Here is a 56,563-nt window from a genome sequence, read left to right as displayed (position 1 = left end):
CTCGGTCACGTCGAGAATTCGGATGTCTTCCCCGGCGAGTGCATGCGGGGCGTAGTACCTGGAGAACTCGAATTGCAGATACTCGGAGAGCGGCCGAGTCACGATGTGCACTCGCCCCTTACGCCTCCCCTCACCGCGAAGCCTCTTCAGGTCTTCCGTGTACGGCGACGAGTAGGTGTCTGGGTCCACTCGCTTACCTGCTCGAAAGTCTTCGAGCTCTCCGGCTTCCTGCGGTACGAGGTACTGCGGCAAGGTTTCCAGTCGCCACGCCTCGGACTGGAACCCCCGAAGAGTCGCCTTCCAGTCGTCACCATCCAAGAGCACGAACAGCCTCCCGAAGAACGCTCTCGGGAATCTCCACAAGCCCTTCCCCCTGCGGCGGAGCGAAGGCATTGGAAACGTCCCCCTGCACGACGAACGTCCCCCGCTCGGTCCGGTAGACATTCGGGCAGTCGTCTTCGCCGCACTCCCCGTTTCCGTTGCCGGTAAGCCGAGTCAGTTCTTCGCGTGCCATGCGAAACCCCCTTGTCTGTCGGCCCTGTTCGGCCGTTGGACACGACCGTACGAGTGTCATGCCCGGCCGTCCATTCACGTTCGTGGGTATGCACGTTGTTGCATGAACTGGCCAGCGCGGCGCCACCTTACGGGAGCAGTGGGCGCCCCTCCTGCGCGGCCCGGATGTGCTCAGGCTACAGCGCGTCCTCGCCGTACCGGGCGGTGAACGCCCGCACGCGGCCGAGGGGGAGTCTGGCGGAGGCGGCTCCTCGCGCACCCACTGATCGGACGCTGAATCTCTCCCCGAGTGGTCCGCCTCGGGGAGGGGTTGAGCGAGCCGGCCACGGCTCGCCTGTCGCCAAGGAGCGCCGCGCCCTCGTCGAGGTGGCCGAGCTACTGGCGCCGTGACAGCTCCGCTCAGCCAGCCTCCGTCCTCGCCGTCGCCGACTACAAGAAAGAGTTCGGGATGGAGTGATTCAGCCAGCCTCTGGCTCTCTCGGCCTGGGCTTGGCGGGCCCAGATCTCGTCCCGTTCCTTGTCGGTCAGATCCTCAAGCCCATCCATCATGTACAACCAGTCCTCTGCTGTTGGCTCCTCTCGATGCCACATGTAAAGGTCGATGCTGGGGTGCAGAACCGCGAGAAGGCGCCTGAAGGCGGCCGGGGTTACGCCGCCGAAAACACACAGAACTCCACGGTCGACGCGTAGGTCCAGGAGCTTGCCGATGAACTCCTCGACAGTGCCGATGCTTACGGCCCGCTTGTAGAGCTTGCACTCGAAGGCGATGCGCAGGGTTCCGCCGATGGCTGGCACAGATGCCAGTACGTCAATCTGGCGCTCGATCTTGCTGTGGACACCGACCAACCTCGCGTCGTGCTGGACGGTCGCGTTGGCGTCGAGCTTGCTGACCTGGTCCGCAACCAGCCGTTCGAACGATTGCCAATGGTCGGCGTCGCTGGCCCAAAACGGCATCCGGTTCATCATCAAGTTCCCCACGTCGCAAGAGTAGGTGCAGGGTCTGACAGTGGTCCCAGAGAGTGCCTGTCCCCACCAGCGAACGCCTTTGGGCGTTTGGTCCTGCCGGGCAAGACGCTCGGCTGGCAGATCGCCGGCCGGTGCGAAGTTGACCGGATCGGTCGGCATCATGTAGTCAATCTCTTCCGCCTCTTCGAGGCGCACCGTAGCTCCCGCCGCTCGTCGGCGGTCGAGCTGGACACTCCGTGAGAGTCCGCCATCCCGAGGGGCTGGCAGGGGAAGCCCAGGGCACCCCGAGCGCGAACGGTACGCGCGATCTCCCATCACCACGCCGAGGCGTAGCCGTGCGCTGCCCTCGGCCTCTCGAAGGAGGTCGCAACCCGTGACGTCGACTGGCTACCTGCTCGACCTGGCCGTCACTGACTACCACCTGTCCTACTCGCACATCTCCGCCGAGCTCATCGTCGCTCTGCCCGAGGGCTCTGCCGTCTCAGCCGTCCGCATGATGCCGGACGGCTCCTCGCTCCGACTGACGTTCGTTCGCAGCTACGGCGAACGGGAGCTCTGGCACGTCCCCGGACTTCGCGCCCGAGGGATCTCGAACGAAGAGCTCTCCCGAGAGCTCGTCTGCGTCCTGTACCGCCCTACCGCCATCGTGACCACGGAGCGGACACGCCCCTTGGAGGTGGCTCGATGAACAACGGCACGAAGAAGAAGGGAGCCCCCTTCAAGGTTCAGTGGGAGCGGCACGTTCTGCGAGTGGCGAAGCTGAAGAACCCGACTCACGCGCTCGTCGGCATGGCTTACATCGGCTACGCCAACCCTGACGGGAGCAACCTACGCCCGCCCGCCATGAAGCGGATCGCCGCAGACCTCGGCCTGTCCGAGCGCACCGTAGAGCGCGCCTTCGAAGGGCTGGAGGCTGCGGGGCTCATCGTGCGACTGAGCCGAGGAATCCCCAGCAAGGCGAGCCACTGGCGCTTCGTCATCCCTGCGGAAGACCCGACAACCCTGACGGAGACACCCGACAGTGGTGACAGGAAGAACCGACAGCCCTGTCAGGAAGACCCGACAGCGGTGACGGCGTACCAAGACAAGTACCAACACACCACCAACACAACTACCAACACAGAGGCGGCCCTCACGGGCCGCATCAACGTTGACGACGTCTGGGCTCAGGTCGAGGCCGAGCACTACGAGCGGGAGCACTACGAAGAGCTCTCGACTCGCCACCTGCTCGAACGCTTCGAGCTCGGGGCGCCTGTCGGCGCCCTCTGACGTAGACCGCGACGGCGAGGTGATCGCCGAGCGCCACACCTTCGCCGTTGCTCTGTTCGCTCTGTGGCGCCCTACCGGGCGCCCCTGACGCATGCCCGCCTACTCACTGGAGGCGCTACCGCGCCCCACTTCCCGAAGACCCTCGCGGCAAGCGACTCCACCTTGCCGTTGCAGCTCTGCTCAAGCGGCGCCCGACAGGGCGCCCCATCACAAGGAGGACTTACACAGTGACTACGTACTCCCCGATCATCGCCGCCGATGGAAGCAAGCTCTGTGGCATCGAGTCGTGCGGCCGTCCGCACCGCGTGCGCGGCCTCTGCCTTGCGCACGGTCAGCGCGTCCGCGTGCACGGCCATCCGCAGGCTGACAAGCCGTTGCGCTCCCACGCCTCCCGCAACTGGAAGGGCGAAGACGTCTCGTACATCGGCGCACACAACCGCGTGCCCCGAGAGCACGGCAAGGCCGCCGAGTGGAAGTGCGCTTGCGGATGCGGCCGACAGGCCAACGACTGGGCGTACCTCGGGACCGATGCGGCGGCAAAGGTCGACGAGACCGGCCGCCTGTACTCCGTCAGCCCGGACCACTACGCGCCCTTGGCGAAGACGTGTCACCGCGGCTTCAACACCTGGCAGGCGCAGCGCCGTACCGGTGTCCCCATCGGTCTCGTCATCGCCGAAGCGCTGGCCGCGTAACCACCCCCTACCGGAAGGAAGTGATCCCACTGTTCACCGTCTCCCACGTTCACCGCTCCGCCCGCCGTACCGGCGAGCGCCTGTCGGCCCTGCTCGACGCCGACACTGCCCGAGGCGTTGACGTCCGGCTCATCTTTGCCGACGCACACCAAGGCCGAGGGTCGGCCCGTTGGCTCGACGTCGAGCTGTACGCCACGAAGGGGCATGGCTACCCACACGCCGACACGGCCGAGGCTCTCCGCTCCGTGGCGCTCGTCCTGGACTCCGTCACCGGCCACGAAGTACAGGGCTTCGGTTCAGTCGCTGGCGGCGCCCTCACGGGCTCTCACGCCATCCGGGAGGGTCTGGCGCTCTCACTTCGGTTGTGCGTCCAGACGGATGCACCGGGACTCCCCGACTCACGTTTCACTCTCGACAGCCGAGACCGTGCGCCGTAGGGGGCTGCGCACCGAAGCCGCATACCCACTGAGCACGGGGGCGTGTCCTGGGGAGTGCTCGGGACATACCCGTCGCGTGTCGGCCGGCTCAGTGAGTCTTGGAGCCAAGTCGCGAAAAACCGCTACGAGTTGACCGGCTGACAACGCCACACTTGAGGCATGGACGAACTGTATGTAGTCCGGCATGAGCCGACCTGGCGCGAGGAGCCGGAACCAGACGACGAGTACGACAACGACACGGACCACAAAACCCTGTACGCCCTCTTCGGGCTGGCCATCTACAAGGCCAACGTCCTCGAACACACCCTCGTCAACACTCTCGCCCTGGCCAGAATCATCACGGCGGAGGAGCAGGGGGAACAGCTCATCCGGGACCCTTGGGCGCAGGGCTTCAAGGACATGATGGGCAAGCTCATCAAGCGCGCCGAGCCGTACGTAAGCGCCTACCCGGAAGTGGTAGACGACCTGACCAACAGCCTGAAGCGGCGCAACTTCCTGGTTCATCACTTCTGGCGTGAGCGCATCCAAGAGACGATCGCCGAGGCGAGTCGAGCCAAGATGTGCGCGGACCTGAAGGCCGACTGCCGACTGTTCACTCAGACGGATGAGCGCCTGAGTGAGAGGGTCTTTGACCCCCTGGCGAGGAAGCGGGGAATCACGGCCGAGATGATCGAGGCTGCGTACGCGAAGGAACGCCGCGAGGCGATGAAGCGCTACGAGCCCGACTCGTTCACGGCCGAAGACGATTCGGGCTGACCTGCTTGTTCACACGCCCCTGGCCAAGCTGAAATTGCCCTGAAGTTCCTGGGAGGCAACGGTGATGATGTAGCTTCCGGCCATGAACACTCTGGCGGGGGACTGGTGGGAATCCGGCTCGTGGTGGCAGCTCGTCGTCACGATCGCTGCGAGCATCGCGGTGGGCATTCTCGGAGCCTGGGCGGCGCTCAGGTCCAGCAACCCAAAGCGTCAACTCACCTGGCGAGTGCGATCCAACACCCCGCTCATGAGCGTACCCGGAAACCCCCAGGGGTCTGAGCTCGCCGTCACCTTCTTCGGTGCGCCGCTGGCATCACCGCGCATCGTTGAACTCGTCATTGCCAACTCAGGTCGGCGTGACATCACCGCCCCCATGTTCCATGACGCTCAACCACTGCGGTTCGACTTTGGCGACCCCGTCTGCACCATCCTGGATGTGACGACATCCCCCGCCGGAAGCATCTGCCCCACGTTCGACACCGCTGGCTGGCACATCGTGGGCGATGACACATCGGGAGAATGTTGGGTTGACGTCCTCCCCACGTTGCTCAGCAAGGGGCAGGAAGTCGTACTCTCTGTACTCGTCGACGGCGATGAAAAGCCAGTGGACTTGGTCAGGTTCCCGCTGGTCGATGTCACTCCAGTCTCCGAAGCGCCGGGGGAACGGTCGCGAGCGCTCGCCGAGGCACTCAGCCGAACGTCGATCTACCTCGGGCCGATCCGCATCAGGGTGCGCTCTGATCGACCCTGAAACCGTGGCGCAAGGGCGGGCGGTAAGACGCAGCGGTGCGGAAACCACGGCTCAGGGGATCACCCCCCCCGACCGACGTCCGACCGAGCGGGCAGGCGCCCGGGCGGCTGAGGACGCAGCACGCGGCCCGCTCGCGAACGATCACGCAGCCTCGGGCCCCAGTCCTCGGCCGCTCGCTCCCTCGACGACAACGACGCGGACGACCGGGCACTCCTCGACGAGCTGATGCCCATCACGTACAACGCCTTCAACCGCAACGGTCGCGTCGCCCCCTGACGCCAGGCAGAGGGAAGCCCCGGTACCCCCGAAGGGGGGTACCGGGGCCTCGTCGTATCCGCTACTCGCTCACGTCCCGCCACCCGATGGTGACGTGGTCATCGACAGACATGGAGGACATGTGCCGGCCCTTGGCCGGGTTCAGGGTGACGATGCAGCAGAAGTCCACCCACGCACGACGCGTCGGCAGAGGCAGACTCGGCCACCCCTCGATCAAGCCCGCGACCCCCTTCACCGGGTCGAGCGGAGGGATGCCGGCCGAGCTCGCCATCTCCGACTCGATCTCTTCGAGCTTCTTCTGGAGCGCCGTCGACCCTGCGGTCATCTGAGACAGGCTGATCGAGCCCTCTGCGTAGGCCAGAGCCAGCCCGTCGAGGCGGTTCCGCAGTTCCTGTGCCTGACTCTGGAGCTGAGCCCCTGAGCGGCCATCCTGGGCGTTCTGAGTCTCCAGGATCTGACCCAGGAAGTCGGGGAACATGAGGCGGGCCAGAGTCGCCTTGCTCGCACGGTCGTCGGCGATGCTCCGCGGAGTGCGCGTGTGCGTAGCCGTGCAGCCGTACACCGGGACGCCCCGGTAGCCGCGACCGTTGACCGTGTCCGTGCAGCCGTCGTACCCGCACTGCCCGATGCCGGCGAGCAGCGTGCCCGGCGTCCGGCCGGTCCGCTTGCCTCCCGAGAATCGCTCCGGGCTGTTGAGGATGGCGACGACCGAGTAGTGCACCTCGGGGTCGAGGATCGGAGGCCACTGGGCCTCGCCCATCACCTCGCCGTAGTACGTGGACATCCCGGCGTAGCGCGGGGACGTGAGTACCTTCTTCACGCCCCGCAGCGTCCACCCCTTGGCGCCCGTGACCTTGCTGCGGGGTGACTGGAGCTTGGCCTCGTCCCACTTGCGGGCGACCGCCGACAGAGACTCCCCGGCGAGGATCATCTGTGCGCCCTCGACGATGGCCGCAGCCTCGTCGGCGATGAGCGTCATGTGGTCGTCTGCGTACCCGAAGGGGCGGATGCCGGCGGTGTACGGGCGGCCCTGCTGGGCGGCCTGCTGGTTGGCGAGCTTCTGGCGCGCGGCCTTCTGCTCACCCTCGTAGGTGGCCCAGGCGGTCACCGTGCGGGCGACAGCTCGGCCGGCCGGCGTGGACAGGTCGAGGTGTCCGGCCTCGACCGCGTAGACATTGACGCCCAGCTCGATGACGCGCTCCAGGTCCCGCGTGACGCGGATGAGGCGGTCAGTGTGCCAGCACACGATCGCCTGCGGGTTGCTCTGGAGCATGGCTTCGAAGTCGGGCCGGACGACGTTCTTCTTCGTGGCGCTCAGGTCGTTGTCGACCCAGACGTGTCGGACCTTGAGCCCGAGCTGTGCGGCGAGCGTCCGGCAGCGCTTCTCCTGCCGCTGGACGCCGTACTCGTCGCCAGTGAGATCCTGGCTGATGCGGACGTAGATGTCGCACTCGCCATCCTGCCCTGCCCCGCGATTTTGCATGAAGGACATGGTACCCCCAAGGTGTACCGCTCGTTCGGCATGGTCATGGGCAACCTGGCGGCCACCTCCCACGGCGCCTGCATCGTCGTCCCCGCCCCCTCCTTCGACCCGGCCGCCACCCTGCGGGCCGTCCAGCAGGAGCGCTGCACCTCGCTCTACGGCGTGCCGACGATGTTCATCGCCGAACTGAACCTCCCCGACTTCGCCTCCTACGACCTCACCTCGCTGCGCACCGGCATCATGGCGGGCTCGCCCTGCCCGGTGGAGGTGATGAAGCGGGTGGTCGCCGAGATGCACATGGCGCAGGTCTCCATCTGCTACGGCATGACGGAGACCTCCCCGGTGTCGCTGCAGACCCGGATGGACGACGACCTGGAGCACCGCACCGGCACCGTCGGCCGGGTCCTGCCGCACATCGAGGTCAAGGTCGTGGACCCGGCCACCGGCGTGACCACGCCCCGCGGCACGCCCGGTGAGCTGTGCACCCGCGGCTACAGCGTGATGCTCGGCTACTGGGCCGAACCCGCGAAGACCGCCGAGGCCGTCGACGCGGGCCGCTGGATGCACACCGGCGACCTGGCGGTGATGCGCGAGGACGGGTACGTGGAGATCGTCGGCCGTATCAAGGACATGATCATCCGGGGTGGGGAGAACATCTACCCGCGCGAGATCGAGGAGTTCCTGCACGCCCACCCGAAGATCGCGGACGTCCAGGTCGTCGGCGTCCCGCACGAGCGGTACGGCGAGGAGGTCCTGGCCTGCGTGATCCCGCGGGACGCGGCCGACCCGCTCACCCTGGAGGAACTGCGCGCCTTCTGCGCGGACCGCCTCGCCCACTACAAGATCCCGAGCCGGCTGGCCCTGCTCGACTCCTTCCCGATGACCGTGTCGGGCAAGGTGCGCAAGGTGGAGCTGAGGGAGCGCCACGCGCGGGAGCCCGGCGGCGGCCCGGCGTGACCCGGGCCGCCGCCGGACCGTGAGTGCCGCCGCCCGTCAGGACACCGGCGGCGGCACCGCGCGCCGCATGCACACCCGCGGCCACCGGGCCAGCCCGACCTCCGCCTCCTCGGCGACGACGCGGCGCAGCCCGTCCGGCAGTTCGTCCGGGTCCAGGACGCGGAAGCCGAGCCGGGCGTAGTAGGGGGCGTTCCACGGGACCTCGGCGAACGTGGTCAGCGTCAGCGCCGTCAGGCCCTCCGCGCGCGCCCGGCCGGCCGCGTGCTCGATCAGGGCGCGGCCCACCCCGCGGCGGGCGGCGCGGGGGTGCACCGAGACCTGCTCGATGTGCAGTGCGCCGTCGACCGGTTCGGCCAGCAGGTACCCGGCCGGCCGGTCCGGGCCGTCGGCCGCGACCCAGCACCGGCCCGCGCTGCGGTAGCGCTCCAGCATGCCGAGGGAGGGCGGTTCGTCGTCGGCGATCTCCGGCATGCCGACGTCGCGGAAGGGGGCGCCGGCGGCCCGTTCGATGTCCTGGAGCGCGGGCAGGTCGCCGGGGGCGGCGGGACGGATGCGCATCCGTCGAGTATCGGCCGCCCGGGCCGCGCGCGTCGCCGGGATTTCAGGCCCGGGTGGCGTCCAGGTCGTCGGCGGGGGTGTTCGCCGGTCTCGGCACCCCGTCGCGGTCGATGAGGAACAGGGGGACGGCGAGGGTGTCGCCGCGGGCCCGGGCGCCGTCGGTGTGGCCCGCCCGGGAGAAGTGCACGCCCAGGGCGGACTCGGCCATCGCCGTCAGCCACAGGCACTCCACGTCCCGCTCCGTCGCGGGCAGGGGCGCGGGGTGGACCTGGGCGACGATCCCGTGGCCGGTCAGCCACAGCCCGGACGGCGGGCGCCGGCCCACGCGGCGGACGTCGCGGTGGCCGAGGCCGCGCAGGTACCGCTCGGCCGCCGCGACCGCGTCCCGCACCCGGCCGTCCGGCTCCGTGTCCGTGTCGTCCTCCGTCACCGGTATCCGCAGGGAGGTCCCGCACGGGCAGCCGAGCTGGGGGCGCGGCCACTCGCCGGACAGGCCGCAGGCGGGGCACCGCACGGTGACCCACTCCTCCTGCCAGGCCCGGTGGACCACGGGCACCGCCGGCCGCCGGCGGTCCAGCGGCGGTACGACCGGGGTGCCGCAGGCGCACGGGTACGACGGTGCCGTGTAGCGGTGCGCACGGCGGCAGACCGGGCAGTGCACGGTCAGTTTTTCTGACATGGGATCCCCGTTCCCGGACCGCCCCCCGGGTCCGGCACTCCATGGCTCCATCGTCCTCCTTCCGGCCGCCGGGTGTCCGGTACTTGCCGGTACTCGCCGCTTGCCGCCGCCGTCTTGACGGGATTCGCGCGCCCACCCTATCTTCATTCCAGATAGCAGAAGAAGATTTCCGCATTACGAAAACCGGCGGAAGTTGAGCAGGTTCCCACCGGAGGAGCTCACCGCGGGGCGCGACGGGAGTGCGAATCCGACGGCCGAAGCAGGAGTACTCCATGGCTCGAATGACCGCTGCCCGCGCGGCAGTTGAGATCCTCAAGCGTGAGGGCGTCACGGACACGTTCGGTGTCCCCGGCGCGGCGATCAACCCGTTCTACGCGGCGCTCAAGGCATCCGGCGGCATCACCCACACCCTCGCCCGCCACGTGGAGGGCGCCTCGCACATGGCCGAGGGCTACACCCGCACCGGCCCGGGCAACATCGGTGTCTGCATCGGCACGTCCGGCCCCGCCGGCACCGACATGATCACCGGCCTGTACTCGGCGTCCGGTGACTCCGTGCCGATCCTGTGCATCACCGGCCAGGCACCGACGGCCGTGCTCCACAAGGAGGACTTCCAGGCCGTCGACATCGCCTCGATCGCCGCGCCGGTCACCAAGATGGCGATGACCGTGCGGGAGGCGGCCCAGGTCCCCGGCGCCTTCCAGAAGGCGTTCCACCTGATGCGCTCCGGCCGTCCCGGCCCGGTGCTCATCGACCTGCCGATCGACGTCCAGCAGACCGAGATCGAGTTCGACCCCGACACCTACGAGCCGCTGCCGGTCCACCGGCCCGCCGCCTCCCGCGCCCAGATCGAGAAGGCGCTCGCCCTGCTGAACGCGGCCGAGCGCCCGCTGATCGTCGCGGGCGGCGGCGTCATCAACGCGGACGCGGCCGAACTCCTCGTCCAGTTCGCCGAACTGACCGGTGTCCCGGTCGTGCCCACCCTCATGGGCTGGGGCGCCATCCCCGACGACCACGAGCTCAACGCCGGCATGGTCGGCCTGCAGACCTCGCACCGCTACGGCAACGCGACCTTCCTGGAGTCCGACTTCGTCCTCGGCATCGGCAACCGCTGGGCCAACCGCCACACCGGCCGGATCGACGTCTACACCGCCGGGCGCACCTTCGTCCACGTCGACATCGAACCGACCCAGATCGGCCGCATCTTCGCCCCGGACTACGGCATCGCCTCCGACGCCCGCGCGGCGCTGGAGCTGTTCGTCGAGACCGCGAAGGAGCTCCGCGCCGAGGGCCGCCTGCCCGACCGCACCGCGTGGGCGGCGGCCGCGCAGCACCGGCGGGCCACCCTCCAGCGCCGGACGCACTTCGACGACGTCCCGATCAAGCCGCAGCGCGTCTACGAGGAGATGAACCGCGCCTTCGGCCCCGAGACGCGCTACGTGTCCACCATCGGCCTCTCCCAGATCGCGGGCGCCCAGCTGCTGCACGTCCAGCGGCCCCGGCACTGGATCAACTGCGGCCAGGCCGGCCCCCTCGGCTGGACGGTCCCCGCCGCGCTGGGCGTGGCCAAGGCCGACCCCGGTGCGCAGGTGGTCGCCCTGTCCGGCGACTACGACTTCCAGTTCATGATCGAGGAGCTGGCGGTCGGCGCGCAGCACCGCATCCCGTACGTCCACGTCCTGGTCAACAACGCCTACCTGGGCCTGATCCGCCAGGCGCAGCGGGCCTTCGACATCGACTTCCAGGTCAACCTGGAGTTCGAGAACATCAACAGCCCCGAGCTGGGCGTGTACGGCGTCGACCACGTCAAGGTCGCGGAGGGCCTGGGCTGCAAGGCGATCCGGGTGACCGACCCGAACGAACTCGGCGCGGCCCTGGAGGAGGCGAAGCGGCTCGCGGCGGAGTTCCGGGTGCCGGTGGTCGTCGAGGCGGTCCTGGAGCGTGTCACCAACATCGCCATGTCGACGACCAACGACATCGGCGCGGTCGTCGAGTTCGAGGACCTGGCGACGGAACCGGGGCACGCGCCCACGGCCGTCAGGCCGCTGGAGGTCTGAGCCCCGCGCCGCCGGGCGGTCCTTCCCCGCGAGGGGCGGGCCGCCCGGCGGCGTGTCCGGACGGCCGTCGCCGCCCCGAGCCGTGGGGCCGGCCGGGCCGGCGCCCCGAGCGGCCGTTCCCAGCCGTGCCCGACGGGTCCGGCGCCCGCATCCTGCCCGTCCGACGGCCCGTCGCCTCCCCGCGCGGCGGCCACCGCCCGTCTCCCGTCACGCCCTCGGCCGTCCGACGGTGCGGGGCGCCCCGCCGCCCATCCGCCCCGCCCGGACGACGTCACGTCAGGTGCTCCGGCGTGGGGCGCGCTTCCGCGGGCTGCCGTCCTGCCGCATGCGCCGGGCCGTTTCCGGTGTCGGGCGGGTGCGCGACGGCCGGGTACGCCGGTCGCCCTTTCTGCCGGGCGGGGACGCCCGGCAGAAAGGGCCCCGCCCGCCCCGCCCCCTGCGAGCCCGCTTCCCAGGGGCTCCCGCACCCGGCCCCGGCGCTCAGTCCCCGCCGCCGCAGCCCCCTCCGCCACCACAGCCGCCGCCCCCGCCGGATCCGCCGTCGACGCCGTAGTCGCCGCAGGCGAACCCGCCGCCGGAGGATCCGCCGCCCCACAGGCCGCCGCCGTACAGGCTGCGCCGCAGGAGGGGCGCCTGCCGCAGCCGGACCCGCTCGACCAGGCCCGTGCGCAGGGCGAAGCGGGGAACCAGGGCCCGGAGCGCGGGCTCGCCGTGCAGGGCGATCGCGAGCAGGACGGTGCGGTCGGGCAGGCCGCGGCGGCTCGCCGGCACCGGATGGGCCGTGCGCAGTGCGCGCAGGTGCCGCCGGGCGGCCCGGGACGGCCGCAGCAGGGGCAGGCGCAGCAGCCCCGCCTCGGCGAGCGGGACGCGCAGCTCCGCCACGGCCCACCGGACGTCCGGACGGCGGGTCAGCTCGGCGAGGCCGCAGGGCTCGTGGAGGCAGGAGTGCACCGCGCTCTCCAGGTACCGCGCGCGCTCCGCGCGGCTCACGGCGCCCGGCCGCCCGTCCGGCGGTGCCGCCGCACCCGGGGGCGGGAGGACGGGCAGGCCCCGCTCACCCTCCCCGCGGGCCGCGCGGAACGTCCCCGGGGCGCCCGCCTCGACCGCTCCCCGCAGGTGCAGGGCGACCACGGCGACCGTGACCGCGGCGCGTGGTCCGCCGCGCAGCAGCGCCACCTCGTGCGGCGTGCCGAGAACCGTCGTGACGTCGTCGTCGACCATGGAGCACCCCCGACTCCCGTGACGGCGGGGCCCGCCGCCCCCGTGCCGACGGGCCCCGCGTGCCGGGGTTCTTCCCGGCCCGCGGGGCGGTCCACGCCTCCAAGTCCCCGGTTCAGAGGTTGATTTGAGGGTGCCGTAGCGCGCCTACGACCCCTGCGGTACGCGGCGCGTCAGGGGGTGTGGGGGTGGGACAGTCCGGGCCAGTCGTCGGGGCCGCCGCCCTGCCACTCGACGAGGTCGGTGCCTTCGACGTCCGTCACGTACAGGTCGGCCAGCCGCAGGATCTCGCTGACGTCGTCGGCGTGCGTGGCCAGTCCCAGGGTCTCGTCGCCCGACGTGACGCGGCGGGAGCCGTCCAGGCCGGGCGCGTGGACCACGATGTGCGGCCGTTCGGTGGGAGGTGCCATGTCTCCAGGCTGCTGCGCCCCGGCCCGGTCCGCACCCGGGAGCGATGACGGGGCGGGCCGGGCAAGGCGGGAGCCCCGGTGCGGGACCGTCCGCACCGGGGCCGTGGGGGAGGGGAGGTGGGTCCGTCCGGCGGGCGAGGCCGGGCGCGACGGAACGTTCGCGCCGCCGGACGGGGCACTGGGGGATCCTCCGATCCGTCGGACAGGGACCGCGGCGGGTGCGACGGCCCCGGTGCCTCTCCCCTCAGGTCGAAGAAGAGGCGCCGGCGGCCTTCACCACCGCACTGGCTCGCACGCCACCGCGGGTCCCCGTCCCGCCCGGCGGACTCCGCCCCGGGCCCCCTCGTCGGGGGCGGGGCGTGGTCCGCGCGGGCCGCGTACGGTCCCGACCTCCCGTCAGGGGCCGTACGCGAGCTTCGGGTGCCGTTCCGGTGGAACGGGCGGGGGAGGGGAGGGGAAGGGGGGCCGGGCGGTGCCGGCACCGGGGCGCGACACAACAGGTGACGGCGCCGGCACCGCCCGGAGACCGGGAGGGCGCGGGGTCAGGCCGCCGTGCCGGACAGCCGCTCGACCGCCCGCAGCAGGGCGGAGTGGTCCAGGCCGCCGTCGCCCTGCGCCCGCAGGCTCGCCACCAGCTGGGCGACGACCGCGCCGGCGGGCAGCGCGGCGCCGACCGTGCGGGCCGCGTCGGTGACGATGCCCATGTCCTTGTGGTGCAGGTCGATGCGGAAGCCCGGGGTGAAGTCGCGGCTGAGGAAGTTGTCCTTCTTGCGGGTCAGCACGGTGGAGCCGGCCAGCCCGCCGTTCAGGACGTCCAGCGCGGCCTTCAGGTCCACGCCGGACTTCTCCAGGAAGACCACGGCCTCGGCGCACGCCTGGATGTTGACGGCGACGATGAGCTGGTTGGCGGCCTTCACCGTCTGGCCCGAGCCGTGCGGACCGCACAGCACGACGGTCCGGCCGAGGGCGTCCAGGAGCGGCCGGGCCTCGTCGAAGTCGGCCTGCTCACCGCCGGCCATGATGGACAGCACCGCCTCGATCGCCCCGGCCTCGCCGCCGGACACCGGGGCGTCGAGCACCCGGATGCCCTTCTCCCGCGCGGCGGCGGCCAGGTCGACGGAGGTCTGCGGGGTGATCGAGGACATGTCGATCAGCAGGGTGCCGGGGCGGGCGTTCTCCAGGATGCCGTCGGGGCCGTAGGCGACGGCCTCGACCTGGGGGGAGGCGGGCACCATCGTGATGACCACGTCCGCGTCGCGGACCGCCTCGGCGACCGAGCCGGCCGCGGTGCCGCCGGCGGCGGTGAGGCGGTCGAGTTTGGCCTGTTCCAGGGTGTAGCCGGTGACCTGGTAGCCCGCCTTGACCAGGTTCTCGGACATGGGGGAGCCCATGATGCCGAGTCCGATCCAGGCGACCTTGGGAAGCGTGCTCATAGGGGTTGCCTCTCTGCGTCTGTCAGTGCGTGGGCTCTGGGGGGTGTCTGGCACATGCGCGCGGCGTCGCGGTGTCCGGCACGCACGCTCGCCGCGTTGCCGAACCGTCCACGTGGCTCCTCCCCCGTTCTCGGCAGCGCTCGAACGGGGGGACCCCCATCGAGGACGCTCCGGCGCCTTGCGATCGCACGCACCGGACGCCGCTCCTTCTTCCGCGCTCATGTGCCAGACACCCCCTGATCCGGCCGCGGGCGACGCCGCCGGTGCCCGGGGTGTTCAGCGGGCGGCGCGGGCCTCGGGCGGGAGCCAGTCGAAGGACCGGTCGCTCGTGGGGCCGCCGGGCTTGTACTCCAGCCCGACCAGGCCCGTGTAGCCCGCCCCCGCCAGCCGCCCGAGCAGGTCCGCCAGGGGCAGCGTCCCGGTGCCGGGGGCACCGCGGCCGGGGCTGTCGGCGATCTGCACATGACCGGTCAGGGCGGCGTACCGGTCGATCACCGCGGGGAGGTCCTCGCCGTTCATCGCGAGGTGGTACAGGTCCATCAGGAACCGCGCGTTGTCCAGCCCCGTCGCCGCGTTGACCTTCTCCACGACCTCGACCGCGGCGGGCGCCGAGACCAGCGGATAGTGCGGCGACTCGGGCGCGTTCAGCGCCTCGATCAGCAGCACCGCGCCGACCCGGTGGGCGGCCCGGGCCGCGAGGGTGAGGTTCTCCAGCGCGAGTGCGTCCTGTTCGGCCGGGTCCACGCCGTCGACGCGGTTGCCGTACAGCGCGTTGAGGGCCGTGCAGCCGAGGGAGCCGGCGAGGTCGGCGGCCACGTCGACGTTGGCGCGGAACCGTTCGGACTCCTCACCCGGCACCGACAGGGCGCCCCGGTCGGGGCCGGGCAGCTGCCCGGCGTAGAAGTTCAGGCCGGTGAGGCGGACGCCGGCGCTCTCGATCGCCGTGCGCAGCGCGTCGAGGCGGGACCGGTCGGCGGTGGGGGTGTCGGTGAAGGGCCACCACAGTTCGACGGCGGTGAAGCCGGCCGCGGCGGCCGCCGCGGGGCGCTCCAGGAGCGGGAGTTCGGTGAACAGCATCGACAGGTTGACGCTGAAGCGCTGGTCGGCGGCTGTACTCCGGTCGAAACCCGGCATCGGGGCCGCTCCCTTCCGTGGTCGGGACGTCCGGGGACGTGGGCGGGACGAGGTGCAGGTGCGGACCGGCGGGACATCGGGCCGGCCGGGACGCCTCGGCGGCGTCGGAGACACTGTCTTCCATCTAATTCCGCTATGTGGAAGTTGCTTTCTGCACATTGGAAGATTGCAGGCACCCTGGGCCGCTTGTCAAGAGGAGAGGCGCGGAAAGGGGCCGTGACGCGCGCTGCCCGGGGCGGTGGGGCGGTGTGCGGACGCGGGCGGGGCCGGGTCATCGCCTCCCGTCCGGGGCCCGGAGCGCGCGGTGCGGGTTAGGTTGGGCGGGTGCGATTGAGAGTGGAGTTCACGACCGAGCCCTTCGACCTCGACGAGGCGCCGGAGCACGCCGTGGTGGCCCGGGAGACCGTCGAGGCCGCGGCGTTGGACGCGGTCGACGTCGGCCCGTTCGGGAACACCGTGGAGGGCGGCGCCGACGCTGTGCTCGGTGCCGTCGACGCCCTGCTGCGCCGCACCCTCGCCGCCGGGGCCACCCGCGTGTCGCTCCAGGTCAACGTGATCGGGGAGGCCGGGGAATGACCGGCGCGGCGGCCGAGGAACCGTTCGTCGCGGCCGTCAAGCCGCTGATCGACGCCATCGGCGGGGAACTCCTGCCGCCGGACGAGGCCGGGCCCGACGACGTGGTGCTCGCCTGGCAGGGGGCCGACGTGGTCGCCGTGCGCCTGCCGCAGCTGGCCGACTCCCTCGATCACATCCTGGCCGCGCTGGAACGCCGCCGGGGCCGGCCGCTGGCGGAGCTGGACCGCAAGGCCAAGCAGGAGATCGTCCGGGGGCTGGAGGCGCGCGGCGCCTTCGCGGTGCGGCACGGCGTGGAGACCGTGGCGAGCGCGCTCGGCGTCAGCCGGTTCACCGTCTACAACTACCTCAACCGCGAGAAGGGCACCTGAGGCCGGGCGGATCACGGCGGTCCTCCGGCCCGGCCCGACCTGGGCGTTCACGGTCGCGGCCGGTTCCGGCCCCAGGCGTCCGCCCCGCGAATTTTCAACAAACTGTTGACGTGCGGTGCGGGGCGGCGTTCACTGTCGGCACGCCCGGCCGGCATCCACCGGCCCGGCGCCCCGCCCGTTCCGCACGATGCCCGCGTTCGGCACCACGGCCGTGCGCGGCCCCCGAGAGGCTCCCGTGACGTCCACCGACACGCCGCAGGGTCTGGCCCGGTTCAACACCCTCGACGAGAGCGCGGCCCGCGCCGCCCTCCTGAGGATCTGCGCCTCCACCGCCTGGGGCAGGCACCTGCTCGCCGCCCGCCCCTACGCCACCCCCGAGGACCTGTACGCCGCCGGCGACGCCGCCATGGCCGCGCTGACGGCACAGGACCTCGCCGAGGCGATGGCCGGCCACCCCCCGATAGGCCGCCCCGAGCCCGGCGACCCCGCCTCCACCCGCGAACAGGCGGGCATGTCCGGCGCCCCCGCCGAGCTGAAGGCGGAGATGCTGGAACTGAACCTGGCCTACCAGGAGAAGTTCGGCCACGTCTTCCTCATCTGCGCCACCGGCCTGACCGGCGAGCAGATGCGGGACGCGGTCCGGCAGCGGCTCGGCAACCCGCCCGACGAGGAGCGGGAGACCGTCCGCACCGAACTGGGGAAGATCAACCGCATCCGACTGGCCCGACTCGTCGCTAAGGACTGACGCAGCCATGAGCACCACGACCACCGCATCCGTGTCCACGCACATCCTGGACACCAGCGCCGGCCGCCCCGCCGCGGGCGTCGCCGTCCACCTCTCCGCCCGCGCCGGGCGGGAGGCGCGGTGGCAGGCGCTCGGCGGCTCCGCCACCGACGCGGACGGGCGGTGCAAGGACCTGCCGGCCCTGCCGGAGGGAACCACCCACGTACGGCTCGACTTCGCCGTGGAGCCGTACACCGACCAACAGGCGAAGAAGCAAGCCGTCGCGCAGCAGGACGCCCCCGCGCACCGGGACAGCGGACCGGCCGTGTTCTTCCCGGAGGTGACGGTCACGTTCGCCGTCGTCCCGGGCGAGCACTACCACGTACCGCTGCTGCTCAGCCCGTTCGGCTACTCCGTATACCGAGGGAGCTAGCAGACCATGGCCGCCACACCCCGACCCGACCAGCCCGCCACGTCCCCGGCCCGCCCCGTGGTCCTGGGCCAGAACCAGTACGGCAAGGCGGAGAACCGCGTCGTCCGCATCACCCGGGACGGCTCCACCCACCACATCAAGGACCTCAACGTCTCCGTCGCCCTCTCCGGCGACATGGACGACGTCCACTACTCCGGCTCCAACGCCAACGTCCTGCCGACCGACACCACCAAGAACACCGTGTTCGCCTTCGCCAAGGAACACGGCATCGAGTCGGCCGAGCAGTTCGCCGTCCACCTCGCCCGGCACTTCGTCACCTCGCAGGAGCCGATCCACCGGGCCCGCATCCGCGTCGAGGAGTACGCCTGGGAGCGGATAGCGGCCCCCGGCACCGACCGCGGCGAGCACTCCTTCGTCCGCACGGGCCAGGAGACCCGCCTCACCCAGGTCACCTACGACGGCGAACGCTGGGAGGTCGTCTCCGGCCTCACCGACCTCACCGTGCTGAACTCCACCGACTCCGAGTTCTGGGGCTACGTCAAGGACCGCTACACCACCCTGCAGGAGACCCGCGACCGCATCCTCGCCACCTCCGTCTCCGCCCGCTGGCGCTTCGGCTGGACCGACGACGCGCAGCCGATGCCCGACTGGGAGGAGTCCTACGCAGAGACCCGCCGGCACCTGCTGGAGGCGTTCGCCGAGACCTACTCGCTCTCCCTGCAGCAGACGCTCTACGAGATGGGCGCCCGCATCATCGAGCGGCGCGACGAGATCGACGAGGTCCGCTTCTCCCTGCCCAACAGCCACCACTTCCTGGTGGACCTGGAGCCCTTCGGCATGAAGAACGACACCGCCGACGGAGCCGTCTACTTCGCCTCCGACCGCCCCTACGGCCTGATCGAGGCCACCGTCCTGCGCGAGGGCGCCGAGCCGCTCATCCCGGTGGACCTCACCAACCTCTGACCGCACCGCATTTCGGCACCCGTGGCCGGGGAACCCGTGCGGACCACCCGCCCCCGGCCACGGCACTCAACTCTCCCCGGGTCCTGCCGTGCCCTCTCCCCGTACGCGAAAAGGACGCACCATGGCAGCAGTCCAGCGCATCGTCATCGAGAACGCGGCGATCGCGACCGTCGACGCCCAGGACACCGAGTACGCCTCCGGGCATCTGGTCCTGGCCGGCCACCGCATCGAGTCCCTGGGCGCCGGCCCCGCCCCGGCGGACCTGGAGAACGTCGTCCGCCGCATCGACGCCACCGGGCACCTGGCGACCCCGGGTCTGGTCAACACCCACCACCACTTCTACCAGTGGCTCACCCGGGGCCTGGCCACCGACCACAACCTCTTCGACTGGCTCGTCGCCCTCTACCCGACCTGGGCGCGCCTCGACGAGCCCATGGTGCGCGCGGCGGCACAGGGGTCGCTCGCGATGATGGCCCGCGGCGGCGTCACCACCGCCATGGACCACCACTACGTGTACCCGCGCGGCACCGGCGACCTGTCCGGGGCCATCATCGGCGCCGCCCGGGAGACCGGCGTCCGCTTCACCCTCGCCCGCGGCTCCATGGACCGCGGCGAGAAGGACGGCGGACTGCCCCCGGACTTCGCGGTCGAGACCCTCGACGACGCGCTCGCCGCCACCGAGGAAACGGTCCGCCGCCACCACGACGCCTCCTCCGACGCCATGACCCAGGTCGCCGTCGCGCCCTGCTCGCCCTTCTCCGTCTCCACCGCCCTCATGCGGGACGCGGCCGAACTGGCCCGGCGGCTCGGCGTGCGTCTGCACACCCACGGCTCGGAGACCGTGGAGGAGGAGAAGTTCTGCCACGAACTCTTCGGCATGGGCCCGACCGACTACTTCGCGTCCACCGGCTGGCTCGGCGACGACGTGTGGATGGCGCACTGCGTCCACATGAACGACTCCGACATCGCCGCCTTCGCCCGCACCGGGACCGGCGTCGCCCACTGCCCCTCCTCCAACGCCCGCCTCGCCGCCGGCATCGCCCGCGTCCCCGACCTGCTCGCGGCCGGCGTGCCGGTGGGCCTCGGCGTGGACGGCACCGCCTCCAACGAGTCCGGCGAACTCCACACCGAACTGCGCAACGCCCTGCTCGTCAACCGCCTCGGCCCGCACCGCGAAGCCGCCCTGACCGCCCGTCAGGCCCTGCGGCTCGGCACGTACGGCGGAGCCCGGGTGCTGGGCCGGGCGGACGACATCGGCTCCCTGGAGCCCGGCAAGCTGGCCGACCTGGTGCTGTGGCGGATGGACACCCTCGCCCACGCCTCCATCGCCGACCCCGTCGCCGCCCTCGTCCTCGGCGCGGCCGCCCCGGTCACCGCGTCCTTCGTGCAGGGCCGTCAGATCGTCGAGGACGGACGGCTGCTGACCGTCGACGAGGACGAGATCGCCCGCTCCACCCGCACCGAGGCGCAGCGCCTGGCCCGGATCGCCGCCGGCGGCTGAGCCGGACGGCGCGCCCCCGAAGTCTCCGGCCGGGAGGGACGGCTCCCGGCCGGAGACCGCGGACCCCCGCCGGGTCCGCGGCGGCCGTCCCCGGGGCCGCGCGTCCGCGCCCGCCCCGGGGACGGCCACCCCCGGCCTCCCGTCCCCGGCCTCCCACCCCCGAGGCCGTCCGTCCACCCGGTTCCTCCCCTCCCGCCCGGCCACGACCCGGGCGGGCGATGCCCCCTGTCCGCCGCACACGGGCCCGTCCGCCGCACCTGCTCCACCCGCTCGCCCGCACCACCTCCTTGACACCCGCGGCAGCACCACCGCTGCCGTGTAACCGACCGGAGGAGAACCGCAGTGGCCGACCACCCCGTCGACGAGAAACTGCCCGCGCTCACCATGGCGACGACCGGCCTCCAGCACGTGGCCGCCATGTACGCGGGCGTCGTCGCCCCACCCCTGATCGTCGGCGCGGCCATCGGCCTCACCGGCACGGAGCTCACCTTCCTCACCGGCGCCTGCCTGTTCACCGCGGGCCTCGCCACCCTCCTGCAGACCCTCGGCATCTGGCGGATCGGCGCCCGGCTGCCCTTCGTCAACGGCGTGACCTTCGCCGGCGTCGCCCCCATGACCGCGATCGTCGCCGCCACCGGCGACAAGGACGACGCGCTGCCGGTCATCTTCGGCGCGGTCATCGTCGCCGGACTGCTGGGCTTCCTCGCGGCGCCCTTCTTCAGCAAGGCCGTCCGCTTCTTCCCGCCCGTGGTCACCGGCACCGTCATCACGCTGATAGGCGTCTCCCTGCTGCCCGTCGCCTTCGGCTGGGCACAGGGGGACGACCCCGCCGAGCCGGCCTACGGCTCGGCGACCAACCTCGCCCTCGCCGCCGCCACCCTCGTGATCGTCCTGCTGCTGCGCCGCTTCACCCGAGGCTTCGTCAAGCAGATCGCCATCCTGCTCGGCATGGTCGCCGGCACGCTCCTCGCCATCCCGTTCGGCGTCACCGACTTCTCCCCGGTCGCCGAGGCGGCCGTCGTCGGCTTCCCGGAACCGTTCCACTTCGGCGCGCCGCAGTTCCAGCTCGCCGCGATCGTCTCGCTGTGCGTGGTGATGGTGGTCTCGATGACCGAGTCGACCGCCGACATGCTGGCCCTGGGGGAGATCGTCGACCGCCCGGCGGACGAGAGGACCATCGCGGCCGGGCTGCGCGCCGACACCCTCGGCTCCGCCCTGAGCCCGCTGTTCAACGGCTTCATGTGCAGCGCCTTCGCCCAGAACATCGGCCTGGTCGCGATGACGCGCATCCGCAGCCGCTACGTCGTCGCCGTCGGCGGCGGCTTCCTCGTGCTCATGGGGCTCTGCCCGGTCGCCGCCTCGCTGATCGCCGTCGTCCCGCGGCCGGTCCTCGGCGGGGCCGGCGTGGTCCTCTTCGGCTCGGTCGCGGCGAGCGGCATCCAGAGCCTGGTCAAGGCGGGGCTGGAGAAGGACAACAACGTCCTGATCGTGGCCGTCGCGCTCGCGGTCGGCCTGATCCCGGTCAGCGCGCCGGAGTTCTACCACTCCTTCCCGGAGACGGCCCGGATCGTCCTGGACTCCGGCATCTCCACGGGCTGCGTGGTGGCGGTCCTGCTGAACGTCGTCTTCAACCACCTCGGCACCGGCCGGGCGGGCGCCGCCGACGTCACCCACCCCATGGAGCCGAGTGAGGAGATCACGAAGACGGGTGCCCCGGCGACCCCGTGAACCGCCGGCGCCCCCGCCGCGAGCCGCCCCCGCGCCGCCGTCCCGGCGCGGGCGAGACCCCCGACAGGGCCGTGGGAGGAGGCCGGGACCGGCGCGTACGGCGGTGAACCCCGCTCGGCCGGGCCCCCGCCGTCCGGATCACGCGCCCCGGGCCGCCGCCACCTCCTCGCACAGCCGGGGCAGCATGGCGTGGTAGACGCCCGGGCACTGGGTGGTGCCGTAGTCCTTGTGGCCGTAGATCTGCGTGGACGGGATGCCGTACTGCGCGCAGGTGTACGCGCACAGCGCGACCAGCACGTCCCACTGGGCGGCCGGCGGCACCGCGCCCGCGTGGTAGGCGCCCTCGTTCGCGATGCCGATCGCGTGGTTGTTCTGCCCCGAGGTGTGGGCGCCGAGCACGAAGGTCCGGCCGCCGCGCAGTGCCTGGAGGCTGCCGTGCCGCCCCTCGGTGATCCAGCCGCCCCGGCTGACCAGGAAGTGGTAACCGGTGTCCGCCCAGCCGTTCTTGTCCAGGTGCAGGTCCTGCACCCAGTGGGCGTGGGCGTGTGCCTGGGCCCGGGAGAAGTCGGTGGAGTTGGTGCTGACCGTGTGGTGGATCACGATCCGGCTCGGCCGGTACTGCAGGACGCCGATGGTGCCCTTGGGGGCGCGCGCGTTCCAGGCGGCGGTGGAGTCGATGTCCGGCTCGACGGCCTGGGCGCCACGGGCCAGGGCGGTGCCCGGCAGGGCGGTGACGGCGGTCGCGGCGGCGAGGCCCGCCGCCCCGGCGAGCAGGAGACGGCGCCGGGAGGCGCGCGGGGAAGGCGGGGACGGGTGCTGGGAGGGCACGATCACTCCTCGGTCGGGGAGGGGAGAGGGTGGGGGGGAGGCGGCGGAGCCGGGGCCGTGGGGCCCCCGGCTCCGCCGCGTGATCGCGTACGTGACGGGACTACGGCGTCACGTGTTGTTGGCGAGCGCCAGAAGCCGGTCGCGGGAGCCGTTGAACTGGTTGCGGTCGACGTTGCCGGACACGCCGCTCACCGAACCGGTGCTGGTGTACTGCCACACCGTCCAGGTGGGGAAGCCGCTGGGGATCGTCGGGGCCGAGGCGGAGGTCCAGTGCGCCACCCACAACGGGCTCTTGGCCGACATGCCCGTCCAGCCGCCGGTGCACGTGTTCCACCAGCCGGCGGTCGTGTAGATGACCACGTCACGGCCGGTGCGCGACTTGTAGGCGGTGTAGAAGTCGTTGATCCAGGTGCGCATCTGCGTGGTCGACAGGCCGTAGCACATGGCCCCGTACGGGTTGTGCTCGATGTCCAGCACGCCCGGCAGGGTCAGGTTGTCGCGCGACCAGGCGCCGCCGTTGTTGACGAAGTAGTTCGCCTGGGTGGCACCGTTGGAGAGGTTCGGGCGCGCGAAGTGGTACGCGCCGCGGATCACGCCGGCGCGGTGGGCGGCCGGGTAGTTCGTGTTGAAGCTGGAGTCCTTGTAGCCGGTGCCCTCGGTCGCCTTCATCCAGGCGAACTGGATGCCGGCGTTGCGCACCGAGGTCCAGTTGATGGCGCCCTGCCAGTGCGAGACGTCGATGCCCTGCACGCCGCCGGTCGGCGCCAGGACGCCCATCGACGGCTCGTCGGCCGGGACGTCCTCGTGGACGCGGGCGCCGACACCCATGTACGCCTGGCCGGGTTCGACGGTGACCTTGTCCCGGTCGGGCTGGGGCGCGGCGCCGGCCGTCCCGACGGTGGTGGCGGTGAGGGCGAGGGCGGCTCCCACCACGCCGAGCGCGGTGGCGATCCGTCTGGTGGGACCGGGAGTGAAGCGGGGGAGAGAGAACACGGGGCTGCCTCCTGACACATGTGGGGATGAGCGAAGGAGGTGACGTCGGCCGCTGCCACCTGGGCAGATACCTACAGTTGACGTGCGCGCGTCATTAGTGACGCACGGAGATTCCGGGCGTGTAAAGAGTCTTCGGCGCTCTCTGGTGGTCTGGTCCACTGTAGGAGCGGATGGCCTGGAAACTCGGCAACCGGACGGCGGAAACTTTCAGCGGGTGAAAGCTGAGCCCCGCTCGCCTCTCCCGCCCTACAGCCCGAACAGCCCCGGATCAGAAGCCAGTTGACGGAACACCGCCGCCGGGTCGGCCACCAGCTTCCGCCGTTCGAGGTCCAGCACCCCGCCGACCCCGGTCAGCTCGGCCGCCACGGTCCCGTCGGCCTTCGTGAGCGTCTGCTCGATGGTGAACGTCCTGCCGCCGCTCCAGCCGAACACGCAGCTGACGTCCACCTCGTCCCCGGCCAGCAGCTCGCGGCGGTACCGGATGGTGGTCTCCAGGGCGACCGGCCCCACCCCCTGGGAGATCAGCCCCGACTGGGTGATCCCGGCCGCCTGGAGCAGCGACCAGCGCGCGTGCTCCGCGTAGTTCAGGTACACGGCCTGGTTCAGGTGGCCCTGGGTGTCGGTCTCGTACCCGCGCACGGTCACCCGGACGGAAAACGGCTCGCTCGCCTCGCTCACTGCGTGGTCCCCTTCGTGGTGCACGGTCCAGGGCCCGCCTTCACGGTGCCCGCCGGACGGCCCGGCCCCCCGATCCTGACACGCCCGTCACACCCGGCGGGGGGAGGCCAGCACGTAACGGGTCCGCGTCCTCGGCTCCGTGTACTCCCCGGCCTGCCAGCCCGCCCGCTCCAGGGTGGCCGCGCAGGCCCGCAGCTCCCCGTCGTCCGGCGCGTACACGGCGACCGCCTCCGGCTGCGGTGTCTCCCGCACCCGGTAGCCGCCCCCGCCGTCCGCGTCGGCCGGACGGCGCCCGGCGGCCTCCAGGGCCAGCGCGGCGGCCTGCACCAGATGCCCGCGCTCCCAGCCGCACGGGCGGTCCGTGGCGCCGTCGGGGTTGGTCATCCGGCGCAGCTCCAGCAGGCCCTGCCAGGCCCCGCGCACCTCCCGCAGCCGGGCCGGCCCGGATTCGGGTGACGGATCCTCACCGCCCACCCGCGCGGCGAACACCTCAGAGGCGGACGCGGCGGGCGCCGCCCGGGTCTCCGGCGCCTCCGGCTCAGGCTCCGCCTCCCGCACCCGGTGCCCGGCGGGCGTCAGGAAGTGGTCGTGCGGAGGCCGCGGGTGCCGGAAGGCGAGCCCGCGCCGCACCAGCGCCGCCAACTGCGCGTCGGTCCCCTTCAACCGCCCGGTCACGGGATCGGCGGCCTCGATGAGACGGCGCTGCGCGGCGGTGGGCGGTCGGGTCATCGCTCTCCGCAGGCGTAGGGCAGGAAGGCGGCCCAGTGAGCGGGGGAGAAGGTGAGGTGGGGACCCGGTATGTGCTTGGAGTCGCGGACGTGGACGGTGCGGGGGGTGGTGGCGATCTCGACGCAGGCCGCTCCGTCCGGGTTGCTGTGACTGCTCTTGCGCCACTCCAGCTCGGCTCGTGCTGACGGGCTCATGTCTCTCCCAAGAGGTTGTCGATGTAGGCCAGCGAATCCCGCGGAGTGAGGGCCTGGGCCCGGATGATCCCATAGCGAAGATCCAGCAGCTGGACCTCACGGCGGTCCGACACCAGCCGGCTGACGAGCTGGATGTCGCTGTGCCCCACGGTCGTGCCCTCCTTCAACCGCAGCAGGTGGAAGGGGCCGTCGAGACCGGCATTGTCCTCGGAGGTGAGGGGCAGCACCTGAATCTCGACGTTGCGCATCTGTCCGACCTCCAACAGCCGTTCGAGTTGCCTGCGCAGAACCATCCTGCCCCCGACGGGCCGCCGTAGGGCAGCCTCATCATGCACGAAGTTGAAGGCCGTCCCGACCTGTGTCCTGCCGAGGATCTCCTGGCGGGCGAGTCGCGCGGCGACCAACTGCTCCAGTTCGTCCTCGCCGAAGGCCGGCCGTCGTGAGCCGAACACCGCGCGCAGATACTCCTCGGTCTGCAGCAAGCCGTTGACCACGGAGTTGTCGTACGCGCAGATCTCCACCGCCTCCCCCTCGAGCCTGGCCAGATCCCGCACCTTCTTCGGGAACCTGGCCTTCGCCACCTCCGCCTTCAGTCCTGAGATCAGGCCCTGCGCTTCCAACACCCGGTCGGCCGCGTCGAGGAAGGAGCCCGCCGGCGCCCGCCGCGCCCGCTCCACCGAGGACACCTGCTCCTCGCTGTACCCGATCTGCGCGCCGAGCGCGGCCTGCGTCAGGCCCTGCCGTTCCCGGCACATCTTGATGATCCGCCCGACCGTCCGCAGAACGGCCGCCGACTCCTCGTCCGCGCCGTACGGTTCCACGCTCATGTTCCCACACCTCCGTCTGCCGCCCCGTGTCCAACCGGCCGTCGGTGCCGGGCGTCACGCGTCGCGGCCCGGACAGGCCCGGCGGGGGCCCGGACGGGCCCCGGACAGACTCGTGGAGCGCCCGGACGGAGCTGTGGGTCAAACGGCGCGGGGGCGTGTCCTCGGGAGGCGCCTACTGGCGGTACCCGCCCAGGAACCGCCCGATCCGGCCGATCGCCGCCTCCAGGTCGTCCGCGTGGGGAAGGGTGAGGATGCGGAAGTGGTCGGGGGAGGGCCAGTTGAAGCCGGTGCCCTGGACCACCTGGATCTTCTCCCGCAGCAGCAGGTCGAGGACGAACTTCTCGTCGTCGTGGATCCTGTGCACCTTGGGGTCCAGGCGCGGGAACGCGTAGAGCGCGCCCTTGGGTTTCACGCAGCTCACGCCGGGGATCTCGTTCAGCTTCTCCCAGGCCACGTCCCGCTGTTCGCGCAGCCTGCCGCCCGGTGCGGTGAGCTCGCGGATGGACTGGCGGCCGCCCAGCGCGGCCTGGATGGCGTACTGGGCGGGGGCGTTGGCGCACAGGCGCATGGAGGCCAGCATGGTCAGGCCCTCCAGGTAGTCCCTGGCGTGCTGCTTCGGGCCGGTGACCACCAGCCACCCGGACCGGAAGCCCGCCACGCGGTACGTCTTGGACAGGCCGCAGAAGGTGAGGACCACCAGATCGGGGGCGAGGGCGGCGGCCGAGTGGTGCACGGCGTCGTCGTAGAGGATCTGGTCGTAGATCTCGTCGGCGAACACCATCAGCCCGTGCCGGCGGGCCAGGTCGAGGATGCCCTCGACGACCTCCTTCGGGTACACGGCGCCGGTCGGGTTGTTGGGGTTGATGATGACGACGGCCTTGGTGCGGTCCGTGATCTTCGCGGCCATGTCGTCCAGGTCCGGGTACCAGTCGGCCTGCTCGTCGCACAGATAGTGCACGGCCCTGCCGCCCGCGAGGTTGGTCACGGCGGTCCACAGCGGGAAGTCCGGGGCGGGGACGAGGACTTCGTCACCGTCCTCCAGCAGTGCCTGCACCGCCATGGACACCAGTTCCGAGACGCCGTTGCCGAGGAAGACGTCGTCGACATCGACCTCCAGGCCGAGGGTCTGGTAGCGCTGGGCCACGGCGCGGCGGGCCGACAGGATGCCGCGCGAGTCGGTGTACCCGTGCGCCTGCGGCAGCATCCGGATCATGTCCTGGAGGATCTCCTCCGGCGCCTCGAAGCCGAACAGGGCCGGGTTGCCGGTGTTGAGGCGGAGCACGCTGTGGCCCGCCTCCTCCAGCGCGTTGGCGTGCTCGATGACCGGGCCGCGGATCTCGTAACAGACCTCGCTGAGCTTGCTCGACTGCCGGAACTCCATGCGCCCCTCCGGTTCACTGGTGATGCTTGGTTTTACCAAGTGGGTGCTTGGAAAGTCCAACGACATGTCTAGACTGCGACGCATGCCACCTCGCCGAAGCTACGACCAGTACTGTTCCGCCGCGCGCGCCCTCGACTCCGTCGGTGACCGCTGGACCCTGCTGATCGTCCGGGAGCTGCTCGCCGGTCCGCGGCGCTACACCGACCTGCACGCGGACCTGCCGGGCGTCAGCACCGACGTCCTGGCCTCCCGGCTGAGGGACATGGAGCGCGACGGCCTCACCACCCGCCGCAGGCTCCCCCCGCCCGGCGCGGCCCACGTCTACGAACTCACCGAACGGGGTGGCGCGTTGCTGCCCGTGCTCCAGGCCCTCGGCGCCTGGGGCGAGGCGGCGCTGGGGGAGCGCCGGCCCACCGACGCGGTGCGGGCCCACTGGTTCGCGCTGCCTCTGCTGCGGGCGCTGGACGGGGAGACGGGACTGGTCGAAGTCCGCCTGGACGAAGGGGTGTTCCACCTGAGGGCGGGCGCGTCCCCCGCGCACGGCATCGGCCCCGCCGACGGGGACGGTCCCGTCCGGAGCGACGGCCCCGTCTACGGCGACGGTCCGGCAGGCGGCGAGCCGGACGCGGTGCTGTCCCTGGACACGGACACCTGCACCGCTGTCAGCCGCGGCGAACTGGCCCTGACCGACGCGGTCCGCGCGGGACGGGTCGTGGTCACCGGCGACGGCCCGCTCGCCAAGCGGCTGCGCGAGGCGTGACGGACGGGGGCGGGCGCAGTCCCACAGTCCCGCAGTCCCGGGTCGCGGAGTCCCGGAATCCGGAACCCCGGAGCCCCGCAGTCCCGGAGTTCCGGAACAGCGGTTCCCCCCTCCGGAGGGACGGCACCGGGCTTGTCCCCCGTGCGAGCTACCGACAGGTGTCCACCGTGAGGTGACGATCCCCGAACGCCGTTTCCGTAGCGTCCCGTTGCAGCACGCGACACACCGGTCGCGGCCCGGCAGAGGGGTGTTCATGCGGTTCGTTCGGCAGTTCCTGACGATCCTGGTGGTGTACGCACTGAGCGGCGCCGCCGTCAACGCGGTGCGCGACAACGAGTGGCTCACGCTCGTCCTCGGTCTCGCGTCCGCCGCCCTGATCGTCTTCGTCTATGCCTGGGTCGTGCGGCGGACCGAGCGCCGGCCCGCGACGGACGTGGCGCGGGAGGGCGCCGTGTCCCGGACCACCTGGGGCATCCTGATCGGCGGCGGGATGTTCACGGCCGTCATCGTCAACCTCTACACCGCCGGGCACTACGACATCGACGGCGTCGGCTCGGTGACCGGCGCGGTGGGGCTGCTCGGCTTCATGGCCGCCGCCGCGGCGACCGAGGAAGTGGTGTACCGGGGGGTGCTGTTCCGGATCGTGGAGGAACACATCGGCACCTACGCGGCCATGGGGCTGACCGGTCTCGTGTTCGGCCTCTCGCACCTGTTCAACGAGAACGCCACCCTGTGGGGTGCCCTGGCCATCGCGATCGAGGCCGGATTCATGCTCGCCGCCGTGTACGCCGCCACCCGCAGCCTGTGGCTCGCGATCGGCGTGCACTTCGGCTGGAACTTCGCCGCGGCCGGCGTCTTCAGCACCGAGGTCTCCGGCAACGGCGCCAACGAGGGCCTCCTGGACGCCACGACGTCGGGGCCGGAACTGCTCACCGGCGGCGCGTTCGGGCCCGAGGGCAGCGTGTACTCGGTGGGCTTCGGAGCCATGCTGACCCTGGTGTTCCTCTGGCTGGCCCACCGGCGCGGGAACGTCGTCCCCTTCGGTGCCCGCCGGGCGGCCCGCCGCGACTCCGCGGCTACACTGCCCCGGTGATCGATCGCCGACGTGTCCCGGAGCTGTGGCGCCGCCTCGATGTCACGGCCCGGGACCTCCCGCTCGGGATCCTGCTCCTCGTGGCGTCGGTCGTGCCGGGCTTCCACGGCAACGGCACCGAGTTCGGCGGCGTGCCGACCCGCCCCGCCGACGCGCTCGCCGTCGTCGCGGCCGTCCTGCAGAGCCTCCCGCTCGCCACGCGCCGGCGGTGGCCGCTCGTCTGCCTCGCCCTCGTGTCCTGCGGCTTCGCCCTCGACCAGCTCCGCGGCTACCACCTCTTCGCGGGCATCGCGCTGCCCGTCGCGCTGCTGAGCGCCGGGTCGTACCTGGAGCGGTTCCGGCGCACCACCCTGGTCGTCTCCTCCGTGGCGTACGTAGCCCTGGCGGTCGCGCTGGACCGGACCGGGCCCGGCGAACCCGCCGCGGAATACGTGACGTTCTACCTGGCGCTGGCCCTCGCCTGGGGCATCGGCGCCTGGATGCGCTCCGCCCGCGCCGCCGAGGCCGAACGGCGCCGCCGCGTCGCCGAGGACGCCCGCACCGCGGAGCGCACCCGCATCGCCCGCGAACTCCACGACGTGGTGACCCATCACGTGACCGCGATGGTCGTGCAGACCGAGGCCGCCCGGTACCTCACCGCCTCGCCGGACCGCCTCGACCAGTCGCTGACCAGCGTCAGCGACACGGGCCGACGAGCTCTCACCGACCTGCGGCACCTGCTCGACCTGCTCAACCCCGAATACGGCACCGGCCACCGGAGTGAGGACCGGACACCGCCCGTCGGCCGGGTGCTCACGCTCGTCGAGCAGACCCGGCGGGCCGGACAACCGGTAGAACTGACCGAGGAGGGCACGCCCCCGGATTCGACCGGCAGCGCCGACCTCGTCGCCTACCGCGTCGTGCAGGAAGCCCTCACCAACGCGCTCAAGTACGACCACGGCAGCCGGACCTCGGTCCTGGTGCGCCACGGCGGAAGGGAGATCACCGTGGAGGTCGGCACGGACGGTTCCGGCTCCCGGGCCGCGTCCCCCGGCGGCAGCGGGCGGGGACTGGCGGGCCTGCGCGAGCGGGTCGACGTCCTGGGCGGCGACTTCGAGGCGGGCCCCCGGGACGACGCCGGCTTCGTCGTGCGGGCACGGATACCCGTGGGAGCACCGGCGTGAGCGCACCCGTCCGGGTCCTGGTCTGCGACGACCAGGCACTGATCCGCACCGGGCTGTCGACCATCATCGACGCCCAGCCCGACATGGCCGTCGCCGGGGAGTGCGGGGACGGGCGGACCGCCGTCGAACTGGCCGGGCGGCTGCGCCCGGACGTCGTCGTCATGGACGTCCGCATGCCGGTCCTGGACGGCATCGAGGCCACCCGGCAACTGGCCGGCGCCGGGGTCGAGCACCCCGTGAAGGTGCTCGTGGTCACCACCTTCAACCTCGACGAGTACGTCTACGAGGCGCTGCGGGCCGGCGCGAGCGGCTTCCTCCTCAAGGACGCCCCACCGGACCGCCTCCTGCACGGCATCCGCACCGTGGCCACCGGCGCGGCCCTGCTCGACCCCGACGTGACGCGCCGCCTCGTCGGCCACTACGCCGCCCGCATCCGGCCCGCCGGGGGCAGCGCCCAGGACACCCCGCTCACCCCCCGCGAACTGGAGGTCCTCCGCCTGATCGCGGACGGCCGCTCCAACAGCGAGATCGCCGCCGCGCTCGTCATCAGCCACGAGACCGTCAAGACCTTCGTCTCCCGCATCCTCACCAAGCTGGGCCTGCGCGACCGGGTCCAGGCGGTGGTGTACGCGTACCGGCACGGGCTGGTGAACTAGCGCCGCAATCAGCGGCGTTCGCCCGGTGTCCGTCCTGGGCGCGTCGCGGCCGTGCTGAGGGGTGTGCCGGCCTCGATGCCGAGCAGGTGGTCCGCCCGGACGGGGTGTTCGGGAAGCAGGCCGGTGGCGGGCAGCATGAGACACGGCGGCAAGGGCGTGCATCACCACGTGGTCTGCCCCGAGATGAGCCGGGGCGAGCGGCAGCCGTAAGTTGGTCGCCCCGCCGCCACGTCACCGAATCCGAGGTTCTCATGCCGCTCTGGCAGACGATCTTCCTCGTCACGCCGGTACGCACGGTCGTCGTGCTGCTGGTCGCCCCGTTCGTGGTGGCGGTGTTCCTCGCCCTGTCGGCACGGCGCGCCGAGGCAATGCGCGTGGCAGGGCTGATCGGGCTCACCCTCTATGTGCTTCTCGTGCTCGTCGCCACGTTCTCACTGAACCGGTCGGAGGGCGGGAGCGGCGGGCTTTCGCTCGGTTCGCTCGGATACCTCATGTCCGGGGGCGAGAACCTGGGAAGCATGGAGAAGGACATGATCGTCAGGCAGTCGCTCGCCAACGTCCTGATGTTCGTGCCCTTTCCCGCCCTGATCAGGCTGTCCTGGCCGCGGGCCGGGCTGTGGACGGCCCTTGGTTCCTGTGTGCTCCTGACCTTCCTCATCGAGATGTGTCAGTTCCTCGTCGGAGGAGGGCGGGTGGCCGACGTCGAGGACTTTCTGCTCAACTCCCTCGGCGGAGGGGTCGGCCTGCTGGTTCTCGTGGTGGCGCAGGCGGTGTGCAGGGTGGTCGGAGGGGGAGCCGGAGCGGGTGCCCGGCGGAAGCGCGAGAAGCGCGTCACGGCCGGTCAGCGCACCTGATCAGGCGCGTTCGGGTCGGCTCACTCACGTCACCCCGGCAGCGGAACGGGTCCGCCGGTTCGGTGTGAGCGCATCGCGGTGGGACGTGCCCGACACAGTGGGCCGGTCGGCCGTCCGCACACGGGAGGCCCGCGCAAGGCGGGCCTCCCTGGGGTGTGTTGCCGGTGTCAGGCGTGCGGCGGCACCCGCGATGGGCGGCCCGTGCCGCGGGTGAGGCGGTAGCCGGCGACGCCTGCGAGGGCGGCCAGGGCGCCGCCTGCCGCGGTCCACAGCCAGCGGTCGGACCACCAGCCGGAGGCCCAGCCGTCCTCCGGTTCCAGGGCCGCGAGGACGGCGGAGGCCGAGTCGTCCTCCTGGTCCTCGTCCGCAGCCGTACGGGCCGCGACGCCCGGGACCAGCGGCTCGGACAGGGAGCCGTCGACCGCCGCCGCGCCGCCCATGTCCTTGGACTCGACGCGCAGTTCGGCGTTCACCGCCTGGCCGAGGTCGGCCGCGGACATGCGCAGCGCCGTGAGCCGGACGTAGTAGGTGCCCGGCAGCGGGTCGTTGGCCCACGGCTCCGACCAGGCGCGGACGGTGCGCAGCACGCAGGTCAGCTCCACCGAGGGGGCGTCGGCGGCCGCCGTGCGGGTCTGGGCCCCGTACTGGCAGGCCTGGCGGCGGCGCAGACCGTCGTACACGTCGACCTGCCAGGTCTGGGCGGCGTGCGTCTCGGGCAGCTTCACCGTGGCCCGCACGGTGGGGCGTTGGCCCGCGTCCGCCGGGAACGACCAGTACAGGTAGTCGCCCGTGGAGGCGCGCGCGGTGGCGGTCTGCCCCTGCTCGACCTCCGTCGCGGTGCGGAACGAGGTGCCCGCGCGGGTGGGGCCCGAGCCCTCCCCGGACGCCTCCGGGGAGGGCGAGGAGTCGGCCGCGGCGGGGGCGGCGGCCAGGCCGAGGGCCAGCAGGGCGGTACTCAGTACGCGTACGGCGCGGCGCATCAGTGGGTCCTCCAGACAGCGAACCGCCAGCGGGACAGCCAGCCCCAGAGCAGGCCGGCGACGAAGCCGGTGACGAGCAGGGCGCCGAGCAGCCACCAGCCGCGGCCCAGGCCGAAGGAGGCGACGTCGGACGCCTCACCGGGGCCGTCCACCACGTCGAGCGTCAGTTCCAGCGGCAGGCCGGGGGTCGTCTTGACCCCGGAGCCGGGGGTGAAGGACGTGGTGACCGCCAGGCACACCGTCTCGGCGGCCGGTTCTCCCTCGTCGTCGTCGCGTTCCGGCTTCGGGTACCGCAGGCCGGTGGAGAGCACGTCGGTGCGGCCGGTGCCGGTGGCCTCACCGCGGACGATCTCCCGCCCGCGGACCGTGACCGCGCGCAGCAGCACGCCGTGGTCGGGGCGCACCGCGCGGTCCGCCGCCACGCTCACCGAGGCGCGCAGTTCCTGGCCCGGGAGCACGTCGACGCGGTACCAGCGCTGCCGGCCGAACTCCTGGCGGTCGGTGTACAGGCCGGACTTCAGGGTCGGCGCCTGGGAACAGCGGTCGCCGCCCTCGGTGGCCACCGGCGTCACCACCGGCTCGGCTGCCCGGTCCACCAACTCGTTGACGCGGTCGGTCAGTTCGTCCTGGTGCTCGACGGAGGTGTAGGTGCCACCGGTCGCCTCGGCGATGCAGCTGAGCTGGCGGCTCAGCTTGGCGTTCGGCACCAGGCCCAGGGTGTCGATGGTCAGGCCGATGCCCTTGGCGGCGATCTCCCGGGCCACCTCGCACGGGTCGAGCGGGGCGCAGGTGTCCTCGCCGTCGCTGATCAGCACGATCCGCTTGGAACCGTTGCCGCCGTCGAGGTCGTCGGCGGCCTCCAGCAGGGCCGGGCCGATCGGGGTCCAGCCGGTCGGGGTGAGCGTGGCCACCGCCGTCTTGGCCTCCGTGCGGTTCAGGGGGCCGACCGGGTAGAGCTGCGCGGTGTCCTTGCAGCCCTCCTTGCGGTCGTCGCCCGCGTAGTCCGCGCCGAGCGTGCGGATGCCGAGTTCGACCTCCTCGGGCGTGGCGTCCAGCACCTCGTTGAACGCCTGCTTCGCCGCCGCCATCCGGGACCGGCCGTCGATGTCCTTGGCCCGCATCGACCCGCTCACGTCGAGCAGCAGGTTGACCTTGGGCGCTTCCCGGCCCGTCGGTTCGTCGGCGGCCGCCCCCGCGGGGAAGGCCAGCCCGGCCGTCAGGGCGGCGAGCAGCGCACCGGCGCCTGCCACCGTCCGTCTTCTTGTGATCATCGGGGGATCCTATGGACGGTGGTCGGCGCCTTTCAAAACGGGCCGTCAGAAGCGGCCGACTTGAAGCGGATTGGGCAGTTCCGTCCACTGGTCCCCGGCCGTGCCCGGAGACATCCGCATCAGCGTCAGCGCCTTCGCGGGCACCGGACCGCCGGTCAGCGCGTCGAGGTCCGGGCCCTCGGGAAGGTCCTGCACCGCGCCCTCCAGCACCACCCGCAGCCGGGCCTGCGAACCCGCCGTCCCGGCCAGCGCACCGGCCACCAGGGAGCCGAACAGCTTGCGCCGCAACGCCCGTTCGTCGTCCGTGACGACCCGGTCCGGCACCTCGGGCGGGACGTCGATGCCGTGCCGGGCCAGCCGGGCCGGGGAGACCCGGATGTCCGCCAGGTCGCGGTAGACCAGCCGCAGCGGCTCCCCGGCCGGCGACAGCACCACCAGCAGGTTCTGGCCGTGCGCCTCCAGCGCCACCCCCAGCTCCAGCAGCCGCAGGCCCACCGCCAGCGCCAGCCGCGCCAGCCGCACCGTCCACCCCGGCCGCGCCGGCAGCCCCGTCGTCACCAGCGCCGCCAGCGGCACCACCCGCTCCCCGGCCGCCGCGTACTCCTGCGGCGACTGGCGCAGCACGGCCGCGCAGTCCGGCGAACCGGCCGCCACCGCCGCCGTGGTCCGCGTGACGTGCAACAGCCCGTCCGTGCGCGCCGCCACCGTTTCCCCGAGCTCCGACAGGACCTGCGAGGCCGCGACCGAACCCAGCGAGATGTCCCGCACCGACGACGTCAGCCGAGCGCTGAACGCCGTCTTCACATGCGGACCGCCGGGCAGCGCCAGGGTGCGCAGCGCCATCAGCGGATGGGCCGGCAACCGCCTCTCGCCCGCCCGCTTCAGCACGTGCGCCTCCTGCCACGGGTGCACCGGGACCAGGATCCGCCCCCCGTCGCGCAGCCACCCGGGCCAGGCGCCCGACACCAGGCACTCCTCGGCCGGCACCGGCAGCAGCCCCAGCCCGACCACCGGCCGGTGCTCGGGCCCGTAGGCCAGCTGGTCCGCCACGGACAGCCCCGGCCGGGAACGGCACGAAGGGTGGAACGGATGCCCGTCGACCACCCGCTGCTCCCACTCCCAGTCCCGCACCGGCCACTCCTCCGGCTGATCCGGGCGCACGCCGTGGCCCGGGTTCGCCGCCCGGGACAGCGCCAGCGAGGCGACGCTGTGCCCGAGCTCGGCGGCGAACGCCGCCGAGTGCGGTACCGCCAGGTCCGTCATCAGCCGCGCCGGGTCCGCGTACGGCCGTTCCCCCAGCCGGACGGCCGTGACGTACGCCCGGGTCGCGTAGGGATCCGCCACCGGTCCGGCCACGCGCCGCCCGTCCGCCAGCCGCAGCACGACCCCGTCCCGGCCCGTCTCCCGGACCCGGACCCACGGCAGCGGCTCATGGACGAGACCCCGCCACAGCCTGGTCAGCACGGCCGCGCGGGCCCCGGGCAGCGCCCGGGCGTAACGGGCGGCGAGGTCCGGCCGCCGGGCGGCCAGTTCGTCGCCGATTTCGGCCTCCGCGGAGGGGGAACGGTGCACGGGCGGGCTCCTCGGGGTACGACCGGGACGGCACGAACGGGACGGCAGGAACGGGCGGGCCACGGCAGACATACTGATCGTCACCGCCCGTACAGACCGTAGGGAATCAGTGGAACGCGTGGACCTTCTTCCCCCGCCGGCGGACGACGACGCGGCGCGCCGCGCCGGCCTCGCCCGCCGCGCCGACGCCTACGCCGCCGTGCCGCTGCTGAACTGCCTGCTGCGGGAGGTGGGCGAGCCGGTCGCCGACACCGACGGCCGCCGCACCTACCGGCTGCCCGGCTGCGGCCGCCTGCTGCGGGTGCAAGGCACCAGGCGCCCCGCCGGACCCGAGGTGCGCACCGCGGGCGGCTGGCAGCCCCTCGGCCACGCCGAACTGGTCAAACTCGCCGCCGAGGAACTGCGCCGGCACACCGGCGTCCCCAACCACGAACTGCCCACCGAGATGACCGACAGCCGGGACGTGGTCGCCGCCCTCCTCGCCGCCCGCGCCCGCTCCGACCCGCCCCACGACCCCTACGTGCGGTCCGAACAGGCCCTCGTCACCGGCCACACCCACCACCCCGCGCCCAAGTCCCGCGGCGGCGGCCCCGCCGCGGCCTGGCTGCCCTACGCACCCGAGGCCCACACCCGCTTCCCGCTGGCCCTGCTCGCCCTGCGCGAGGACACCGTCGTCGAGGAGGGCGACACCGCCGCCCTCGACCGCCTCGGCACCGCGCCGCCCGGCTACCGGCTGCTGCCCGCCCACCCCTGGCAGCTCGATCTGGCCGCCGGCCGGCTCGCGCCCGCCTTCGCCGACGGCCGCCTCCTCAGGCTCGGCACCACCGGCTTCGACACCTGGCCCACGGCCGCCGTCCGCACCGTCTACGCACCCGGGCGGAACCTCTTCCTGAAGTTCAGCCTCGACGTGCGCATCACCAACGACATCCGCCGCCTGTGGCGCCACGACCTGGACCGGCGCGCGCACACCGACGCCGCAGCCCGCTCCGCCCTCGCCGCCTTCGACGGCCCGGCGGCCTGGCTGAGCGACCGCGGCCACCGCACCGCCGACTTCGCCGACGAGGACCTCGCCGTCGTGGTGCGCGACGGCCTGCGCGGCCACCTGCTGCCCGGCGCCACCCCCTACCTGGCCGCCGCCCTGGCCGAGGGCTTCGACGGCAACCCCCTCGCCTCGGCGGCCGACCCCGCCGCCTGGTGGGAGGCGTACCTGTCCCGGGTGGTCCCCCCGGTCCTCGCGGCGTACGCGCGGCACGGCGTCGTACTGGAGGCGCACCTGCAGAACACCCTGGTCGCCATGGGCGCCGACGGGCGTCCGGTCCAGGCCCTGTTCCGGGACGCCGAGGGCGTCAAGCTGCTGGCAGGGGCGGGACCCGCCGGCCGGGCGGCGGGTGCGCCGCCCGGGGTGTCCCGGGAGGCGGGCTGGGAACGGCTGGTCTACTGCCTGGTCGTCAACCACCTCCTGGAGATCGCCGCCGCCCTCGCCGACCACCACCCCGGCCTCGACCCCTGGCCCGCCGTACGCCGCGAACTGGCCCGCTCCGGCCTCCCCGAGGCCACCGCCCTGCTCACGGCGCCCACCCTGCCGGGCAAGACCAACCTGCTGCTGCGCTGGACCGGCGCGGACGGCGCGGACGCCCGCTACCGCCCGCTGCCCAACCCGCTGGCCGCGGGGCCGTCGACGGGACGCTGAACACCCGCCGGCCGCGGGCCGCCGAAGGGACGCCGGACCGGCCTCACCCCGCCCCGAACCGGTCCAGCGCCGCCCCCGCCAGCGCGGCCACCGCGGGGCGCAGGGCGCTGCCGACGTGCGGGGCGAAGTACGGGGAGTGGTTGGGGGCCAGGGGCGCCGCGCCCGGGCCCCCGGCCGTCGCCCGGCGCCACTCCTGCACGCCCACCACCCCCAGCATCCAGTACACCAACGGCACCCCCCGCTGCCCGTGCAGCTCCTGTCCGGCGTCCCCGAACAGCGGGAAGTCCTCCGCGGCCATCGAGCCCGGCCAGTCCAGCACCCGTCGCGTCCCCAGCAGGGCGGTGTGCGCGGCCCGTACGGCCGAGGCGGTGTCCGGGTCGCACCACAGGGCCGCCGACCGCGAGGCGAGGGTCACCTCCGGTTCCCGGGGGGAGCCCGCCACGGCGCTCTGCGCGCGGACCGTCCGCCGCACCTCCGCCACCGCCTCGTCGAGCAGCCGGTCGCTCGCGGCCCGCACCGCCACCCCGAGCACGGCCCGGTCCGGGATCACGTTGGCGGCCGTCCCGGCCCGCAGCGTGCCCACCGTCAGGGTCACCCGGCCCTCCCCGGCCCCCAGGCGGGCGACGGCGTCCTGGAGCCGGGTGACGACGGCGGCCGCCGCCACCACCGGGTTCACCGCCAGGTGCGGCGTCGCCACGTGCCCGCCCCGTCCGTGCAGCACCACGTCGAGCACCGCCCCGGCGGCCGTCATCGGCAGGGCGGGCGCTCGGTCCGCGCCCGGCGGCGCGGCGTGCGCGACGGTGCCCGACGGCAGCGGCGCGGCGTGCTGGGCGAGGACCACCGAGGGGCGCCCGAACCGCTCGTACAGCCCGTCGCGCAGCATGGCCTCCGCCCCGTCCAGGGTCTCCTCCGCGGGCTGCCCCACCACGACGAGCGTGCCCCGCCAGCGGTCGGCCAGGCCGGCGAGCAGTTCGGTGGCGCCCGCCGCCGCGGCCAGGTGCAGGTCGTGCCCGCAGGCGTGCATCGCGCCCGTGCGGCTCGCGTACGGCAGGCCGGAGCGCTCCCGGACCGGCAGCGCGTCGAGTTCCGCGCGCAGCCAGACCCTCGGTCCCTCCCCGTTGCGCAGCACACCGACCACGCCGTGCCCGCCGACGTCCCGCGTGACCGCGCAGCCCGCCGCCGCCAGCCGCCGGGCGAAGCGGTCCGCGGTGCGGGCCTCCTGCCCGGAGGGCTCCGGGTGGGCGTGCAGGTCCAGGTAGAGGGCGAGCGCGGGCCGCAGCACGCCCCCCGCGCGGTCGAGCAGGTCCCCGGCGGCCGGGGGAGCGGCGCCGTCCCCGTCCGGCCCTCCGGGCGGGGCGGTACGGGCCGGGGGCGTCGGACGGGGGGAGCCGGACGGTGGGTTCATCGGCGCGCTTCCGTTCGGGCCCGGGCCCCGCGCGCTCGGCGGCGGGACCCGGACGGTGGACGTCGGACCGTCGGGACCGGTCGGGAGGGGCCGGCCCGGGGAGGGACCGGTCGGGAGGGGCCGGTCGAGGACGGACCGGCCGGGACGAAGGACCGGATCAGGGGAAGGGGTGCGGGGCCCGGCGGATCTCCGCGTCGGTCAGGTCGCCGTCCCGGAGCCCGCCCCGGCGCAGCGCGGTGCGCAGCCGGGGCATCAGCAGGGCCCGCTGCCGGTTCCAGCCGAAGTCGATCGGCAGCAGTCCCGGCACCACGGTGGCGACCGTCCGCAGCCCCATCGCCTCCTGCTCCGGCGGGGTCTGGTCGACCACGACGACGTCGTGCCCGGCCCGGGCCAGCCGGTCCACGACGGCGGTGACGTCGTCGCGCAGGTCGCCGGTCCGGGGGCGGCCGTGGCGCTCCCAGTCCCCGTACAGCTCCTCGTACGGCCGGGCGGGGGACGGCTCCAGATAGCTCGCCGCGTGGCCGGCCATCCGGGGCAGCCCGTACAGCTGGGGGTGGTCCTTGAGATGCCGGACCAGGGAGAAGTCGTCGGCCATGGCCTCCAGTTCGGCCCGCCGCTCGGCGGTCTGCCGGGCCAGGTGCGGGATGTAGCTGAGCACCTCGGACAGGGCGCCCTCGATCGCCGCCCGCGGGTCCAGGGAGGCCGCCGCCGCGAACGACAGGGTGCCCGGCCCGCCGTCCCGGCGGACCCCGACCACGGTGACGGCGGGAACCTCCAGGTCGATGCGGTTGTCGAGGACGTGGACGTCGTAGCCCTGGAGGGCGGCCCGCTCGGCCATCGCGGTGGCCGTGGCGCTGCCCACCGTGTCCAGGTCGACGCGGGGCAGCCGTGCCGAGCCGTACCAGGCGTTCAGGAACGCGTCCCGCTCGACGAGTTCGAGCAGCCCGCCCAGCACCGCCTCCTCGGCGCAGCCGCCGATGGCGCAGCCGTTGGAGCACTCGAAGACGAAGTCGTCGCCCGCCGTCGGGATGCTGTAGTACACCAGCCGCGACGGCACCAGCACCGGCCGGTCGTCGCGCAGCGACCACCCCCACTCCCACGGAATGGGCCGGCCCGGGTCGAAGGGCTCCACCAGCGGGTCGTCGCGGTACGTCTCCGGGGCGTACAGCCCGCACACCGCGGGGTCGACCGCGTCCGCCCGCAGCTCGTCGTAGCTACCGACGACCGGGGCCCGGCCGCCGCGCCGGCGGGTGCCCGCGTACCGCTCCAGCCCTTCCAGGAACGCCAGCCGGCGGCTGGTGGCGAAGGAGTTCTCCTGCCCGCTCCACGTGACGTCGTGCAGCCCCGCGTACCCCCGCACGAAGGCGCTGCCGGCCACCGGCGCGGTCGTGGACGAGGTGACGTCGTTCCAGGTGCCGGCGCCGAGTGCGCCGCACACCGGGTTGGCCAGCGCGTCGGTGGGCAGCGGGTGCGCGAAGGCGGACCGCAGCCGGTAGGTGTCCGGGGCCGGCTTGGGGCGCGGCGCCGGCGACAGCGACGGCACCTCGTCGCGCGCGAGCGCCCGCGGAGGCCCGGCGCAGTGCGGGCACAGCGGGTCGGCGAGCAGCGGATACGTCCGCACCGTCAGGTCCGCCAGGTCCAGCCGTGTCACCCGGGGCAGCGCCCGGTCGGCCGGGTCCGCGGCCGGCGGCTGCGGGCGCGGCCCGCGCAGCAGGGCCTCGCACAGGGCGGCCACCGTGTCCCGCAGGTGCGCCGTCAGCACCGGCCACTGCCCGGCCGGGCGCGGGCCGTCGGGGCCGCCGGTCTCCAGGGCGTTGCGCTCACTGCGGCTGCGCAGCCGCTGCCAGCGCACCGCGAGGCAGCGCCCGCAGGCGCCGGCCCGGCCGTCGCCGCCCCACGGGCCCAACAGCACCGCCGAGGCGGTGACATGGACCAGCGCGCCGGGCCGCTCCGCCGCCCACGGGTCCTGCGCCCCCGTGTCGCCGCCGCCCGCGCCGACGGCGCCCACGGGCACCACCCGGGGCGCGGCGGCGCCGAAGCGTTCGTCGAGGAACTCCTGCAGGGCGTCCCGCGCCCCGGCCATCGGATGCGGCAGCAGGCCGCTCGCGGGCGCCGTCACGAGCTCTTCGTCCAGCGGAACAGGCGTGCCGCGAGCACCCCGAACACCACGGCGAACACGACGAGTCCGGCGCACCCCGCCCCGATGTCGGAGAGGTCGCCGCGACCGGTCAGCGCCGCCGACACCGCGTCGTTGAGGTACCGCAGCGGCAGCACCAGGGAGATCTTCTGCAGCCAGTCCGGCATGGCGTCCAGCGGGAAGAACGACCCCGACAGGAACGCCATCGGCAGCATCAGGAAGTTGGCGATCGCGGCCACCGACTCCGGGGTGTTGCCGATGCTGCCGACGATCACCCCGAGCAGCAGGAACGTGGTGATGCCCAGGACCAGCACCGGGATCAGCAGCGGCCACCGGGACGCGGGCACCAGGTCGAAGCCGGGCAGCATCGCCACGCCCACGAACAGCGCCGACTGGACCAGTCCCACGCCCACCGCGAGCACGTAGCGGGACCCGATGACGGCGGACAGCGGTGCGGGCGACATGCGGATCATCCGCAGGATGTCGTCCGCCCGCCACTGCATCAGCGTGAACCCGATGCCGAACACGGCGGCGTTGGCGACGCCCCAGGACAGCACGCCGGACGCGGTGTACGACAGGTACGAGAAGCCGCTCTCCTCCACGTCCCGGCCCCGGAAGATCAGGCCGAAGACGACGAGGAAGATCAGCGGGAAGGCGAAGGTGAAGAAGACGGTGGTCTTGTCCCGGACCTGCGCGCGGTAACCCGCCGCGGTCAGGGCGGTGTAGGCGCTCATGCCTGCTGCTCCTGGTGGTTCGGGGCCCGGTCGTCGTCCGGGGCCGTGACGCCGTCCGTCCCGCCGGCCCGGCGGGCGGTGATGTCGAGGTAGACGTCCTCGAGGCTCGGCATGCGGGTCTGCACGCCGTCCAGTCCGGTGAGGGGGTCGAGGGCGGCCAGCACCCGTCCGGTCTGCTTCGTCTCCAGCACCAGGTGCCCGCCCTGCACGGTGACCCGGTCCACGCCCGGCAGCGCGGCCGCCGCGGCCTCGTCGATCCGGCCCGCCGGCACCAGCAGCCGCCCGCCCGCGCCGAACGAGCCGATGAGGTCCTGCGGCGCGTCGGTGACCACGAGCCGTCCCGCGACCAGGATGCCCACGCGGTCGCAGAGCGCCTCCGCCTCGTCCAGGTGGTGCGTCGTGTAGACGATGGTGCGGCCCTCGGCCTTGAGCCCCCGCAGCACCTCCCACAGGTCGCGCCGCCCCTCCGGGTCGAGGGAGGCCGTCGGCTCGTCGAGGAAGATCAGCTCCGGCCCGTGGACCAGGGCGGAGGCGATCGCCAGCCGCTGCCGCTGGCCGCCGGAGAGGTCGTCGACCCGGACGCGGTGCCGGTCGCCGAGACCCACCGCCTCCAGCGTCGCGTCGACGGCCGCGCGGGACGCGCCGTAGAGCGCGGCGACGGTCCGCAGGTGCTCATGCACGGTCTGCCGCACGAAGAATGCCGACGACTGGGTCTGCACCCCTAGCCGGGGCAGCAGCCCGGTGTTGCGGGGCCACGGGGACTCGCCGAACACCGCGACGGAGCCGGAGTCGGCCTTGCGCAGCCCCTCCATGATCTCCACCAGGGTGGACTTCCCGGCGCCGTTGGGGCCCAGCAGGCCGAAGAACTCGCCGCGCCGGACGTCCAGGGTGACACCGTCGACGGCCCGTCGGTCGCCGTACCGTTTGGTCACGTCCCGGACCGCGACGGCCGGTGGGGTCCCGTCGCCGGTGACGGGGGTGGTGGGGGTCATGTCCGGTACCTCATTCATGGGTCGAGCGGTCCTCGGTGCGGGGGCCGGGCCGCCTCGTCGGAGGGCGGGCCGCGGGCGGCCCCGGTACGGCGGCGTCGGCGGGGTCATCGCATCACCAGCAGGGCGACGGCGGTACCGCTTCCGGCCACGGCCAGCAGCACCAGGACGACCGCCGTGACCGCGTACGCGGTGTGCAGACGGCGGGCCCGCGGCGGGTAGGCGGCGACCGCGGCCCGGCCGCTCCGCCGCAGCTTCAGGTAGGCGAGCGTCTCGGGGGCCAGGTTCGCGGTGCCCAGGGTGTGGCTCAGCATCCGGTAGCCGTCCAGCGGCGGCAGCGGCACCAGGTTGCTCAGCGCCTGCACGATGCCGACGAACAGCATGCCGGTGAGCGGCGCGCGGGCCGGGTCGGACGGGTCCAGCAGTGCCCACCACAGCCCGAAGGGCAGCAGGAGCAGCAGGTTGACGTGGGCTCCCGCGGCGGCGACCACGAGCTTGGCCCGACGCCCGGGAAGGAACAGGTAGTTGCCGACCGTGCAGTACATCATCATGGCCGGGAACCGCCAGCGCAGGCCGATCTCCGTGACCTCCCCGCCGTAGTGCCGGGCGGCGACGCCGTGGGCGAGTTCGTGCGCGCAGACGCTGCACCACAGGAACACCGCGAACGGCACCAGCAGCAGGGGCCGGGTCAGCAGCTCCCAGGTGCCCTCCAGGGCCGCCCCCGGGTCGGCCAGGACGGCCACTGTCATCACCAGGACCGCCGCCAGCAGCGGCAGTTGGACCCCGGGGTGCAGCAGCGGCCGCAGCAGCCGGTGCAGCCGCCCGGTGGTGGCCTGCGCGTCGGCGACGGTACGGCGGCTGCCCTTCCAGACGGTGCCGGTGCGGGCCGGCGGCGATGCGGGCGGAGCGGGGTCCGGGGAGCCGTCGAGCAGGCCGCGCGTGCCCAGCAGCCCCAGCAGCCGCGTCCACTGCTCCGGCGGGAGCCGCCGCCGGAAGCGTTCGGCGTACGCCGCCTCGACGTCGTCGGCGTTCCGGGTGCCGTCGAGCAGGCCGAGGACGAACCGCTCCCGGGGGCCGATCTCGAACGCGGCGCCGCTGACGGGGTGTTTGACGAGGTGCACGGTCCGCGGACCCCGCAGCAGCGCGGGCCCGATCAGCACCCCGTCGCGCAGGGCGGGCCGGTACGCCCGCACGGCGTCGGCCGGACGCGGCGGGGCGGAGCCGTCGGGGGCGGCGGCCGGTGCGGCGGTGGCCGGGGCGGCGGCGCCGGGGTCGGGAGCATGCGGGGCGGAGCCGCCCGGGACCGGGCCGGCCGGGACGCTGCCGCCGAGGGCGGCTCCGTCGGGCGCGGGGTCCGCCCGGTCCGCCCGGTCCGGGCGGCCGGGGGCCGGGGCGCCGGCGGCGCGGCGTTCGGTGGCGCTCACGAGGCGTCTCTCCGTTCCCCGTCGGCCTCCGGTTCCCGCAGGACACGGCCGAGGACGAAGGCCAGGTACGCCTCGTCCCGGATGGTCACGTGCAGCCGGTTGTTGGTCATGTGCATGTACGGCGAGAGCAGGCGGGGCAGGACGGCCGGGACGTGCGTGACGGTCACCAGCGGGGCCGCGTCCGGGTCCTCGGCCCGCTCCTGGCCGGCGTCCTCGCGGGCCGGCCCCTCCCACGCGGGGAAGGCCAGGTCCCCGCGTTCCGTCAGCTCCACCACCCGCGCGCGGAGCTCCAGGCAGTGCTCGGCCCAGCGCCGCAGGAAGGGCGGCAGCCGGTCCGTGCCCCCGTCCGCCACGACCCCGCGCAGCATCGCGAACCGGGCGCCGAGCGCGGGTGCCATCTGCGCGTAGGTGCGCTCGTACTCGGTGGAACCGATGAAGCCGGTGCCGGGGAACAGCCGGTGCCAGAACGCGTAGTAGGAGTCCAGGTAGTCGGCGAGCCGATCCTCCTCGGGCAGGAAGCAGCTCGCCATCACCATCATCAGCTGCGCCGACGTGCCGAGCAGCACCGTCCGCACGTGCAGGTTCATGGTCCGGTACGCCTCCAGCACCAGGTCGCTGGAGTGCCGGAAGTGCCACTCGGCCAGTTCCACCCCGGCCGGGCCGCCGTACTTGGCGTACTCGGGCGCGTAGACCTCGTACGAGCGGGAGTTGTTCGGCCGCAGGTTCATCCGGCCGTCCGGGCCCATGTAGCGGGCCCGGTCCTCCCCGGGGAACTCGATGTCGAACAGGGAGTTGTAGAAGTCCTTCAGGAACCCGGAGTCGACCTCGTAGAGCGCCGGGCGGGACTTCAGGAAGCCGTCGATCGCCTCCTCGGCGCGGCGGCGCACCTCCGGTTCGGCCTCCGGGCCGCTCGGCCGCAGCCGCAGCCGCACGTGCGGGCCCTCCAGCCAGTAGTTGATGAAGAAGTAGCCGGACAGGAGGCCGTCCGCGGTGAGCCCGTCGACCAGCGGGCGCACGCAGTTGACCAGCAGGGGCTGCGGGTTGGCGGCGTAGAAGACGTGCAGGGCCAGCCAGGGCGGGGAGTCCGTGCCGGGGCCCGGCCGGAACGCCGCGGGCTCGGTCAGATCGGGCATGACGGGGAGACCTCCGTGGGGGACGAGGGCAGGGGGCGGGTGGTGAAGGTCTCCACGGCCAGCTCGGCCACGTGCCGGCCGCGCGCGGAGGTGAGGTGCAGGGCGTCCTCGGCGGGGAGCATCTCCCGGAACGTCACCCGGACACCGGGCTCCCGCTCCACCAGCGCCTCGAAGGCGGCCAGCGAGAGCGGACTGTCGAAGTCGACGTACAGGGGCTTGGCCCCCACCGGACCCCGGTCGGGGGCCAGCACGGTGGCGAAGCAGCGGTCGGGCAGCCCGTGTGCCCGCTGCCAGCGCAGCCAGCGCAGGTAGTGCTCCTCCTCCCCGGAGCCGGGCTCGCGGACCGGCAGCACCTCGGCGTCGGCGGTCCAGCTGCGGCGGCTCACCACCACGTTCCCGTGCCGCACGCGCGGTCTGCGGGTGACCCCGTCCACCGGCTCGCCCTCGGGGACGCCCGCCCACACGTCGACGGGGGCCATGGTGCTGGGGGAGAGCAGCAGCAGGGTGCGCGGGATCTCCGGGAGCGCGACCGGCACCAGGTAGCCGAGGTAGACCGGGACGACCTCGCGGCCCAGGCGGCGGGAGCGCAGCACCAGCCGGCCGGCCCGTTCGTCGTGCTCGACGTAGAGGTCGTCGAGGTGGATGCGGGCGTCCTCCGGTACCGAACTCGTCTCGCCGGGGCAGACGATGTGGTGCCCGGTCAGGCGCCCGTGCAGGTTGAGGTTGCTGCTGACCGGCCCGCCGGTGACCTCCGCGAACACCGCCCCCTCCGGCGTCAGGGCGGCCATCTCCTCGCGCAGCGTCGCGGAGAGCCCCGGCCCGTCGCCGCCGCCGGCGTCCGGTCCCACGCCGTCGTAGAGGTGGGTGAACCGGCTGAAGGGGAAGGCCAGTCCGCCGTACGACTTGTTCAGGACGACCAGATCACGGTCGGGTCCCTCCGGGGCCCGGCAGAGCTGGAGATGGTGGCTCTGGGGCGTGAAGTGCGTAGTGAGCGGCTCCAGTTCGGTCGCCGTTCCGGCCAGCAGTCCCTCGGGGAGCTCCAGTTCCTCCGCGTCCCGGCCGTCCTGCCACAGGGCGCGCATGCCGTCGTGGAAGTGGCGGCGGGCACGGTCGAGGGTGCGCATCTCGTCCTGCCCGAGCCAGTTCTCCTCCGGAACGTAGGCGCCCGAGGCGTCGAAGGGCACGCGCCGGCCGGTGAAGGACACGTACTGGTCGAAGAAGTCCTCGTGGAAGTCGTGCACCAGGCCCAGCAGGTCGTCGCAGCGGCCCCCGCGGCCGTAGCGGGCGAGGAAGAAGCCGAGCAGGGTGACGCGGTGCGGCAGCGTCAGGTCGAACAGCGGCAGCACCCCCTCCACGGCCCGCAGCGACCTCCCGGTGTCCCCGCCCAGCACCCCCGGACCGCACACCAGGTCACCCCCGGTGTCGACGTCCTCGTACACCAGGGTCTGCGGCAGCGTCGGCTCCTCGGCCCCCAGGTCGCGCTGCGCGTCCAGCAGGCCGGCGCGCAGGGTGCTCAGCAGGGCGCGGCGCCCGGCGGTGTCCGCCCGCGGGTAGCGGTCCAGGCACCGCGCCGGGCCGTCCAGCAGGCCGGCCAGCCGGTCCGCCCAGGGCACCGCGAGGGAGCGCAGCGCCTCCTGGTAGGACCGCAGCGGGTCACGGCTGTGCACGTCGGTGCGCAGCACCGGGACCTGCACCATGCCCAGGTCCAGCAGCGCCGACGCGTACCGCTCGCACTCCTCGCGCCCGGCGCCGTGGTCGCGCTCCAGCCGGTCCACCAGGTCCCGGTGCCGCACCGGCGCCTCGCGGTCGCCGAGCCACTCCAGGAGGGCCTCCAGGGTGCCGCTGCTGCGCAGGAAGAACAGCCGGTCGCGCACGGCGTCGAAGGTCACCGCCGCGCTGTCGTCGCCCGCGGTCGTCACGTGCCGCACGTAGCGGATGCGGTCGGCGTCGCGTCCCCAGCCGGGGGACAGGACCAGGGGCAGGTCGCGGCGGCGCTCCGGGTCGGCCGTGATCAGCTCCGTCAGCCGGGTCAGCACCACCACGTTGAGCCGGACATGGCTCACCCAGTCCTCGCCGCACGTCAGACCGGCCCCGTCGTCCCCGGGCGGACCGGCGAAGGTGCCGAGGCCGACACCGGTGAAGGTGCTGAACGGGCTGGTCTTGCAGGCGGTGCGGTACAGGTACGTCAGTGCCGACCGCTCGATCTTGCGCAGCCTGCTGCCCGGCCGCCCCGAACCGTCCTTCAGGTAGGAGTCGAGCCGGCCGTCGAGGGCGGGCGAGCCGAGCAGCAGGCCGTGCCGCAGCCGGTCGTCGGCCAGCGCGGTGCGCAACGCCCGTCGGCTGTCGTCCAGTTCGGCGGCGAGCAGGTCCCCGCCGTCCGCGCGCAGCTCCTCCAGCCGGGCGCGGTCGCGCAGCCAGTCGGCGGTGCGCCGGCCGGTGTCCGGGTCCCGGGCCGTCACCAGGCGGACGGCGGCCTCCGGGTCTGCGGGGAGCCGGTTGTTGAACACCTGACGGCGCAGGTTGATCAGGGACCTGCGCGCGGCGGCGTCGCCGGGCGCCTCGTCGGGGCCGGTGGTCGCCTTGACCAGGGTGTGCAGCAGGTCGCTGAGTTCCGCCCCGGCCGCGGTCAGCCGGGTCTCCTCGGTGAGCACGACCTCCGCCCAGCGGCGGGTGCGGGGGCAGCGCAGCCCGTGCACGGTCTCGATCGGCAGCCCGGCCGCGCGGAGCACGAACCGCCGTCCGGGCTCCCAGTGGGTGCCGGCGGGGCCGGGCAGGGCGGCGGGGGCGGGTGCGGGTGCGGGAGCGGGTGCGTCGGCTCCGTCGGCCGGGCGCGGGGCCGTGTCCGGAACGGGGTCCGAGGCCGCGGTGAGGTCCGGGGCCGCGGTGGGGTCCGGGGTGCCGGACTCGGTGGGTGTCATGAGCAGTCCTCTGCGGCCGTCAGGCGATCTCGTGGCGGAAGTCGGCGGACCCGGGCCGTTCGTGACCGAGGGCCATGATGAGCAGCGGGGCCTCGTCGCTCTCCGTCAGCCCCAGCCGCTCGGCGTACGACACGTTGTCGAACCCCAGGGCCACCCCGGCGCCCAGGCCCAGCGCGGAGGCCGCCACGTAGAAGCTCTGGGCGACGGCCCCGGCGGTCCCGACGGCGAGCCGGTACCCGCGGTCCCCGACGGCGTCCAGGACGGCCGTGGTCCGCACCGTCGGCACCAGGACGGCACCGGCCTGCTCCAGGTTGTAGTTGGCGAGGAAGTAGTTCCGCTGGAGGAACTCCCCCTGCGGGCCTGGATGGACGAGGCGCAGCTCGTCCCGGTCCGGGTCGTAGGCGTAGGCCCCCTGTGCCACGTCCTGGACGTGGTTGACGCACGCGTAGAGCCGGGCGAGGCGGAGGCGGCCCGAGGGGTCGCTGTCACCGGCCAGCCGGGTCTGCGCACAGGCCGCCAGGACCGCCGACAGCTCCCCGGCCCTGGTCCGGCGCCGGGCGTCGAACCGGCCGAAGCTGGAACGGCGTTCACGCAGCGCCCGGCGGACACCGGTGTCGGGGAAGGTGGGTGTGGGGAGGGGGACGCGCGGGGTGGCGGGGGTGGCGGGAGCGGTGGCGGCGGCAGCGGCCAGGGCGCCGGGGGCGGGCCGGGTGGTGGCACCCGCCAGGGTCGCGGCGTGCATGGCGTTCAGCGCGTCGAACTCCAGCAGCCTGCGGGAGCGTTCGGCGTCCCGGTGCCGCGCAGCCGGCCGGTGCCGTGGGTCCGTTCGCGGCCGGTCCACCGGGGCGGCGGGTTCTGGGGTGCCCGATCCTGGGGTGCCGGGGTCACGGGCGCCGCCGGGTTCACGGGCGCCGCCGGGTTCCTTGTCCGCCCAGTGCAGGGGCACCACACCGAACACCGTCTCCTGCTCTCCCGGCACGCCCAGCAGCTCGTTCAGCCGGGGCTCGTCGAACCACAGCACCGGTGCGATCCGCAGGCCCCGGGGCGCGGCCCAGATCCGCCACGTCTGCACCAGGGTGCCGAGGTCGGTGCAGACCACGTGGAACGAGAAGCTGTTGTACTTGAAGGAGTTCTGCCAGTACTTGACCGAGAGGATGAGGTACTGGTCGGTGTCCAGGGCCTCCGCGGGGGCGTCGGCTCCCAGGGCGTCCCGCACCCGGTCCGTGACGTCACCGGTCAACAGCCGCTGCAGAGCGTGCCGTTGGACGTCGTAGTGGTGCAGCCCCGGGGTGAGCGGTGCGGACGGGCCGGAGGCCCAGTGGACGGCCATCGGATAGAGCCCGCCCCCGCCCGCCGTGCCGCGCGACCAGTTGGCGTGGGTGTGGAACGGCAGCCCGGGCAGGTCGGTGTTGGCCTGGATGCCCAGGCGCCGGCCGGTCAGGCCGTAGGAGTCCCGCAGCATCGCCGACAGCAGCGGCACGGTGAACCCGGGGGAGTGGTCCGCGTCCCGGGCGGGAACGGAGTCGGGCAGCAGCCCCGGCGCGACGGGGACGTCGGTCAGGTCCTCGGTGCCGGGCAGGGCGAACGCCGGTGCGCCGGGGTAGAACTTGCCCTTGCGCGGGCCGTCGTCCCAGTCCACGACGTGGTCGGTGGGCTCCATCGGGACGCGGCCGCGGTGCAGGACCGCGTGCGCGTACTCATGGGCGTACCCCATGGCATCCCCCTTTCCTTGTGTCCTTCTGGCTTCGGTGCGAGCAGTGCTCTCGATGCGGGCGGTGCTCGCGGTGTGAGCAGTGCTCTTGAGGTGAGCGGTGCTCTCGGCGTGAGCGGTGGTCTCGGTGTGAGCGCTGCTCTCGTGCGAGCAGGGCTCTCGGGTGTGAGCGGTGCTCACGGCCGTGAGTCGTGCTCTCGCGCGAGCAGTGCTCCTGCGTGGGAGCACCGCTCTCGATGTGCACGGCGTCGGCGGTGCTCGTGGCACTAACGCTGGTCACGGTGCTCCCGCTAGTCACGGTGCTCCCACTGTTCACGGTGCTCCCGCTGTTCACGGTGCCCGTGGTGGGCGGGGCGGTGCGGTGGCCGGTCATGGGAACGGGTGGGGGCCGGGGTTGAGGTCCGCCGGGGTGAGGTCGTCCGGCCGCAGACCGGCCTCCCGCAGCGCGGTGAACATCCGTGGCAGGTGCCGGGCGCGTTGCCGGCTCCAGCCGAAGTCGAGCGGGAGCAGCCCCGGCACCAGCACCTTGACGGTGTGCAGGCCGAGGGCACGCTGCTCGGGCGCGGTCTGGTCGACGACGACCACGTCGAACCCGGCCTCCGTCACCGCTTCCACGGCCGCGAGCAGGTCGTCCCGCACGTCCGGACCCGTACCGTCCGCGCGGTCCCAGCGCAGCGCGGCCACCTCCCGCGGCTCCGGCGGCGGGGCGGTGCCTGGCGCCGGGCGCAGCAGGAAGTCGGCGAACCGGCCCATGTCCGGGACCGCGTAGACCAGCGGGTGGTCGTGCAGGCTGGTGATCCGCGTGAAGTCGGCGGCCATCGCCCGGTAGGCGGCCTCGTCGCGCCGGAAGCGCTGGAGCAGTTGCACCGAGTCGGTGGCGATCTCGCACAGCGCCGCCGCGAGCGCCGCCTCCGGGTCGAGGGAGGCCCCGGCGCCGAAGCACATGCGGGCCGGGCCGCCGTCGAACCGCTCCGCCACGCCGGTCACGACCGGCACCGGGAAGGTGATCCGGGTGTCGAAGAACCGCGCCCGGTAGCCGTACAGGGCCATGCGCTCGACCATGAACCGGGTGCGCGGGTCCGTGCTGGTCGCCGGGTCGATCTCGGGCAGCGGCTGTCTTCCGTGCCAGGCCAGCAGGAAGGCGTCCCGCTCCAGCACCTCCATCAGCCCGCTCAGCACGGCCTCCTCCAGACTGCCCCCGGAGGCGCAGCCGTTGGAGCTCTCCTGCACGAACCGGTGCTCGATGCCCGGCTTGTGGTAGTAGGCGAGGATCTCCGGAACCGGCCGGGCACGGCCGTCCCGCAGCGACCACCCCCACACCCACGGGACGGGGCGGTCCGGCGTGAAGGGCGGCACCCACGGGTTCGCCCGGTGGAACGCGTCCGTGTACAGGCCGGTCTGCCGCGGGTCGACGGCGTCCGGACCGAGGTCGTCCAGTGTGGCGGTGAGCGTGACGGCGCGGCCCCGGGCCCGCATCCCCGCGTACCGTTCGAGGCCCTCCAGCACGCCGATCAGGGTGCTGTCGTGGTAGGTGTCGGCGTGACCGCCCCAGAACGTCTCGCGCAGGTAGTCTCCCGAACGGCTGGAGAAGCAGCCCACGGTGGCGGAGGTCGTCGGCGAGGTGACGTCGCAGACGACGGACGGTCCGACCGCGCCCCAGTGCGGGTTGGCGAACGCGTCCACCTGAAGGCCGTGGGCGTCCACCGGTCGCACCCTGCTGACGCCCGGCCGGTACTTGGGCGCGGGGCGCAGGTCCAGGACCGCGGTCTCGTCGGTCACCGGCTCCGGGCGCGCGCACTCGGGGCAGTCCGGCTCCGGCACCAGGGGGTGGTGACGCACCGTCAGCCGTTCGAGGTCCACCAGCCACACGTCGGGGAACGGCCGCCCCTCCTCCCCGGCCGGGTCCGCGGCCCGCCGGGCGATCAGGGCGGCGACGGCGTGCGCGGCGAAGGGGACCAGGTACGGCCACGGGCCCGCCTCCCGGGTCCCGCCCCGCAGTTCGAGCCCTTCCCGCAGACCGACCGTGCGCACCGACTGCCAGCGGCGCCGCAGACAGGTCCCGCAGCCGGGGCGCCCCCCGGCGGGCCACGGGCCGACGACCACGTGCCGCCCGTAGAGGTGCACGGGCAGGGCGTCGGCGGCCGGGGGCCCGGTGCCGTCCCGGCCGCCGGACGGGGGCGCCGCGGACGGGCCGGCGATGCCGAACGCGTCACGCACGCCGAGGGCACCGACCGTCACGGCGGGCGGCGGCGGATGCGGCGCGGGCGCCAACTCGGCCAAGGAGCGGTTCAGTTCGGCGGCGAAGTCGCGGCAGGCGGCTTCGCGGGTGCGGAGCGCCGCCGGGGAGGCCACGGTGCGGGTGGTGCCGCTTCCGGTGCCGGTGTGCGGGGGGACCGGGGCGTGGGCCGGGGTGTCCGGCGCGGTCCCCGGTCCGGCGAGGTCAGTCGTCATCGTCGGCCGCCTTCGTGAGCAGGACCCGGACGGTGTGGATCCCGGCGGCCGGCAGGTCGGCGGCGTGGGTGGGGACCACCATGGCGTCCCGTTCCGCCGCGGCCAGCCGTTCCAGCACGTCGGGCCACGACACCGGAGCGGGCGGCGGCCCCGCCGTCCCCGGTCCCGCGGTGACCGGTACCAGCGCCGCGTCGAGGTCCGCCAGCAGCGGGTCCCCGGTGTCGGGTTCGCCCAGTACGCCCTCCGCCGCGAGCTGGACGGTGCCCAGCAGGTCGCGCAGCGCGTCGACCGCCGCCGCGGTCCGGTCCAGGGCGGCCCCGACGGCCCACGGCACCGGCCCGGCGGCCTCCCCCGGGGCGGCCTGGGCGGCCTGGGCGGCCGGGGCGTCCGAGGCCGGGCCGGACGCGTCGGGGCGGGTCCTGGCCAGGACGACGGACACACCGCTGCGGTCCGCCTCGCCGAGGTCGAGGAGTTCGACGTCCAGCCCCATGTGCCCGGCCGACCGCAGCAGGAAGACGGCCTCCGCGTCCCCGTCCACCTCGGCGGAGGCCAGCGGTGCGACCCGCCCGGCGCCGCGCACCGACCGGCGCAGCGCGTCGTGCGCGAGCGCCGACAGCAGCCCGGCCGCCGCGGCCTCCGGCAGTGAGCCGCCCGCCCCCGCCCCGGCCCGGGACGGCTCGAACCGGCGGTCCTGGTTGTCCGGCCCGAACGGCCGCACCGCACCCGCCGGGACCAGCACCTGTTTCTTCGTCAGCAGCGAGGTGCCCGCCACCCAGCCGGCCACCGGATCACCGCCCACCCCGGAGGCCGTGGTCAGCGCGTCCGGGGACACCCGCGGCAGCGGGTGGTCCTGGGCCCGCACCCCCCGCCCCGCCCGGTCCGCCCGGTCCGCCTCCGGCGCGTCCGCCCGAGCGGCACCGGGCGGCGTCCCGGGAACGGAGGCCGGGACGGTGACGGCGGGGACCACGTGCTCGGCGTAGACCGCGGCGGCGGCGTCCAGGGCCCGCAGCCGGGCGCCTGCGGTGTGCTGCACGTCGAACGCGGCCACGGTCCTGGTGCCGGCCGCACCGAGTCCCACCTCGACGGCGCCGACCTTCAGCGGGGTCTGCGTGACCGGCTCGTCCGCGTACCGGGTGAAGACGCCGACCGACGGCCGGAGCGCGAGCGCGCGGCGGTCCAGTTCGGCGAGCGGCCCCTCGGTCGCGTCGTCGTCCGGTGCGGCGGCCACCACGGGCTCGAAGACCGGCCGCGGCGGGGCCGCCGTGAGGTCGACGGCCTCCGCAAGCGCCTGCGCGGGACGGCAGAACGGGCAGCGCGGATGCGGCAGCAGTCGCTCCGCCAGGACGTCGAAGGACGCCATGTCCTGCACCAGGACCTGCCCCCGCGTCTCGGCCGGCAGCGCCCCGGTGACCAGCCGGAACACCTCGTAGCCCAGCAGGTTGCCGAGCATCGCCGCGAGCGGGCCGCGCGGTGCCGTCCCGCCGCCCGTGTCCAGAGCCAGCCCGCTCCACAGCTCGGCGGCCACCGCGGCGTCCGCCGCGCCACCGTTCGCGCCGAGCCGCAGGGCCGCGCAGGCGACACAGCCCGCCGTGCCCGCCGCGTCCCCGGCGGCCCCCGTGGTGAGCGGGCCGACCACGGCACGGCCGCCGAACGTCCACGCCGGCAGCAGCACCCGGCCCTCGGGGACGCCGGCGCCCAGCAGGCCGACCGCCGTCCGGAACGCGTCGCGACCGCACGCCGCGACCACCACGTCGTACCCCTCGAACGCCGCCCACCCCTCCCGGCCGGGACCGGCCCCCGTGCCGGGCAGCACCGTCACCTCGGCCGGGCTGCCCTGCGCCGTGTACCGGGCCGCCTCGGCCCGCACCGCCTCCAGATCCCGTGCGGTGGCGTAGCCCGTGGCGAGCGACTCCTCGACGGCGACGGACGCGCAGCCGTTGCGGATCAGCGACAGGGCGGCCCACCGGGCGACCTGGCCGTCCCCCAGCACGGCCACCCGGGTGCCGCGGAACGCCGCGAACGCCCGCTCGGCGCCGTCGGCGTAGTGGTCGATGTAGGCGATCTGCTGGGCGAAGCGGTCGGCGACGGCCGGCGGCAGCGCCTCCGCCGACGCTCCGCCCCCGCCGTCGGCCCCTGGGGGAGCGGGCACCGAGCGGGCGAAGCCGCGCGTGTAGAGGGCCTTGACCAGCCCGCCCACCATCGCCTTCTGCGGATCCTTGAAGCCCGCGCAGATCTCGGCCACGGTCCGGCTGCCGTCCAGGTGCGGGACGAGGAGCGTGGCGAAGCGGTAGGCGGAGGGGGAGGTGACCTGGAACCCCCCGTCGGCGTTGTGGAAGATCACGCCGCCCGGCGTCTCGGTGAACAGCACGTCGCGGCGCACCCTGGGCCGGGTGTCCGCGGTCTCCTCGTACGGCGTGGTGGACATGCTCGGGTCGTACCTCCGGGTGGGGGCCTGGCGGCCGATGCGGGTGGACGAGCGGTGGGAAGCGGTGGGGGTGGGAGGCGGTGCGGCGGGAGGCGGTGGGGAAGCGGTCCTGGGGCAGTCGGTTCCGGCCGGCTCCGCTGCCCGGTGAGTGCGTGCGGGCGTGAGGGTGTGCCGGTGCTTTCGGGTGCGTCGGTATCGGTGGATCTGCGGTGGTATGGACGTCCGTTGGTGGGTGTGCGGGGGTGGGGTCCGGGGGCAGGGGTCCGGCGGCAGGGGTTGGAGGGTTCGGGGTGGTGGCGCGTCGGCGGGGGCGGTGCGGGCCGGGTGCGGGCGGGTCAGGTGGCTCCGGACGGCAGGGCGTGCCGGGCGGCGGGCAGGAGGGCCTGCGTGGCCTCCCCGGACCGCGCGGCACGGTGCAGGGCGTGCGCGCGGAAGAGCGCGTTCATCCGCAGCAGGCCCGGTTGTTCCTCGTCGAGGAGACCGCGGTCGAGGAGTTGTTCCAGCACCTCCTCCGCACGGGTCTCGGGCACCGCGAGGGCTCCGGCCGCCTCCGGCGGGGTCAGCGTCCCGCTCAGCCGGGCCAGCCGCAGGTGCGCCTCGGCCAGCGGCGCGGGCAGCCGGCGCAGCGCACCGTCGAGGATCAGCGGTACGGACATGCGGGGATCGTCGGGCAGTGCCAGCCGGGCGGGCAGGTCCCGGCGCAGCCAGGCGGCGCAGTCGGCGAGGCGCTGGGCGGGACGGGTCAGCAGCCGGGCCGTCACGATGCGCAACGCCAGCGGGACGTGCCCGCACAGGTCGGTGAGCGCGCGGGCCGCGGCGTGCTCCGCGGCCACCCGCTGCCGGCCGAGGACCCGGGTGAGCAGGTCGTGGGACTCCTGCCGGGGCAGCGCCCCCAGGTGCAGTACCGCGGGGCCGTGCGTGGCCACCAGGGCCGCCAGCCTCCTGCGGCTGGTCACCACGACGGCTGCCCCGGCGGTCTGGGCGGCCGTGCCGGCGAGCAGGTGGCGCACCTGGTCCGGGTGCATCACGTCGTCCAGCACCACCAGGCGGGCGCCGTGGGGCGTCCCGGGCGCGAGCCGGGACCGCAGTTCCGCCGCCGCCTCCTCGACGGCCCGGGGCGTCCCGTCGGGCGTCGTGAGCGACACCAGCACGGCACCGCCGGGATACCGGTCGGCGACCAGGTGGGCGGTGTGCCGGGCCAGCGCCGTCTTGCCCATCCCGGGACCGCCGGAGATCACCGCCGTCACGGGTGCCGCGCCGTCCGGTGCGCGGTCCGTCCGGCTCAGGTGTCCGACGAGGTCGGCGGTCTCGCCGGCCCGCCCGGTGAAGCCGGGCACGCTCGGCAGCCGGGGCGCGGGGACCGTGCCGTGCGCCGGACCGCCGGCCGGGACGAGCCGGCGGTCCGGCTGCTCGCCGGGGGAGGACGGCCCTGCGCCGGGGCGGCGCGGCTGGTCGCCGGAACCGGGCGGCCGGTGCTCGGGGAGGACGGCCCTGCTCTCGGGGCCGGCGGTCCGGCCGGGGAGGAGGGAGGGCCCGTCCCCGAGGCGGTTGGGGGCGTCCGAGAAGCCGGGGGAATGCTCGCCGAGGGGCGTCGCACCGTCGGCCGAAACGATTCCGCTCCGACCGTCCCCGGCCCCGGCGTCCACCAGATCGCCGCCCCCCGTACCGTCGGGGCTCATGCTGTC

Annotated in this window: 50 protein-coding genes and 1 pseudogene (2 of these 51 only partly in view); 20 read left to right on the top strand and 31 right to left on the bottom strand. The window is 73.7% G+C overall.

Annotation, left to right across the window (positions count from 1 at the left end):
- From ACSU53_RS05460 to ACSU53_RS05450, 3 genes are all read right to left on the bottom strand, one after another.
- Positions 1–324, bottom strand: the 5' portion of a protein-coding gene (locus ACSU53_RS05460) for a DUF6879 family protein (protein WP_437025119.1). 192 nt of this gene lie to the left of the window's left edge; the window shows 324 of its 516 coding nt (coding positions 1–324); the start codon lies at positions 322–324; its stop codon lies beyond the left edge, outside the window.
- Complete coding sequence (locus tag ACSU53_RS05455; RefSeq protein ID WP_326755621.1) at positions 308–514, bottom strand: hypothetical protein; 207 nt, start codon at positions 512–514, stop codon at positions 308–310. The genes ACSU53_RS05460 and ACSU53_RS05455 overlap by 17 nt, the downstream gene beginning before the upstream one ends.
- Before the next feature lie 428 nt (positions 515–942).
- Positions 943–1,674 carry a restriction endonuclease gene (locus ACSU53_RS05450; protein WP_437025117.1) on the bottom strand — a complete coding sequence of 244 codons (732 nt, stop codon included), beginning with the start codon at positions 1,672–1,674 and terminating at the stop codon, positions 943–945.
- A gap of 178 nt (positions 1,675–1,852) precedes the next feature.
- On the opposite strand from ACSU53_RS05450, the gene ACSU53_RS05445 reads away from it, so the two are divergent.
- The 5 genes from ACSU53_RS05445 (at position 1,853) to ACSU53_RS05425 (ending at position 5,384) form a co-directional block, all read left to right on the top strand.
- Positions 1,853–2,167 carry a hypothetical protein gene (locus tag ACSU53_RS05445; protein WP_437025115.1) on the top strand — a complete coding sequence of 105 codons (315 nt, stop codon included), beginning with the start codon at positions 1,853–1,855 and terminating at the stop codon, positions 2,165–2,167.
- Positions 2,164–2,748 (top strand): helix-turn-helix domain-containing protein, encoded by a 585-nt coding sequence (locus tag ACSU53_RS05440; protein WP_437025113.1) that lies wholly within the window; start codon positions 2,164–2,166, stop codon positions 2,746–2,748. The genes ACSU53_RS05445 and ACSU53_RS05440 overlap by 4 nt, the downstream gene beginning before the upstream one ends.
- Positions 2,749–2,975: 227 nt before the next feature.
- Positions 2,976–3,440, top strand: a complete 465-nt coding sequence (locus ACSU53_RS05435; protein WP_437025111.1) for a hypothetical protein — start codon at positions 2,976–2,978, stop codon at positions 3,438–3,440.
- A 596-nt stretch (positions 3,441–4,036) separates the two neighbouring features.
- Entirely contained in the window at positions 4,037–4,633 is a 597-nt protein-coding gene (locus ACSU53_RS05430; protein ID WP_437025109.1) for a hypothetical protein, read from the top strand.
- Between the two features lie 82 nt (positions 4,634–4,715).
- Complete coding sequence (locus tag ACSU53_RS05425) at positions 4,716–5,384, top strand: hypothetical protein (protein WP_437025107.1); 669 nt, start codon at positions 4,716–4,718, stop codon at positions 5,382–5,384.
- A gap of 337 nt (positions 5,385–5,721) precedes the next feature.
- Here the strand turns inward: ACSU53_RS05425 and ACSU53_RS05420 are convergent, their stop codons facing one another.
- On the bottom strand, positions 5,722–7,143 hold the full coding sequence (locus ACSU53_RS05420) for a recombinase family protein (RefSeq protein ID WP_437025105.1): 1,422 nt from the start codon (positions 7,141–7,143) through the stop codon (positions 5,722–5,724).
- Between the two features lie 24 nt (positions 7,144–7,167).
- Between ACSU53_RS05420 and ACSU53_RS05415 the strand changes: the two are divergent.
- Positions 7,168–8,100, top strand: a pseudogene (locus ACSU53_RS05415) (AMP-binding protein); the annotation flags it as partial.
- Positions 8,101–8,136: 36 nt separating this feature from the next.
- Here ACSU53_RS05415 and ACSU53_RS05410 read toward each other — a convergent pair.
- Both ACSU53_RS05410 and ACSU53_RS05405 read right to left on the bottom strand, forming a co-directional pair.
- Positions 8,137–8,658, bottom strand: a complete 522-nt coding sequence (locus ACSU53_RS05410) for a GNAT family N-acetyltransferase (protein WP_437025103.1) — start codon at positions 8,656–8,658, stop codon at positions 8,137–8,139.
- A gap of 43 nt (positions 8,659–8,701) precedes the next feature.
- Complete coding sequence (locus ACSU53_RS05405; protein ID WP_437025101.1) at positions 8,702–9,337, bottom strand: hypothetical protein; 636 nt, start codon at positions 9,335–9,337, stop codon at positions 8,702–8,704.
- A 272-nt stretch (positions 9,338–9,609) separates the two neighbouring features.
- Here ACSU53_RS05405 and gcl point away from each other — a divergent pair, with 272 nt between their 5' ends.
- Complete coding sequence (gene gcl / locus ACSU53_RS05400) at positions 9,610–11,394, top strand: glyoxylate carboligase (protein WP_437025099.1); 1,785 nt, start codon at positions 9,610–9,612, stop codon at positions 11,392–11,394.
- A 480-nt stretch (positions 11,395–11,874) separates the two neighbouring features.
- Here the strand turns inward: gcl and ACSU53_RS05395 are convergent, their stop codons facing one another.
- From ACSU53_RS05395 to ACSU53_RS05380, 4 genes are all read right to left on the bottom strand, one after another.
- On the bottom strand, positions 11,875–12,615 hold the full coding sequence (locus ACSU53_RS05395) for a TIGR04222 domain-containing membrane protein (protein ID WP_437025097.1): 741 nt from the start codon (positions 12,613–12,615) through the stop codon (positions 11,875–11,877).
- A 170-nt stretch (positions 12,616–12,785) separates the two neighbouring features.
- Positions 12,786–13,022: a hypothetical protein gene (locus tag ACSU53_RS05390; RefSeq protein ID WP_437025095.1), complete on the bottom strand. Its 237-nt coding sequence runs from the start codon at positions 13,020–13,022 to the stop codon at positions 12,786–12,788.
- A gap of 542 nt (positions 13,023–13,564) precedes the next feature.
- Positions 13,565–14,455, bottom strand: coding sequence for a 2-hydroxy-3-oxopropionate reductase (locus ACSU53_RS05385; protein WP_437025093.1), 891 nt, complete (start codon positions 14,453–14,455; stop codon positions 13,565–13,567).
- A gap of 276 nt (positions 14,456–14,731) precedes the next feature.
- Entirely contained in the window at positions 14,732–15,589 is an 858-nt protein-coding gene (locus ACSU53_RS05380) for a TIM barrel protein (RefSeq protein ID WP_437025091.1), read from the bottom strand.
- A 324-nt stretch (positions 15,590–15,913) separates the two neighbouring features.
- Here ACSU53_RS05380 and ACSU53_RS05375 point away from each other — a divergent pair, with 324 nt between their 5' ends.
- The 7 genes from ACSU53_RS05375 (at position 15,914) to ACSU53_RS05345 (ending at position 21,882) form a co-directional block, all read left to right on the top strand.
- Positions 15,914–16,165, top strand: coding sequence for a hypothetical protein (locus tag ACSU53_RS05375; RefSeq protein WP_362095129.1), 252 nt, complete (start codon positions 15,914–15,916; stop codon positions 16,163–16,165).
- Positions 16,162–16,533 (top strand): helix-turn-helix domain-containing protein, encoded by a 372-nt coding sequence (locus ACSU53_RS05370; RefSeq protein WP_437025089.1) that lies wholly within the window; start codon positions 16,162–16,164, stop codon positions 16,531–16,533. The genes ACSU53_RS05375 and ACSU53_RS05370 overlap by 4 nt, the downstream gene beginning before the upstream one ends.
- Positions 16,534–16,768: 235 nt before the next feature.
- On the top strand, positions 16,769–17,278 hold the full coding sequence (uraD, locus tag ACSU53_RS05365; protein ID WP_437025087.1) for a 2-oxo-4-hydroxy-4-carboxy-5-ureidoimidazoline decarboxylase: 510 nt from the start codon (positions 16,769–16,771) through the stop codon (positions 17,276–17,278).
- A 7-nt stretch (positions 17,279–17,285) separates the two neighbouring features.
- Positions 17,286–17,690, top strand: a complete 405-nt coding sequence (uraH, locus tag ACSU53_RS05360; protein WP_437025085.1) for a hydroxyisourate hydrolase — start codon at positions 17,286–17,288, stop codon at positions 17,688–17,690.
- A gap of 6 nt (positions 17,691–17,696) precedes the next feature.
- Positions 17,697–18,653 carry a factor-independent urate hydroxylase gene (pucL, locus tag ACSU53_RS05355; protein ID WP_437025083.1) on the top strand — a complete coding sequence of 319 codons (957 nt, stop codon included), beginning with the start codon at positions 17,697–17,699 and terminating at the stop codon, positions 18,651–18,653.
- 121 nt (positions 18,654–18,774) lie between these two features.
- Complete coding sequence (locus ACSU53_RS05350) at positions 18,775–20,154, top strand: 8-oxoguanine deaminase (RefSeq protein ID WP_437025081.1); 1,380 nt, start codon at positions 18,775–18,777, stop codon at positions 20,152–20,154.
- Between the two features lie 342 nt (positions 20,155–20,496).
- Positions 20,497–21,882: a nucleobase:cation symporter-2 family protein gene (locus ACSU53_RS05345; RefSeq protein ID WP_437025079.1), complete on the top strand. Its 1,386-nt coding sequence runs from the start codon at positions 20,497–20,499 to the stop codon at positions 21,880–21,882.
- A 138-nt stretch (positions 21,883–22,020) separates the two neighbouring features.
- Here the strand turns inward: ACSU53_RS05345 and ACSU53_RS05340 are convergent, their stop codons facing one another.
- From ACSU53_RS05340 to ACSU53_RS05310, 7 genes are all read right to left on the bottom strand, one after another.
- Positions 22,021–22,710, bottom strand: coding sequence for a peptidoglycan recognition protein family protein (locus tag ACSU53_RS05340; RefSeq protein ID WP_437025077.1), 690 nt, complete (start codon positions 22,708–22,710; stop codon positions 22,021–22,023).
- 108 nt (positions 22,711–22,818) lie between these two features.
- A complete protein-coding gene (locus ACSU53_RS05335; RefSeq protein ID WP_437025075.1) occupies positions 22,819–23,703 on the bottom strand; it encodes a lysozyme in 885 nt (294 codons plus the stop codon).
- A 246-nt stretch (positions 23,704–23,949) separates the two neighbouring features.
- A complete protein-coding gene (locus tag ACSU53_RS05330) occupies positions 23,950–24,381 on the bottom strand; it encodes an acyl-CoA thioesterase (protein WP_437025073.1) in 432 nt (143 codons plus the stop codon).
- An 87-nt stretch (positions 24,382–24,468) separates the two neighbouring features.
- A complete protein-coding gene (locus ACSU53_RS05325; protein WP_437025070.1) occupies positions 24,469–25,110 on the bottom strand; it encodes a hypothetical protein in 642 nt (213 codons plus the stop codon).
- Positions 25,107–25,304 carry a DUF397 domain-containing protein gene (locus tag ACSU53_RS05320; protein WP_437025068.1) on the bottom strand — a complete coding sequence of 66 codons (198 nt, stop codon included), beginning with the start codon at positions 25,302–25,304 and terminating at the stop codon, positions 25,107–25,109. Before ACSU53_RS05320 ends, ACSU53_RS05325 begins: the two co-directional genes overlap by 4 nt.
- Positions 25,301–26,131, bottom strand: coding sequence for a helix-turn-helix domain-containing protein (locus tag ACSU53_RS05315; protein ID WP_437025067.1), 831 nt, complete (start codon positions 26,129–26,131; stop codon positions 25,301–25,303). The genes ACSU53_RS05320 and ACSU53_RS05315 overlap by 4 nt, the downstream gene beginning before the upstream one ends.
- A gap of 172 nt (positions 26,132–26,303) precedes the next feature.
- The gene (locus ACSU53_RS05310) at positions 26,304–27,512 is read right to left on the bottom strand and encodes a pyridoxal phosphate-dependent aminotransferase (protein WP_437025065.1); all 1,209 of its coding nucleotides are present in this window, start codon (positions 27,510–27,512) and stop codon (positions 26,304–26,306) included.
- Between the two features lie 82 nt (positions 27,513–27,594).
- Between ACSU53_RS05310 and ACSU53_RS05305 the strand changes: the two genes are divergently transcribed.
- From ACSU53_RS05305 to ACSU53_RS05285, 5 genes are all read left to right on the top strand, one after another.
- Positions 27,595–28,272 carry a winged helix-turn-helix transcriptional regulator gene (locus ACSU53_RS05305; protein WP_437025063.1) on the top strand — a complete coding sequence of 226 codons (678 nt, stop codon included), beginning with the start codon at positions 27,595–27,597 and terminating at the stop codon, positions 28,270–28,272.
- Positions 28,273–28,525: 253 nt separating this feature from the next.
- Positions 28,526–29,365, top strand: a complete 840-nt coding sequence (locus ACSU53_RS05300) for a CPBP family intramembrane glutamic endopeptidase (protein WP_437025062.1) — start codon at positions 28,526–28,528, stop codon at positions 29,363–29,365.
- On the top strand, positions 29,362–30,528 hold the full coding sequence (locus tag ACSU53_RS05295; RefSeq protein ID WP_437025060.1) for a sensor histidine kinase: 1,167 nt from the start codon (positions 29,362–29,364) through the stop codon (positions 30,526–30,528). Before ACSU53_RS05300 ends, ACSU53_RS05295 begins: the two co-directional genes overlap by 4 nt.
- The gene (locus tag ACSU53_RS05290; RefSeq protein ID WP_437025058.1) at positions 30,525–31,184 is read left to right on the top strand and encodes a response regulator; all 660 of its coding nucleotides are present in this window, start codon (positions 30,525–30,527) and stop codon (positions 31,182–31,184) included. Before ACSU53_RS05295 ends, ACSU53_RS05290 begins: the two co-directional genes overlap by 4 nt.
- 251 nt (positions 31,185–31,435) lie before the next feature.
- A complete protein-coding gene (locus tag ACSU53_RS05285; RefSeq protein WP_437025056.1) occupies positions 31,436–32,038 on the top strand; it encodes a VanZ family protein in 603 nt (200 codons plus the stop codon).
- Between the two features lie 167 nt (positions 32,039–32,205).
- Here ACSU53_RS05285 and ACSU53_RS05280 read toward each other — a convergent pair whose 3' ends face one another.
- From ACSU53_RS05280 to ACSU53_RS05270, 3 genes are read right to left on the bottom strand one after another with little or no spacing between them, the layout of a single operon-like run.
- Positions 32,206–33,018: a hypothetical protein gene (locus ACSU53_RS05280; RefSeq protein ID WP_437025054.1), complete on the bottom strand. Its 813-nt coding sequence runs from the start codon at positions 33,016–33,018 to the stop codon at positions 32,206–32,208.
- Entirely contained in the window at positions 33,018–34,289 is a 1,272-nt protein-coding gene (locus ACSU53_RS05275; protein ID WP_437025053.1) for a VWA domain-containing protein, read from the bottom strand. Before ACSU53_RS05275 ends, ACSU53_RS05280 begins: the two co-directional genes overlap by 1 nt.
- Positions 34,290–34,334: 45 nt before the next feature.
- Positions 34,335–35,861: an IucA/IucC family protein gene (locus tag ACSU53_RS05270; protein ID WP_437025051.1), complete on the bottom strand. Its 1,527-nt coding sequence runs from the start codon at positions 35,859–35,861 to the stop codon at positions 34,335–34,337.
- 109 nt (positions 35,862–35,970) lie between these two features.
- On the opposite strand from ACSU53_RS05270, the gene ACSU53_RS05265 reads away from it, so the two are divergent.
- Positions 35,971–37,551 carry an IucA/IucC family protein gene (locus ACSU53_RS05265; RefSeq protein WP_437025050.1) on the top strand — a complete coding sequence of 527 codons (1,581 nt, stop codon included), beginning with the start codon at positions 35,971–35,973 and terminating at the stop codon, positions 37,549–37,551.
- A 43-nt stretch (positions 37,552–37,594) separates the two neighbouring features.
- On the opposite strand, the gene ACSU53_RS05260 is transcribed toward ACSU53_RS05265, so the two are convergent.
- The 11 genes from ACSU53_RS05260 to ACSU53_RS05210 form a co-directional block, all read right to left on the bottom strand.
- Complete coding sequence (locus tag ACSU53_RS05260; RefSeq protein WP_437025048.1) at positions 37,595–38,956, bottom strand: amidohydrolase; 1,362 nt, start codon at positions 38,954–38,956, stop codon at positions 37,595–37,597.
- A 157-nt stretch (positions 38,957–39,113) separates the two neighbouring features.
- Positions 39,114–41,039 (bottom strand): TOMM precursor leader peptide-binding protein, encoded by a 1,926-nt coding sequence (locus tag ACSU53_RS05255; RefSeq protein ID WP_437033035.1) that lies wholly within the window; start codon positions 41,037–41,039, stop codon positions 39,114–39,116.
- Between the two features lie 32 nt (positions 41,040–41,071).
- On the bottom strand, positions 41,072–41,827 hold the full coding sequence (locus ACSU53_RS05250; protein ID WP_437025046.1) for an ABC transporter permease: 756 nt from the start codon (positions 41,825–41,827) through the stop codon (positions 41,072–41,074).
- Complete coding sequence (locus ACSU53_RS05245) at positions 41,824–42,837, bottom strand: ATP-binding cassette domain-containing protein (RefSeq protein WP_437025044.1); 1,014 nt, start codon at positions 42,835–42,837, stop codon at positions 41,824–41,826. Before ACSU53_RS05245 ends, ACSU53_RS05250 begins: the two co-directional genes overlap by 4 nt.
- 86 nt (positions 42,838–42,923) lie before the next feature.
- Entirely contained in the window at positions 42,924–44,009 is a 1,086-nt protein-coding gene (locus ACSU53_RS05240) for a peptidase M50 (protein WP_437033033.1), read from the bottom strand.
- 227 nt (positions 44,010–44,236) lie between these two features.
- A complete protein-coding gene (locus ACSU53_RS05235; protein ID WP_437025042.1) occupies positions 44,237–45,373 on the bottom strand; it encodes a lantibiotic dehydratase C-terminal domain-containing protein in 1,137 nt (378 codons plus the stop codon).
- The gene (locus ACSU53_RS05230; RefSeq protein ID WP_437025040.1) at positions 45,361–48,291 is read right to left on the bottom strand and encodes a lantibiotic dehydratase; all 2,931 of its coding nucleotides are present in this window, start codon (positions 48,289–48,291) and stop codon (positions 45,361–45,363) included. Before ACSU53_RS05230 ends, ACSU53_RS05235 begins: the two co-directional genes overlap by 13 nt.
- A 19-nt stretch (positions 48,292–48,310) precedes the next feature.
- Entirely contained in the window at positions 48,311–50,005 is a 1,695-nt protein-coding gene (locus ACSU53_RS05225; RefSeq protein WP_437025039.1) for a nitroreductase family protein, read from the bottom strand.
- 366 nt (positions 50,006–50,371) lie between these two features.
- Entirely contained in the window at positions 50,372–52,453 is a 2,082-nt protein-coding gene (locus tag ACSU53_RS05220) for a TOMM precursor leader peptide-binding protein (RefSeq protein ID WP_437025037.1), read from the bottom strand.
- Positions 52,443–54,878, bottom strand: a complete 2,436-nt coding sequence (locus tag ACSU53_RS05215) for a TOMM precursor leader peptide-binding protein (RefSeq protein WP_437025035.1) — start codon at positions 54,876–54,878, stop codon at positions 52,443–52,445. The genes ACSU53_RS05220 and ACSU53_RS05215 overlap by 11 nt, the downstream gene beginning before the upstream one ends.
- 335 nt (positions 54,879–55,213) lie before the next feature.
- On the bottom strand, positions 55,214–56,563 hold the 3' portion of the coding sequence (locus tag ACSU53_RS05210; protein ID WP_437025033.1) for a BTAD domain-containing putative transcriptional regulator. Its footprint extends 876 nt past the window's final position; the window shows 1,350 of its 2,226 coding nt (coding positions 877–2,226); its start codon lies off the right edge, out of view; the stop codon is at positions 55,214–55,216.

It is taken from the genome of Streptomyces sp. enrichment culture (genome assembly GCF_964273255.1).
Taxonomy (GTDB): domain Bacteria; phylum Actinomycetota; class Actinomycetes; order Streptomycetales; family Streptomycetaceae; genus Streptomyces.
This window is presented reverse-complemented; position numbering and strand designations above follow the sequence as displayed.

What these genes read in the sequence shown, in the direction of transcription:
- ACSU53_RS05455 (WP_326755621.1), bottom strand. Translation starts at nt 514, where the DNA reads ATGGCACGCGAAGAACTGACTCGGCTTACCGGCAACGGAAACGGGGAG.
- ACSU53_RS05440 (WP_437025113.1), top strand. Translation starts at nt 2,164, where the DNA reads ATGAACAACGGCACGAAGAAGAAGGGAGCCCCCTTCAAGGTTCAGTGG.
- ACSU53_RS05430 (WP_437025109.1), top strand. Translation starts at nt 4,037, where the DNA reads ATGGACGAACTGTATGTAGTCCGGCATGAGCCGACCTGGCGCGAGGAG.
- ACSU53_RS05425 (WP_437025107.1), top strand. Translation starts at nt 4,716, where the DNA reads ATGAACACTCTGGCGGGGGACTGGTGGGAATCCGGCTCGTGGTGGCAG.
- ACSU53_RS05420 (WP_437025105.1), bottom strand. Translation starts at nt 7,143, where the DNA reads ATGCAAAATCGCGGGGCAGGGCAGGATGGCGAGTGCGACATCTACGTC.
- ACSU53_RS05410 (WP_437025103.1), bottom strand. Translation starts at nt 8,658, where the DNA reads ATGCGCATCCGTCCCGCCGCCCCCGGCGACCTGCCCGCGCTCCAGGAC.
- ACSU53_RS05405 (WP_437025101.1), bottom strand. Translation starts at nt 9,337, where the DNA reads ATGTCAGAAAAACTGACCGTGCACTGCCCGGTCTGCCGCCGTGCGCAC.
- gcl (WP_437025099.1), top strand. Translation starts at nt 9,610, where the DNA reads ATGGCTCGAATGACCGCTGCCCGCGCGGCAGTTGAGATCCTCAAGCGT.
- ACSU53_RS05395 (WP_437025097.1), bottom strand. Translation starts at nt 12,615, where the DNA reads ATGGTCGACGACGACGTCACGACGGTTCTCGGCACGCCGCACGAGGTG.
- ACSU53_RS05390 (WP_437025095.1), bottom strand. Translation starts at nt 13,022, where the DNA reads ATGGCACCTCCCACCGAACGGCCGCACATCGTGGTCCACGCGCCCGGC.
- ACSU53_RS05385 (WP_437025093.1), bottom strand. Translation starts at nt 14,455, where the DNA reads ATGAGCACGCTTCCCAAGGTCGCCTGGATCGGACTCGGCATCATGGGC.
- ACSU53_RS05380 (WP_437025091.1), bottom strand. Translation starts at nt 15,589, where the DNA reads ATGCCGGGTTTCGACCGGAGTACAGCCGCCGACCAGCGCTTCAGCGTC.
- ACSU53_RS05370 (WP_437025089.1), top strand. Translation starts at nt 16,162, where the DNA reads ATGACCGGCGCGGCGGCCGAGGAACCGTTCGTCGCGGCCGTCAAGCCG.
- uraH (WP_437025085.1), top strand. Translation starts at nt 17,286, where the DNA reads ATGAGCACCACGACCACCGCATCCGTGTCCACGCACATCCTGGACACC.
- pucL (WP_437025083.1), top strand. Translation starts at nt 17,697, where the DNA reads ATGGCCGCCACACCCCGACCCGACCAGCCCGCCACGTCCCCGGCCCGC.
- ACSU53_RS05350 (WP_437025081.1), top strand. Translation starts at nt 18,775, where the DNA reads ATGGCAGCAGTCCAGCGCATCGTCATCGAGAACGCGGCGATCGCGACC.
- ACSU53_RS05325 (WP_437025070.1), bottom strand. Translation starts at nt 25,110, where the DNA reads ATGACCCGACCGCCCACCGCCGCGCAGCGCCGTCTCATCGAGGCCGCC.
- ACSU53_RS05320 (WP_437025068.1), bottom strand. Translation starts at nt 25,304, where the DNA reads ATGAGCCCGTCAGCACGAGCCGAGCTGGAGTGGCGCAAGAGCAGTCAC.
- ACSU53_RS05315 (WP_437025067.1), bottom strand. Translation starts at nt 26,131, where the DNA reads ATGAGCGTGGAACCGTACGGCGCGGACGAGGAGTCGGCGGCCGTTCTG.
- ACSU53_RS05310 (WP_437025065.1), bottom strand. Translation starts at nt 27,512, where the DNA reads ATGGAGTTCCGGCAGTCGAGCAAGCTCAGCGAGGTCTGTTACGAGATC.
- ACSU53_RS05305 (WP_437025063.1), top strand. Translation starts at nt 27,595, where the DNA reads ATGCCACCTCGCCGAAGCTACGACCAGTACTGTTCCGCCGCGCGCGCC.
- ACSU53_RS05300 (WP_437025062.1), top strand. Translation starts at nt 28,526, where the DNA reads ATGCGGTTCGTTCGGCAGTTCCTGACGATCCTGGTGGTGTACGCACTG.
- ACSU53_RS05285 (WP_437025056.1), top strand. Translation starts at nt 31,436, where the DNA reads ATGCCGCTCTGGCAGACGATCTTCCTCGTCACGCCGGTACGCACGGTC.
- ACSU53_RS05280 (WP_437025054.1), bottom strand. Translation starts at nt 33,018, where the DNA reads ATGCGCCGCGCCGTACGCGTACTGAGTACCGCCCTGCTGGCCCTCGGC.
- ACSU53_RS05275 (WP_437025053.1), bottom strand. Translation starts at nt 34,289, where the DNA reads ATGATCACAAGAAGACGGACGGTGGCAGGCGCCGGTGCGCTGCTCGCC.
- ACSU53_RS05260 (WP_437025048.1), bottom strand. Translation starts at nt 38,956, where the DNA reads ATGAACCCACCGTCCGGCTCCCCCCGTCCGACGCCCCCGGCCCGTACC.
- ACSU53_RS05255 (WP_437033035.1), bottom strand. Translation starts at nt 41,039, where the DNA reads ATGGCCGGGGCGCGGGACGCCCTGCAGGAGTTCCTCGACGAACGCTTC.
- ACSU53_RS05250 (WP_437025046.1), bottom strand. Translation starts at nt 41,827, where the DNA reads ATGAGCGCCTACACCGCCCTGACCGCGGCGGGTTACCGCGCGCAGGTC.
- ACSU53_RS05245 (WP_437025044.1), bottom strand. Translation starts at nt 42,837, where the DNA reads ATGAATGAGGTACCGGACATGACCCCCACCACCCCCGTCACCGGCGAC.
- ACSU53_RS05235 (WP_437025042.1), bottom strand. Translation starts at nt 45,373, where the DNA reads ATGCCCGATCTGACCGAGCCCGCGGCGTTCCGGCCGGGCCCCGGCACG.
- ACSU53_RS05230 (WP_437025040.1), bottom strand. Translation starts at nt 48,291, where the DNA reads ATGACACCCACCGAGTCCGGCACCCCGGACCCCACCGCGGCCCCGGAC.
- ACSU53_RS05225 (WP_437025039.1), bottom strand. Translation starts at nt 50,005, where the DNA reads ATGGGGTACGCCCATGAGTACGCGCACGCGGTCCTGCACCGCGGCCGC.
- ACSU53_RS05220 (WP_437025037.1), bottom strand. Translation starts at nt 52,453, where the DNA reads ATGACGACTGACCTCGCCGGACCGGGGACCGCGCCGGACACCCCGGCC.
- ACSU53_RS05215 (WP_437025035.1), bottom strand. Translation starts at nt 54,878, where the DNA reads ATGTCCACCACGCCGTACGAGGAGACCGCGGACACCCGGCCCAGGGTG.